54 protein-coding genes and 1 pseudogene (1 of these 55 running past the window's edge) are annotated in these 57,671 nt (G+C 58.7%); 32 read left to right on the plus strand and 23 right to left on the minus strand.

Features of this window, described 5'->3' with window-relative positions; all coding sequences use genetic code 11:
* The first annotated feature begins 180 nt into the window (after positions 1-180).
* Both JFU11_RS19650 and JFU11_RS19655 read left to right on the plus strand, forming a co-directional pair.
* Positions 181-2,118, plus strand: coding sequence for an alkaline phosphatase D family protein (locus JFU11_RS19650; protein ID WP_123719921.1), 1,938 nt, complete (start codon positions 181-183; stop codon positions 2,116-2,118).
* Positions 2,119-2,134: 16 nt separating this feature from the next.
* Positions 2,135-2,653, plus strand: a complete 519-nt coding sequence (locus JFU11_RS19655; protein WP_201061870.1) for a hypothetical protein — start codon at positions 2,135-2,137, stop codon at positions 2,651-2,653.
* 97 nt (positions 2,654-2,750) lie between these two features.
* Here the strand turns inward: JFU11_RS19655 and JFU11_RS19660 are convergent, their stop codons facing one another.
* A complete protein-coding gene (locus JFU11_RS19660; protein ID WP_201061871.1) occupies positions 2,751-3,926 on the minus strand; it encodes an aspartate aminotransferase family protein in 1,176 nt (391 codons plus the stop codon).
* Between the two features lie 102 nt (positions 3,927-4,028).
* On the opposite strand from JFU11_RS19660, the gene JFU11_RS19665 reads away from it, so the two are divergent.
* The 3 genes from JFU11_RS19665 (at position 4,029) to JFU11_RS19675 (ending at position 6,593) form a co-directional block, all read left to right on the plus strand.
* Complete coding sequence (locus JFU11_RS19665) at positions 4,029-4,934, plus strand: LysR family transcriptional regulator (RefSeq protein WP_201121350.1); 906 nt, start codon at positions 4,029-4,031, stop codon at positions 4,932-4,934.
* 244 nt (positions 4,935-5,178) lie between these two features.
* Complete coding sequence (locus JFU11_RS19670) at positions 5,179-6,192, plus strand: sensor domain-containing diguanylate cyclase (protein WP_123719925.1); 1,014 nt, start codon at positions 5,179-5,181, stop codon at positions 6,190-6,192.
* The gene (locus JFU11_RS19675) at positions 6,189-6,593 is read left to right on the plus strand and encodes a GNAT family N-acetyltransferase (protein WP_123719926.1); all 405 of its coding nucleotides are present in this window, start codon (positions 6,189-6,191) and stop codon (positions 6,591-6,593) included. The genes JFU11_RS19670 and JFU11_RS19675 overlap by 4 nt, the downstream gene beginning before the upstream one ends.
* A gap of 8 nt (positions 6,594-6,601) precedes the next feature.
* Here JFU11_RS19675 and msrA read toward each other — a convergent pair whose 3' ends face one another.
* From msrA to msrB, 3 genes are read right to left on the minus strand one after another with little or no spacing between them, the layout of a single operon-like run.
* Positions 6,602-7,309, minus strand: a complete 708-nt coding sequence (msrA, locus tag JFU11_RS19680; RefSeq protein WP_201061874.1) for a peptide-methionine (S)-S-oxide reductase MsrA — start codon at positions 7,307-7,309, stop codon at positions 6,602-6,604.
* Positions 7,310-7,336: 27 nt separating this feature from the next.
* Positions 7,337-9,124, minus strand: coding sequence for a cytochrome c biogenesis protein DipZ (locus JFU11_RS19685; RefSeq protein WP_201061875.1), 1,788 nt, complete (start codon positions 9,122-9,124; stop codon positions 7,337-7,339).
* 43 nt (positions 9,125-9,167) lie between these two features.
* Entirely contained in the window at positions 9,168-9,683 is a 516-nt protein-coding gene (gene msrB / locus JFU11_RS19690) for a peptide-methionine (R)-S-oxide reductase MsrB (RefSeq protein ID WP_201062017.1), read from the minus strand.
* A 153-nt stretch (positions 9,684-9,836) separates the two neighbouring features.
* Between msrB and JFU11_RS19695 the strand changes: the two genes are divergently transcribed.
* The 3 genes from JFU11_RS19695 (at position 9,837) to JFU11_RS19705 (ending at position 12,918) form a co-directional block, all read left to right on the plus strand.
* Entirely contained in the window at positions 9,837-10,553 is a 717-nt protein-coding gene (locus tag JFU11_RS19695) for a response regulator transcription factor (protein ID WP_201061876.1), read from the plus strand.
* Positions 10,550-12,076 carry a HAMP domain-containing sensor histidine kinase gene (locus JFU11_RS19700; protein ID WP_201061877.1) on the plus strand — a complete coding sequence of 509 codons (1,527 nt, stop codon included), beginning with the start codon at positions 10,550-10,552 and terminating at the stop codon, positions 12,074-12,076. The genes JFU11_RS19695 and JFU11_RS19700 overlap by 4 nt, the downstream gene beginning before the upstream one ends.
* A 137-nt stretch (positions 12,077-12,213) precedes the next feature.
* On the plus strand, positions 12,214-12,918 hold the full coding sequence (locus tag JFU11_RS19705; protein ID WP_123719931.1) for a hypothetical protein: 705 nt from the start codon (positions 12,214-12,216) through the stop codon (positions 12,916-12,918).
* A gap of 69 nt (positions 12,919-12,987) precedes the next feature.
* Here the strand turns inward: JFU11_RS19705 and JFU11_RS19710 are convergent, their stop codons facing one another.
* The 14 genes and pseudogenes from JFU11_RS19710 to JFU11_RS19770 form a co-directional block, all read right to left on the minus strand.
* Positions 12,988-13,302 (minus strand): helix-turn-helix domain-containing protein, encoded by a 315-nt coding sequence (locus JFU11_RS19710; protein ID WP_123719932.1) that lies wholly within the window; start codon positions 13,300-13,302, stop codon positions 12,988-12,990.
* Positions 13,299-13,643 carry a toxin gene (locus tag JFU11_RS19715; RefSeq protein WP_201087462.1) on the minus strand — a complete coding sequence of 115 codons (345 nt, stop codon included), beginning with the start codon at positions 13,641-13,643 and terminating at the stop codon, positions 13,299-13,301. The genes JFU11_RS19710 and JFU11_RS19715 overlap by 4 nt, the downstream gene beginning before the upstream one ends.
* Positions 13,644-13,815: 172 nt before the next feature.
* Complete coding sequence (cyoE, locus tag JFU11_RS19720) at positions 13,816-14,703, minus strand: heme o synthase (protein ID WP_095055612.1); 888 nt, start codon at positions 14,701-14,703, stop codon at positions 13,816-13,818.
* A gap of 11 nt (positions 14,704-14,714) precedes the next feature.
* Complete coding sequence (gene cyoD, locus JFU11_RS19725; RefSeq protein WP_008025399.1) at positions 14,715-15,050, minus strand: cytochrome o ubiquinol oxidase subunit IV; 336 nt, start codon at positions 15,048-15,050, stop codon at positions 14,715-14,717.
* On the minus strand, positions 15,051-15,677 hold the full coding sequence (locus tag JFU11_RS19730) for a cytochrome o ubiquinol oxidase subunit III (RefSeq protein ID WP_123719933.1): 627 nt from the start codon (positions 15,675-15,677) through the stop codon (positions 15,051-15,053).
* Positions 15,678-15,680: 3 nt separating this feature from the next.
* Positions 15,681-17,711 (minus strand): cytochrome o ubiquinol oxidase subunit I, encoded by a 2,031-nt coding sequence (gene cyoB / locus JFU11_RS19735; protein WP_123358547.1) that lies wholly within the window; start codon positions 17,709-17,711, stop codon positions 15,681-15,683.
* Positions 17,712-17,714: 3 nt separating this feature from the next.
* Complete coding sequence (gene cyoA / locus JFU11_RS19740; protein WP_123719934.1) at positions 17,715-18,659, minus strand: ubiquinol oxidase subunit II; 945 nt, start codon at positions 18,657-18,659, stop codon at positions 17,715-17,717.
* 828 nt (positions 18,660-19,487) lie between these two features.
* Complete coding sequence (locus JFU11_RS19745) at positions 19,488-19,997, minus strand: disulfide bond formation protein B (RefSeq protein WP_052966645.1); 510 nt, start codon at positions 19,995-19,997, stop codon at positions 19,488-19,490.
* Positions 19,998-20,022: 25 nt separating this feature from the next.
* Positions 20,023-20,172, minus strand: a pseudogene (locus JFU11_RS28340) (ester cyclase); the annotation flags it as partial.
* A gap of 151 nt (positions 20,173-20,323) precedes the next feature.
* Positions 20,324-20,776 (minus strand): molybdopterin synthase catalytic subunit MoaE, encoded by a 453-nt coding sequence (moaE, locus tag JFU11_RS19750; protein ID WP_201061879.1) that lies wholly within the window; start codon positions 20,774-20,776, stop codon positions 20,324-20,326.
* A 3-nt stretch (positions 20,777-20,779) separates the two neighbouring features.
* On the minus strand, positions 20,780-21,022 hold the full coding sequence (gene moaD / locus JFU11_RS19755) for a molybdopterin converting factor subunit 1 (RefSeq protein WP_123719936.1): 243 nt from the start codon (positions 21,020-21,022) through the stop codon (positions 20,780-20,782).
* Positions 21,019-21,492: a cyclic pyranopterin monophosphate synthase MoaC gene (gene moaC / locus JFU11_RS19760; RefSeq protein ID WP_123719937.1), complete on the minus strand. Its 474-nt coding sequence runs from the start codon at positions 21,490-21,492 to the stop codon at positions 21,019-21,021. The genes moaD and moaC overlap by 4 nt, the downstream gene beginning before the upstream one ends.
* A gap of 231 nt (positions 21,493-21,723) precedes the next feature.
* Positions 21,724-23,118 carry a PhoH family protein gene (locus JFU11_RS19765; protein WP_008010591.1) on the minus strand — a complete coding sequence of 465 codons (1,395 nt, stop codon included), beginning with the start codon at positions 23,116-23,118 and terminating at the stop codon, positions 21,724-21,726.
* A 337-nt stretch (positions 23,119-23,455) separates the two neighbouring features.
* Positions 23,456-24,580 (minus strand): polysaccharide deacetylase family protein, encoded by a 1,125-nt coding sequence (locus tag JFU11_RS19770; RefSeq protein WP_201061880.1) that lies wholly within the window; start codon positions 24,578-24,580, stop codon positions 23,456-23,458.
* Between the two features lie 232 nt (positions 24,581-24,812).
* On the opposite strand from JFU11_RS19770, the gene yaaA reads away from it, so the two are divergent.
* The 16 genes from yaaA to JFU11_RS19850 all read left to right on the plus strand — a co-directional run bounded on the left by yaaA (position 24,813) and on the right by JFU11_RS19850 (position 45,314).
* Positions 24,813-25,592 (plus strand): peroxide stress protein YaaA, encoded by a 780-nt coding sequence (gene yaaA / locus JFU11_RS19775; RefSeq protein ID WP_123501039.1) that lies wholly within the window; start codon positions 24,813-24,815, stop codon positions 25,590-25,592.
* Between the two features lie 819 nt (positions 25,593-26,411).
* Complete coding sequence (locus tag JFU11_RS19780) at positions 26,412-27,728, plus strand: nucleotide sugar dehydrogenase (RefSeq protein WP_123719939.1); 1,317 nt, start codon at positions 26,412-26,414, stop codon at positions 27,726-27,728.
* 199 nt (positions 27,729-27,927) lie between these two features.
* The gene (gene alg8, locus JFU11_RS19785; RefSeq protein WP_187326400.1) at positions 27,928-29,412 is read left to right on the plus strand and encodes a mannuronan synthase; all 1,485 of its coding nucleotides are present in this window, start codon (positions 27,928-27,930) and stop codon (positions 29,410-29,412) included.
* Positions 29,413-29,447: 35 nt separating this feature from the next.
* The gene (locus tag JFU11_RS19790; protein WP_123719941.1) at positions 29,448-30,617 is read left to right on the plus strand and encodes an alginate biosynthesis protein Alg44; all 1,170 of its coding nucleotides are present in this window, start codon (positions 29,448-29,450) and stop codon (positions 30,615-30,617) included.
* A 9-nt stretch (positions 30,618-30,626) separates the two neighbouring features.
* The gene (gene algK, locus JFU11_RS19795) at positions 30,627-32,138 is read left to right on the plus strand and encodes an alginate biosynthesis TPR repeat lipoprotein AlgK (RefSeq protein WP_187326396.1); all 1,512 of its coding nucleotides are present in this window, start codon (positions 30,627-30,629) and stop codon (positions 32,136-32,138) included.
* Complete coding sequence (locus tag JFU11_RS19800) at positions 32,135-33,622, plus strand: alginate export family protein (RefSeq protein WP_123719942.1); 1,488 nt, start codon at positions 32,135-32,137, stop codon at positions 33,620-33,622. The genes algK and JFU11_RS19800 overlap by 4 nt, the downstream gene beginning before the upstream one ends.
* A 26-nt stretch (positions 33,623-33,648) precedes the next feature.
* Complete coding sequence (algG, locus tag JFU11_RS19805) at positions 33,649-35,238, plus strand: mannuronan 5-epimerase AlgG (protein WP_201061881.1); 1,590 nt, start codon at positions 33,649-33,651, stop codon at positions 35,236-35,238.
* Positions 35,239-35,248: 10 nt separating this feature from the next.
* Positions 35,249-36,709, plus strand: coding sequence for an alginate O-acetyltransferase (locus tag JFU11_RS19810; protein WP_201061882.1), 1,461 nt, complete (start codon positions 35,249-35,251; stop codon positions 36,707-36,709).
* Between the two features lie 11 nt (positions 36,710-36,720).
* Positions 36,721-37,851, plus strand: coding sequence for a mannuronate-specific alginate lyase (locus JFU11_RS19815; RefSeq protein WP_123719945.1), 1,131 nt, complete (start codon positions 36,721-36,723; stop codon positions 37,849-37,851).
* Between the two features lie 212 nt (positions 37,852-38,063).
* Positions 38,064-39,629 (plus strand): MBOAT family protein, encoded by a 1,566-nt coding sequence (locus JFU11_RS19820; protein ID WP_201121351.1) that lies wholly within the window; start codon positions 38,064-38,066, stop codon positions 39,627-39,629.
* 11 nt (positions 39,630-39,640) lie between these two features.
* The gene (locus JFU11_RS19825; protein WP_123719947.1) at positions 39,641-40,816 is read left to right on the plus strand and encodes an alginate O-acetyltransferase; all 1,176 of its coding nucleotides are present in this window, start codon (positions 39,641-39,643) and stop codon (positions 40,814-40,816) included.
* Positions 40,817-40,830: 14 nt separating this feature from the next.
* The gene (locus tag JFU11_RS19830; protein WP_201061883.1) at positions 40,831-41,484 is read left to right on the plus strand and encodes an alginate O-acetyltransferase AlgF; all 654 of its coding nucleotides are present in this window, start codon (positions 40,831-40,833) and stop codon (positions 41,482-41,484) included.
* A 209-nt stretch (positions 41,485-41,693) separates the two neighbouring features.
* A complete protein-coding gene (locus JFU11_RS19835; RefSeq protein WP_123719949.1) occupies positions 41,694-43,145 on the plus strand; it encodes a mannose-1-phosphate guanylyltransferase/mannose-6-phosphate isomerase in 1,452 nt (483 codons plus the stop codon).
* A gap of 290 nt (positions 43,146-43,435) precedes the next feature.
* A complete protein-coding gene (locus JFU11_RS19840) occupies positions 43,436-43,900 on the plus strand; it encodes a hypothetical protein (RefSeq protein WP_008070465.1) in 465 nt (154 codons plus the stop codon).
* Positions 43,901-43,930: 30 nt separating this feature from the next.
* The gene (locus JFU11_RS19845) at positions 43,931-44,755 is read left to right on the plus strand and encodes an SDR family oxidoreductase (RefSeq protein ID WP_201061884.1); all 825 of its coding nucleotides are present in this window, start codon (positions 43,931-43,933) and stop codon (positions 44,753-44,755) included.
* A 160-nt stretch (positions 44,756-44,915) separates the two neighbouring features.
* On the plus strand, positions 44,916-45,314 hold the full coding sequence (locus JFU11_RS19850; RefSeq protein WP_123719951.1) for a DUF4440 domain-containing protein: 399 nt from the start codon (positions 44,916-44,918) through the stop codon (positions 45,312-45,314).
* Between the two features lie 128 nt (positions 45,315-45,442).
* Here the strand turns inward: JFU11_RS19850 and JFU11_RS19855 are convergent, their stop codons facing one another.
* The 4 genes from JFU11_RS19855 to JFU11_RS19870 form a co-directional block, all read right to left on the minus strand.
* The gene (locus tag JFU11_RS19855) at positions 45,443-46,291 is read right to left on the minus strand and encodes an HlyD family secretion protein (RefSeq protein ID WP_123719952.1); all 849 of its coding nucleotides are present in this window, start codon (positions 46,289-46,291) and stop codon (positions 45,443-45,445) included.
* A 10-nt stretch (positions 46,292-46,301) separates the two neighbouring features.
* Entirely contained in the window at positions 46,302-46,502 is a 201-nt protein-coding gene (locus tag JFU11_RS19860; RefSeq protein ID WP_007896379.1) for a DUF1656 domain-containing protein, read from the minus strand.
* Positions 46,492-48,696, minus strand: coding sequence for an FUSC family protein (locus JFU11_RS19865; RefSeq protein ID WP_201061886.1), 2,205 nt, complete (start codon positions 48,694-48,696; stop codon positions 46,492-46,494). The genes JFU11_RS19860 and JFU11_RS19865 overlap by 11 nt, the downstream gene beginning before the upstream one ends.
* A gap of 154 nt (positions 48,697-48,850) precedes the next feature.
* Entirely contained in the window at positions 48,851-50,362 is a 1,512-nt protein-coding gene (locus JFU11_RS19870; protein ID WP_201061887.1) for an efflux transporter outer membrane subunit, read from the minus strand.
* A 359-nt stretch (positions 50,363-50,721) separates the two neighbouring features.
* Here JFU11_RS19870 and JFU11_RS19875 point away from each other — a divergent pair, with 359 nt between their 5' ends.
* The 5 genes from JFU11_RS19875 to JFU11_RS19895 all read left to right on the plus strand — a co-directional run bounded on the left by JFU11_RS19875 (position 50,722) and on the right by JFU11_RS19895 (position 55,011).
* Positions 50,722-51,690: a LysR family transcriptional regulator gene (locus tag JFU11_RS19875; protein ID WP_201061888.1), complete on the plus strand. Its 969-nt coding sequence runs from the start codon at positions 50,722-50,724 to the stop codon at positions 51,688-51,690.
* A gap of 158 nt (positions 51,691-51,848) precedes the next feature.
* Positions 51,849-52,346, plus strand: coding sequence for a hypothetical protein (locus JFU11_RS19880; RefSeq protein WP_123719956.1), 498 nt, complete (start codon positions 51,849-51,851; stop codon positions 52,344-52,346).
* Positions 52,347-52,714: 368 nt separating this feature from the next.
* Positions 52,715-53,092: a DUF6124 family protein gene (locus tag JFU11_RS19885; protein ID WP_123719957.1), complete on the plus strand. Its 378-nt coding sequence runs from the start codon at positions 52,715-52,717 to the stop codon at positions 53,090-53,092.
* A 243-nt stretch (positions 53,093-53,335) separates the two neighbouring features.
* Entirely contained in the window at positions 53,336-54,310 is a 975-nt protein-coding gene (locus JFU11_RS19890) for a D-glycerate dehydrogenase (protein ID WP_123719958.1), read from the plus strand.
* Between the two features lie 191 nt (positions 54,311-54,501).
* Entirely contained in the window at positions 54,502-55,011 is a 510-nt protein-coding gene (locus JFU11_RS19895; protein ID WP_201061889.1) for a DUF2165 domain-containing protein, read from the plus strand.
* Between the two features lie 27 nt (positions 55,012-55,038).
* Here the strand turns inward: JFU11_RS19895 and JFU11_RS19900 are convergent, their stop codons facing one another.
* Positions 55,039-55,941: a DMT family transporter gene (locus tag JFU11_RS19900; protein ID WP_123719960.1), complete on the minus strand. Its 903-nt coding sequence runs from the start codon at positions 55,939-55,941 to the stop codon at positions 55,039-55,041.
* Between the two features lie 137 nt (positions 55,942-56,078).
* On the opposite strand from JFU11_RS19900, the gene JFU11_RS19905 reads away from it, so the two are divergent.
* The 3 genes from JFU11_RS19905 to JFU11_RS19915 form a co-directional block, all read left to right on the plus strand.
* The gene (locus JFU11_RS19905) at positions 56,079-56,954 is read left to right on the plus strand and encodes an AraC family transcriptional regulator (RefSeq protein ID WP_123719961.1); all 876 of its coding nucleotides are present in this window, start codon (positions 56,079-56,081) and stop codon (positions 56,952-56,954) included.
* A gap of 174 nt (positions 56,955-57,128) precedes the next feature.
* On the plus strand, positions 57,129-57,617 hold the full coding sequence (locus tag JFU11_RS19910) for a sigma-70 family RNA polymerase sigma factor (RefSeq protein WP_123719962.1): 489 nt from the start codon (positions 57,129-57,131) through the stop codon (positions 57,615-57,617).
* A protein-coding gene (locus JFU11_RS19915) for a FecR family protein (RefSeq protein ID WP_201061891.1) crosses the window boundary here: on the plus strand, positions 57,614-57,671 show its start. It continues 881 nt past the right edge of the window; only the first 58 of its 939 coding nucleotides appear in the window; it begins with the start codon at positions 57,614-57,616; its stop codon lies off the right edge, out of view. The genes JFU11_RS19910 and JFU11_RS19915 overlap by 4 nt, the downstream gene beginning before the upstream one ends.

A 57,671-nucleotide genomic window follows, 5' to 3' on the forward strand; every position in this document is an offset into this window, starting at 1 on the left:
ACTTCCAGAATCTGCCGTCAACCCCTGATTACGCCTTTCTATCAATAACTTGCGCAAAGCCGGAAAACAGCGCATTCCCCTTCTATATAGGAGAACTCACCAGAATATACCGCTGCCTCGGCTTGCCCTCCCACTGCGCTATCATCGCCCGCCTCTCAGCACCAAGAGTCTTGAACCCGGATGCCCGTATCTTTGCCATTGCCCGCCGATCACTCTCCTTTGCCACCGATCCTCGTCGGCCCGCTATTACGGCGCCTGGAACCCACGCGACTGCTGCTGTGGCTGGTGGGATCGCGTGCGCTGCCACTGACGCTGCGCCTGCAAGGAATCGATATCCGTCTCGACGCGGGGCAATGCACGATCATCCCGGTCGGTACTCATGCCTTCATTCATTTGATAGATGTGCCACTGGATGCCGCCCTGCCCTGCGACACGTTGATCGAGTACGACCTGCTGATCACCGAAGCGGATGGCACGCCGTCGGGCATCGCCGAGTGGGCGCCGCATCTGCTATACGGCGAAGCGCATTGCCCGAATTTCGTGCTGCGCTCGCGCATCGATCAGTTGCTGCATGGCTCCTGCCGTAAACCTCACCATCCGGCTGCCGATGGTTTGCTGTGCGTCGATCGGTTGCTGGAGTCCGAGCAGGACGCTTGCAAGCGCCCCGCACTATTAATGATGAGTGGCGATCAGGTATATGCGGATGATGTCGCGGGGCCGATGTTACGGGCAATTCATGCCTTGATCGAGCGTCTGGGGCTGTTCGACGAACACCTCGACGGTGCGGTGGTCAGCGATAGCGCCAAGCTCTATGAACACCCGGCCAGTTACTACCATCGTGCGGATTTGTTACCGGCGCTTGAAAGCAACGAAACCCTGCGCGAACGATTTTTCGGTGGAGCGCGTAAGCCGATTTTTACCAGTAGCAGCGCCGACAATCATTTGGTGACCTTCGCCGAGGTCATGGCCATGTACCTATTAGTATGGTCGCCAACGTCCTGGACACTGATCGCACCGCAACCACCGGCACTGACGCCCGAACGACGCAAGCGCTATGCCCTGGAGCAGACGTGCATCGATGCGTTCAAGATGGGGCTGGGTGGTGTGGGGCGAGCGATGGCGCATCTGCCGTGCCTGATGATCTTCGACGACCACGATATTACCGATGACTGGAATCTTTCCGCGCAATGGGAGGAAACGGCCTACGGCCATCCGTTCTCCAAGCGCATCATCGGTAACGCGCTGCTCGCTTATATGTTGTGCCAAGGTTGGGGCAACAACCCGGATGCATTTGGCAGCATGCTGGAAAAAACCCGTCTATTGAGTACCACGGGGCAAGACCATTACCTCGACAGCGACGTCCAGGATAGCTTGATCGATGAACTGCTGAGTTTTCAGAAGTGGCATTACGTGCTGCCCACCCGCCCGGCGCTGGTGGTGCTCGACACCCGCACCCGACGCTGGCGCAGCGAGATGAACCTCAAGCAACCGTCGGGTCTGCTGGACTGGGAGGCACTCAGCGAACTGCAACAGGAATTGCTCGATCATCCCTCGGCGATCATCGTTTCGCCAGCGCCGATTTTCGGCGTCAAACTGATCGAAACCGTGCAACGAGTGTTTAGCTGGTGCGGCTATCCGCTGCTGGTAGACGCCGAAAACTGGATGGCTCATCGCGGCGCGGCCCAGGTGATCCTGAACATTTTCCGACACTCCCGCACACCCGGTAACTACGTGGTGCTGTCCGGTGATGTGCATTATTCCTTCGTCTATGAAGTATTGATCCGACACCGCAAGGCCGGCCCACGAATCTGGCAGATCACCAGCAGCGGGATCAAAAACGAGTTTCCGCCAGCGCTGCTCGAATGGTTCGACCGCCTCAACCGCTGGCTCTACTCGCCCCGCTCGCCGCTGAACTGGCTGACCAAGCGCCGGCGCATGCGCATTGTTCCGCACATTCCCGAACACGCCGAAGCCGGGGAACGGCTGTGGAACTCGGCAGGGATCGGCCAAGTGTTCTTCAATGAAAAGGGCCAGCCGCAAGATATTTATCAATTCAATGCGGATGGATCGCCGAAGACGCGGATGATTGCGCCTGAAATTTCCGAAGCGGTTGAATGACTTTGCCCGAGTTGCCATGAGCAGTTATTACCTGCACAGCATGAACCTCACCCGAACCCTGATCATCGGCAACTCCGGCTCGGGCAAGAGTTGGCTGGCCAAACGACTGGCCGAGCACCTACAAGTGCCCTGGATCGATCTCGACTTGATTCACTGGATATCCGATGAACACAGCATCGCTCGTCCCCGCGCCGAGGCATTGGGAATGGCGCGTGTGGCGGCGAGCAAAAATCGTTGGGTTATCGAGGGTGTGTATGGGTGGATGGTCAGTGAACTTGTGGAACAGGCGACGGCGCTGATCTGGCTATGCCTGGAGGACGAAGACTGCGTCAGTCATATTCGCCAGCGAGAGGCAAAGCGCGCTGAGCATGACGAGTTACTGATAGCGTTACTGGAATGGGCCAGTAGCTATCGTACTCGTGAAGAGTCCAGTGGATTTGCCGCGCATCAGCGCTTGTTCGAAGGGTTTAGCGGTTCGAAACTTCAACTGATGAATCGGGATGAAGTCACGGCTTTCGTCAGTACGATGCAATAAACCGACTGATCGTTCCTGATTCCACTGACGCAGACACCGATCCTGTAAGAGCTGCCGAAGGCTGCTCCTACAGGGGAATGCGTTTATCCAGGAGAAGTCAGGCGGCGCTCACCGCCCGACCAACTCCTCTGACAATCATCTCCACTTCCCGCTCATCAATCGTCAACGGTGGCAGCAGGCGAATGGTCTTGCCCCGTGTCACGTTGATCAGCAAGCCGTGATCGCGGGCTGCAATCAAGGTCAGGTCGCGAATCGGTTGTTTGAGTTCGATGCCGATCATCAAGCCCTGGCCGCGAATCGCCAGGACGTTGGGGTCATCCGCCAACTCGATGCGCAATCTGGCGAGCAAGCGTTCACCCTGCAGTTTGGCGTTCTCCAGCAGGCCTTGTTCCTCAATGATCTCCAGCACGGTGCATCCCACTCGGCATGCCAGCGGATTGCCGCCGAACGTGCTGCCGTGGCTGCCGGGGGTAAACAGGTCGGCGGCTTTGCCCCGGGCCAGGCAGGCGCCGATGGGGATGCCATTGCCCAGGCCTTTGGCCAGGGTCATGACGTCCGGGATGATGCCTTCGTGCTGGAACGCAAACCACTGGCCGGTGCGGCCGATGCCAGTCTGGATTTCGTCGAGCATCAGCAGCCAGGAGCGCCGGTTGCAAAGTTCGCGTACTGCTTTGAGATAACCGGGCGGCGCCATTTGCACACCGCTTTCGCCCTGAATCGGCTCCATCAGGATCGCCACGATGCGCGGGCCGTGGGCGTGTTGCACCGCCTCCAGCGCCGCGAGGTCGCCGAATGGCACTTTAATGAAATTCCCTGGCAACTCATTAAAGCCCAGGCGCACCGCCGGGCCGTCACTGGCGGACAAGGTGCCAAGAGTACGACCGTGAAAGGCGTTTTCCATGACCACCACCAGCGGCTGCTCGATACCTTTATGCCAGCCGTAAAGCCGCGCGAGTTTCAGCGCGGTTTCATTGGCTTCGGCGCCAGAGTTGTTGAAGAACGCCCGGTCCATGCCAGACAACCGAACCAGTTTCTGTGCCAGCTGCTGTTGCCAGTCGATGCTGTACAGGTTGGAGGTGTGCAACAACAGCCCGGCCTGTTCGCTGATGGCCGACACAATGCGCGGATGGGAATGGCCGACGTTGGTCACCGCCACGCCCGCCACCGCGTCCAGATATTCGCGACCGGCCTGATCCCACAAGCGCGTGCCCAGGCCTTTGTTGAAACTCAGGGCCAAGGGTTGGTAGGTGCTCATCAGGCAGGCGGCGGTCATGACATCAAACTCCATTAATAGTCGGTGTTTTTGCAGTATGGTTAGCCACCTGAGCTGGATAAACACCGCAACACTTCAATCATTTTAAAGCTGGGCTTGATAATGGATTTGTTCCAGGCAATGACCGTTTACGTAAGTGTGGTGGAAGCCGGCAGCATGACCGCCGCCGCTTTGCAGTGCGAAATGTCGACGACCATGGTCGGCAATCATCTTCGAGCCCTGGAGCAACGTCTGGGCGTGCGCCTGCTTAACCGTACGACACGACGCCAGCGGCTGACGGAATTCGGCACGGCGTACTATCAACGTTGTCTCGAGGTATTGGGGTTGGTGGCCGATTCCGAACGCCTGGCCGAACAGACCCTCGACGAGCCGAGCGGCACCCTGCGCATCACCGCGCCGCTGACCTTCGGCACCGAACGGCTGGCGCCGGCCTTGAGTGAATTCGCCCTGCGTTGTCCGCAAGTCAAACTCGACGTCGTTTTGACCAACCAGCGCCTGGATCTGCTCGACAACGGTTTCGATGTGGCTATTCGCTTGGGCACTACCGAGATGTCCAACATGATCGCGCGCCCGCTCATCGACTACACGATGACCCTGTGCGCTTCGAAGGACTACCTGGCGCGCCGAGGCACTCCGGAAAAACCTACCGACCTGCAACACCATGACTGCCTGGCCTTCGCCTACCCGGCCGGAGATGACTGGCACTCGGTAGCCAAACAATGGCGCCTGAGGGGACCCGAAGGCGAAGTCATGGTGGAGGTCAGCGGACCGATGCTGATCAACAGCTCGGCGGGGCTGCATCAAGCGGCGCGAACCGGGATGGGCATCGTGATGGTGCCCGATGCCTTGGTGGAGCAGGACCTTCAGGACGGAAAACTGGTGGCTTTGATGCAGGACTACCAATTGCCGAGTCGGCCGATGAACCTGGTGTACGCCCAGGACCGCTACCGTTTGCCGAAATTGCGCAGCTTCGTCGACTTTGCGCTGCAGAGGTGGGGCAAGCATTAGGGGGCGTTCTCAATTAGTTTCCCCACCGCGCCGGGTTGTGCCTTAAAGCGGGTCAGGCTGCGTTGCAGGCCTTGGAAAGGGAACAACCATTCCCACAGCGGCCTGCGCCTTGCCTGGCCCGCTTTAAGGCGACAACGCGGCGGGGAAACTAATTGAGAACGCCCCCTAGCAGGGGCAATACCCCATGAACTAATCTCCTCGACTGGCGAGTCACGTTAATATCAGTTCGGCAGGGAGACCGATGATGGGTGAGGCATCGAATATCGAGCCGTTGAAGTTCAATCTGTCAGATTTTAACGAAGACATGCTGCACACCATTCTGGAACTGGTCAGCGATGGCATCTGGGACTGGAACGCCAACACCGGGTTCGTCTACCGCAACCCTGGGTGGTACGAGATGCTCGGCTATCCGCCTCATTCCCTGGATAACAACGTGCTGACCTGGGAAAACGTGATCCATCCCGACGATTATTCACGAGTCATGGCGCTGTTTGATGACTACCTGAATCAGCGCGCACCCGGCTATCAAGCCGAGTATCGCTGCCGCATGCGAGATGGCACTTACACCTGGATCGAAGATCGCGGCTATGTGCTGGCACGTAATGCCAACGGCTCGGTGGCACGAATGGTCGGCGCGCACCGCAGTATCGAAGACAAGAAACGCCTGTTCGAAGAAATGGAACGGCGCAATCAATCCCTCGAAGCCATCGTCGAAGAACGCACTCGCGAGTTGTCTCGGGTCAATCAGCAGTTGCAGATTCAACTCGAAGAGAATCGCAAACTGGCGGAAACCGATGTGCTGACTTCCATCGCCAATCGCTATCGACTGGAAAAAGCCCTGCCCCAGGAATGCGATCGCGCCCAACGCTTTCGCCAACCCCTGTCGCTGATCGCCATGGACATCGATGACTTCAAAAACATCAACGATCACTACGGCCATGCCCTGGGTGATGCGGCGTTGGTACAGGTAATCGAGAGCGTGAAGCACTGCGTGCGCGAAGGCGATTTGTTGGCGCGCTGGGGCGGCGACGAGTTCATCATGATCCTGCCCAATACTTCGCTGGCCGACGCCAGGGCGCTCGCTGAAAGAATCCGCCACGGCCTGTCGAGCCTGCTGCCGGTCGGGGACTATCAAGTGACCATGAGTTTTGGCGTGGTGCAACGTTTTGAAGAAGAACAACAGACAGGGCTGCTGGCCAGGGCCGATCAGGCGCTGTATCGGTCGAAGATTGCGGGCAAGAATTTGATTTCAGGGTGAATACTGCCGTGCTTATCCGTGATGTGCGGGCCTCGGATGTCGAGTCGGTGCGACTTTTTCTTGGGGCGAATGGGTGGGCTCACCGCACCGGCTCACCTGAGCATTTCGCGCAACTGATCGCTGATTCCCAACGTACAGCTCTTGCGATAAAGGACTCCCACATCGTCGGGTTTGCCCGAGGTATCACCGATGGTTTATCCAACGGTTATCTGTCGATGGTTGTCGTGTGTGGGCAGCATCGACGTGAAGGCGTCGGTCGCGCACTGGTTGAGCATGTCATGGGCGACAACACCGCCATTACCTGGGTTCTGCGAGCAGGCCGTGAAGGCGCTTCGGATTTCTTTTCAAAGCTGGGCTTTGAAACGTCGACCATTGCCATGGAACGCTCACGCTTGAAGTAGCCAATGCACTATTGACCAGCCTTCACCAACACCGGCTTCGCCTGATACCTATCCGGATACAGCTGCTTCAACTGCGCCACCTTCGGCAGGTCATTGATCACGATGTAAGGGTACGTCGGGTGCTCGGTCAGGAAGTCCTGATGTTCCTCCTCCGCCGGGTAGAAGCCGTTGTAGGTTTCCAGTTTGGTGACGATGGGTTTGTTGAACGAATGGGCGGCGTCGAGTTGTGCGATGTAGGCCTGGGCGACGCGTTGCTGTTCAGCGTTTTTCAGGAAAAGCGCCGATCTATACTGGGTGCCGCTGTCCGGGCCCTGACGGTTGAGTTCGGTGGGGTTGTGAGCTACCGAGAAATAGATCTGCAACAAACTGCCATAGCTGACTTGAGCGGGGTCGTAGGTGACTTCGACGGCCTCCGCATGACCGGTATCGCCATTGCTGACCCGCTCATACTTAGCGGTTTCAGCGGCGCCGCCAGCGTAACCGGAGACGGCATTCTTCACCCCTTTGACGTGTTGAAATACCCCTTGGACGCCCCAGAAGCAACCGCCGGCAAAAATTGCCGTTTCACTGCGCACTTGAGTGTTCTCGTCAAGAGTTGGTGGCGGAATGATGACCGCCTCTTCGGTGCCTCCGAACGAGAACGCTGCGCACTGACCGATAACACTGGCGGAGGCCAATCCCAGCAGGGTGCGACGCCAGTTGAATGAGGTTTTCATGGGATGTCTCCTGAATGAATGAGGCTATCAACCGAACGTAAACGCATACGCCGACACACCGGGATCGAGAAACTCAATGCTGAATGTCCGGTCCTTTACGCCTGCGGTCTGGCGTACCAATTGATACAACCGCTGCTCGGTGACACTGCCGCTGCCATCGGGCGCCACGTCGACACCGTGGGCATCACCAGGGGGCTTACCGTCAATCAACACTTTGAAACGCACCGGTTGACCGTCAGCACCGGGGCCCAAAACCAGATGCAAATCGCGAGCGTGGAAGCGGTAAACGATACGACTGGCCGGTGCGTTTGAAACAGCCCGCTCCGGACCGACAGTCCACTGACCCTCCAGGCTCCAGTTATTGAGGGCCAATTGTGACGGCGGGCTATAGGCCGCCACCTTGTCTGGCGCCAGATCGGTTTCAGCAACGAAATGCTCCGCCCGTCGGTAGCCGACATAGGTTTCCGGCGATTGCACTTCACTCATGTCCGCGGCGAGCTGGACACCCTCGGCACGAGCATTGATCAGCCCGTCCGCGACCTTCGCGGCGCCCGCTTCACGCAGCAGTTGCTGAATCACTCGCTCCGATTCGGCGTATTTGCCTTCACCAAAATGGTGATAACGAATGCGCCCCTGAGCATCGGCAAAATAGTGGGCTGGCCAGTATTGGTTGTTGAAAGCACGCCAGACCTTGTAGTCGTTATCGATTGCCACCGGATAAGTGATGCCCAGATCTTTCATGGCTTTGGTGACGTTGCCTGCATCACGTTCGAAGGCAAACTCGGGCGTATGGACGCCGATCACCACCAAGCCCTGATCGCGATACTTCTCGGCCCAGGCCTTCACATACGGCAGGGTGCGCAGGCAGTTGATGCAGGAGTAAGTCCAGAAATCCACCAGCACAACCTTGCCCTTCAAGGCCTGGGTGGTGAGAGGGGGTGAATTGAGCCATTGCACAGCGCCGTCCAGCGATGGAAGGTTGCCTTCAATCGGTAGTTCGCCCGGTATCCTGGCGGTCATTTTCATACTGCCGGCGGGTTGATCGCCGCCCCGTGGAATCTGCGACATCATCGCCCCACTGCCGGTCGGCAACTTACCGGAGAACCGGCTTACCAACGCCTGCTCGATTCCTCCGGTGGAGGCTGTCGAGACCCGCGCCAGAATGCCGGTATCCAGCCCCAAAGCGATTGCCGCCACACCGGCCAGCATCGCGACTCCCAAACCTCGACGCAGCCACTCGCCCGCACCTATCGAGCGCTTCATCGCGGTGAAGACTTTACCGCCTAGCAGCAATGCCGCGGCGAGAGAGGTGGCGGCGCCGGCCGCATAAGCCAGTAGCAACAAGGTGGTGGCGATGTTTGCCCCTTGCAGCGCCGCGCCAGTCAACAGCAGGCCCAGAATCGGCCCGGCGCAGGGCGCCCAGAGCAGGCCCGTGGCGACACCGATCAGCAACGAAGCGCCGGGGCGCGGCCGGGTATCGGCAGCCGCGGCTTCCGACAGCCGACCGCCGGCCGCCACCAGCGGACGCGTCAGGCGCTCGGCCAACCGGGGCAGCAACAGCGTCAGCCCGAACAGTGCAACGAACAGCAACGCGAGCCAACGACCGTACTGATTGACTTGCACCACCCAACCGCCGCCCACCGCCGCCAACGAGGCGACGAGCGCGAAGGTCAGCGCCATTCCCGCCAGCAGCGGCAAGCCACTCTTCATAAACGGCTGCCCGGTGCGAGCGAAGACAAAGGGCAATACCGGCAGAATGCACGGGCTGACGATCGTCAGCACACCACCGAGATAAGCGAGAACCAGAAGCCACATAACGTCGACCTGCGTGAAGTGAGTGAAAGGAAGTGCCCATGGATTACACCTGTGGCTTGAAAGTCAGCGCCAGGCCGTTCATGCAGTAGCGCAGACCGGTGGGCTTTGGCCCGTCTTCGAAAACATGACCCAAGTGACCGCCGCAACGACGGCAGTGGACCTCTTCGCGCAACACGCCGAAGGAGCGGTCCTGACGGGTGGCCACCGCGTTGTCCAGTGGCGCCCAGAAACTCGGCCATCCAGTGCGGCTGTCGAACTTGGTGTCGGAAGAAAACAACGGCAGATCACAACCGGCGCAGGCAAAAACGCCCTCCCGATGCTCGTTGTTCAGCGGGCTGCTGTAGGCCCGTTCGGTGCCCTCTTCGCGCAGGATCTCGTACTGCTCGGAGCTAAGCAGCGCGCGCCATTCGCTATCGCTGTGAGTCACTTCAAAAACCTCCACCGCACGGGCCTCGTCGACCAACGCAACGCCTGCGGAAAATTTTGGCAATACACCAATCACCAGGGCTGCAGCCCCCAGCCCGCCGCTCGCTACAAGAAACTGTCGCCGTGAAAACATGGGCCTTCTCCAAAATTTCAGATGCCTTGCATGGAACACAGCCTAGGCTTGAGTTGATCGCCAAATCCTCACGAGGAGTTAAACAATTCGTGATAACTCAGCCTCAGGAAAACCCGCACAATGTGTTCATTGCGTCACAAAGGATTGAGCTCCATGGAACAGACCAAACGCGTCCTGGTGGTCGAGGACGACCTGCATATCGCCGACCTTATCTGCCTGCATCTTCGCGATGAGCAGTTCGAGGTGGTGCACTGCGCCGATGGCGATGAGGGCATGCGACTGCTGCAGCAAGGAAGCTGGGACGCACTGATCCTCGACCTGATGCTGCCCGGCGTCGACGGCCTGGAAATCTGCCGCCGCGCCCGGGCCATGGCTCGCTACACACCGATCATCATCACCAGTGCGCGCTCCAGCGAAGTCCATCGGATTCTGGGGCTGGAACTCGGTGCCGACGATTACCTGGCCAAACCCTTTTCCATGCTAGAACTGGTGGCACGGGTCAAGGCATTGCTGCGACGGGTCGACGCCATGGCCCGTAACCTGAAAATGGACGCTGGTAGTCTGATCAGCGGTGGCCTGTCCATCGACCCGATCACACGTGAAGTCTCCCTCGATGGCCGGCGTCTTGACCTCACGCCGCGGGAGTTCGACCTGCTGTACTTTTTCGTCCGTCAGCCCGGCAAGGTCTTCTCGCGCATGGACCTGCTCAACGCGGTGTGGGGCTACAGCCACGAAGGCTACGAGCACACGGTCAACACCCACATCAACCGCCTACGGGCCAAGATCGAAGCCGATCCGGCGCAACCGGCGCGCATCCTCACGGTGTGGGGGCGTGGTTACAAATTCGCGACGAGCGGAGAGCAGTCATGAGGTTGCCCCTGACCCAACGCCTGTCCCTGGTGTTCGCCGTGCTGTTGCTGGTGTGCTACAGCACCTCGGCATGGATGCAGGTGCGCTCCAACCACATGCATGAACTGGAAGTGGTGCAGGGTTTGTCGCGGGATCTGGCGCAACATATCGCCCGAGACACGGTGCTGATGGACCGCAATGGCCCGATGCCCAATGCCGTGCGTGAATTGTTCAGCCAGCTGATGCTGGTCAATCCCAGTGTCGAGGTCTATCTGCTGGACACCGGAGGCCGAATTGTCGGCAGCGCCGCACCCGAAGGCCGGATTCGCCGAGAACGGGTCGATCTGGCGCCGATCCAGCGTTTGCTCAAAGACGAGGCCCTGCCGATTCTCGGCGACGATCCGCGCAGCGTCGATGGCAGCAAGGTATTCAGCGCCGCGCCATTACGGGTCAACGGTCAACCGGCCGGTTATCTCTATGTGGTGTTGCTCAGCGAAGAGCATGACCGCTTCGCCGAACGCGGCGCCACCAGCGCAGCGCTCAATACCGCTTTGTTGTCCATTGGGCTGGTGGCGTTGCTGTGCCTGATTGCCGGCCTCACCGCATTTGGCCTGATCACCCGGCCATTGCGCCGCTTGACCGAGAAAGTCAGTCAGTTCGATATCAATGGTGTTCCGTCGGCACCGCCCGCCTTGCCCGAGCCAGAGCCGGTAGAAAAAGCCGCCAGCCACGATGAAATTGCCGTACTCGACGCCGCCTTCCGGCAGATGCAAGCGCGCCTCGGCGAACAATGGCGCTCGCTGACCCGCCAGGATCAGGAGCGTCGGGAATTGGTGGCGAACATCTCCCACGACCTGCGCACACCGCTGGCCTCGCTGCACGGTTACCTGGAAACCCTGTCACTCAAGGACGCCACATTGTCCCCCGCCGACCGCCGCCGTTATCTGGGGATCGCTCTGGATCAAAGCCGCAAGGTCGGCGGCTTGGCGCAATCGCTGCTGGAACTGGTGCGGCTGGAACACGGTTTCGTGCAACCAGTGCTGGAGCGCTTCTCCCTGACCGATCTGGTGCAGGACATCTTTCAGAAATTCGAACTCAGCGCCGAAGCACGCCAGATCGAACTCAAGGCCACCTTCTCCCCCAACGTCGCCGTGGCCTGCGCAGATCTGGGGTTGATCGAGCGGGTGCTGACCAACCTGTTCGACAACGCCCTGCGCCATACCCCTCAGGGCGGAGAAGTCGAACTCAGCCTCCGCCCTCAGGGAGCTTTTATCGAAGTGACGGTCAGCGACACCGGCCCCGGCATCGATCCTGAACTGCGCGAAGGTCTGTTCCTGCGTCCGTTCAATATTGGCGGCGCACGGCGCGATGGCGGGTTGGGGCTACGGATCGTGCATCGGATCCTGCAATTGCACGGTCGCGAGATCGAATTGATCGATATGCCCGGACGCGGCGCGACCTTTCGCTTCTCCTTGCCGGTGGACGAGCAAACGGCAGAACAATGGGTGGTTCGTTCGATGAATATAAATTCGATAGGGAAATAGTCGACAGCGCCGGCAAAAATGCTGACCAGCCGCCTGTTCATCCGTGACAACGCAGCCTCGGTCCAATAGATTAGGCGGCCTGAAAAGGCTTCGTGCTTTCTCGCCTCAATCCAAGTTAAAGAAGTAGTGAAATTTCAATGTCCGATTCCAATACCGCTGAATCCGTAGTCACCTTGTCGTCCAAAGCGGAATACGAAAACTCCATCAATCTTTCACAGCATGTGCCTCAGGCCAAGACCATCAGCGAGATGGTTCTGGACGCTTTTCAATCCACCCGGGAAAGCGACCAGATCCGCGAGCTGCGCGCCGCGATTCGCCAGGCTCATGACAGCTTCGACGACGACAAAGCCTACGATTTGATGGGCGAACTCAAGCAACTGAAAGACGCCGAAGCAGCCGACATCGCCGCCCTGGAAGACCTGAGCAGCAAATTCTCGATCAGCCGCATTCTGTCCAGCTTCAAGGACGACCCGGCGTTCCAGGAAATCGTTTATGGTCTGGCGCTGAAGGTACTGAACCAGACTCACCAGGCCATCAGCAACCCGAGCAGCGGCAAGAGCAAAGCGGCGCGCGCCAAGAAAGAAGTCGAAGTGTTCACCATCAGCAAGGACGGCATCAGCGTCACCCTGCCCCTGCGCACCCCGCGCTCGCGCCTGAACGTTGACCGTGAAGCGCTGGAATTCCTGGGCTTCACTTTCGTCGGCGAAGGCGATGAAGCCGAGCTGGAAAGCGAAACCTTCCTGGACAATGCCGGGGCCGAACAAGCGGTCAACCGCAAGAACATCATCACCGCGCTCCAGCAGCAAACCGCGTTCGACGGCTACAGCATCGCCGCGCAGTAACGCTAAACGCTAATCAAAAAAGCCCCGCTCTTCTCTCAAAGGCGGGGCTTTTAGTTTTCAACAACCTATTCAAACGGCTCGGAGTCGCTCAACCATATCGGGAAACTTCTCCACCAGCCTTATCAACAAGGCTGCCTGCGCATTGGGCTTCGATTTTTCCTGTTCCCAATTTCTCAAGGTGCTGGGGCTGGTTCTGATTCGCTTGGCAAAAACGGCCTGAGACATATGCAACTTTTCTCGCAGCGCCACGATTTCTTGCGCGCCTACCTCGGGAGCGGGTTTATCCTCCACGGTATTGTTGCGCAGCGTAATCTTGCCTTCGCGCTGAGCCGCCATCTCGTCAACGCCCTGCATCAACTCTGCAAACAGGTCGCGCTTTTTCATGGGGTACCTCGTGCCTTCAACTCTCTATCTATGGCTTTCTTGAGCGCCTTCTCTTGGTCGGCGGTCAAATTCTCAAGCTCATCTTTGTCATAAATTGCAAACATCCAGAACTGGCCATCATTCATAAGCCAATAATAGATAACTCGCAAGCCACCTCGCCAGCCTTTACCTCGACGCCCATCTATCCAGCGCAGCTTCCGGAAGCCGCCCGTGCGAGGCATCACATCGCCCGCCTGGGGGTTCAGCTGCATATTAGTTTGCAACGCACGATACTCATCGTCCGTCAGATAATCGCCAACGGTGGCAGTGAACGATGTGGTTTCAAAGAATACAGTTCGCATCGCCGAACTATAGGCAACTTGCTTATAGTTCGGCAAGCGACAACTTATCATCCCGATGAGCTGTCATCACAAGCAGGCTCGCGATAGGGACGACACAGTCCGTCAAATAGAACCCAATAAAAAGCCCCGCCATTCTCTCGAAGGCGGGGCTTTTCTTTACAGCATCCGAAGCTTAAGGCGCGTAAGTCAGCAACAGCTCACTCGGCACTTTAAAATCCAGCGACATCATCACGCTCAACGCAGTAATGGTGAAGATCGAGAACACGAACAGCTTGCGTGCCCAGACCGTGTCATCCACTGCCTTGTAACCGGTCCAGGCCATGTACAACCAGTACATGCCCATGGCCGCGGCCACGGCGAGGTAGCTCATGCCGGCGTAGCCGCTGAAGGTCAGCATCAAGGTCGCTACGAGGAACGCCAGGATGTAGAGCAGGATGTGCTTCTTGGCCACTTGAATCCCGCGCTTCACTGGCAACACCGGAATCGATGCGGCCAGGTAATCGTTGAAACGGAAAATTGCGATGGCGTAGGAATGCGGCATCTGCCACAGGCTGAACATCACCAGCAGCGTCAGTGCGGCCATGTCGAAGCTGTTAGTCACAGCCACGTAGCCAATCACCGGAGGCATCGCCCCCGACAGACTGCCCACTAGCGTGCCGTGAACCGACTTGCGCTTGAGGTACAGGCTGTAGAAGCCGACGTAGATGACAAAACCGATCACCGCGAACAGTGCAGCCAACGGGTTGGCTACCTTGTACAACAGTGCAACGCCGAAAACACCAAGGATGGTCGCAAAAGCCAGGGCCAGTTTCAGGGAGATCAAGCCCTGGACCAGCACCCGGTTCTTGGTGCGCTCCATCTTCAGGTCGATGTCGCGGTCGATGCAGTTGTTGAACACGCAACCGGAGGCCACCACCAGGGACGTGCCGATCATCGCAGCCAGGAAGATGGCCAGATCGACATGCCCTTTGGAGGCCAGGAAAAATCCGCCTGCCACTGAAAGCACGTTACCGAAAATGATCCCCGGTTTGGTGATTTGGATAAAGTGCTTCAAGGACATCCGGACTTACCTCAGTGCGCCATCATGTTGGTGTGGATGCTGAACATGATCCACAGCGACAGGCCTACCAACAGGACGATTACGATCGCGGCGAAAACAAACGCAATGACGTTGTTACGCTGCGCCGCCGAACGGTCCAGGTGGAGGAAGTACACCAGGTGCACCAGCACCTGGATGACTGCGAAGGCCAGTACGATCCACAGGGTCAGGGCTTTCGGCAGCGACGGGTACATCACCAGGCCGAAAGGAATGACGGTCAGGATCACCGACAGAATGAAACCGATAGCATAGGACTTGACGCTGCCGTGGCCGGCGTCGTGGCTATCGTGGGAATGAGCGTTAGCCATTTACATAGTCCCCATCAGATAAACAACGGTGAATACGCAGATCCACACCACGTCCAGGAAGTGCCAGAACAGGCTCAGGCAGCTCAGACGGGTCTTGTTGGTCGCCGTCAGGCCGTTTTTCTGCACCTGGTACATCATGATCGCCATCCAGATCAGACCGCTGGTCACGTGCAGACCGTGGGTGCCGACCAGAGTGAAGAACCCGGACAGGAAGCCGCTGCGGCTAGGACCGAAGCCCTCGGAGATCAGTACGTGGAACTCGTTGATCTCCATGCCGATGAAGCCGGCGCCGAACATGAAGGTCAGGGCCAGCCAGCCCAGGACCTGGTTCTTCTTGCCCTTGAACAACGCCAGCATGGCGAAGCCGTAGGTGATCGAACTGAACAGCAGCAGAGCGGTTTCGCCCAGTACGTATGGCAGTTCGAAGATGTCGGCGCCCGACGGGCCGCCCGCTACGTTGTTAACCAGTACCGCGTACGCCGCGAAGATCGACGCAAACAGGATGCAGTCGGTCATCAGGTAGAGCCAGAAACCGAATACGGTCATCTCGCCCGAGTCGTGGTGATGGTCATCATGCCCATGTCCATCGACATGGGTGTGTCCAGCATTGGTCACTAAGTTCGACATGGTTTAAGCCTGTTCCAACGAGGTTTCAACACGGGTGGCGGTGGCTGGAACTTTCCCGGCCGCTACCAGACGCTTGTGCTGCTCGGCTTCGATGCGCTCGATCACGTCGACCGGCACCATATAGCCCTGATCATCACGTGCAGCATGGATCACGAAGTAACCCACGGTGCCGACCAGGCTAACGATGGCCAGCCACCAGATGTGCCAGATCATCGCGAAACCGAACACGGTCAACAGAGCACCCATGACCACACCGGTCGCGGTGTTGTTTGGCATGTGGATCGGCTCGTAACGGGCCGGAGCCTGGTACGCGGTACCGTTTTCCTTGGCTTCGGTGAACGGGTCGATGGTTTCCGCTTTTGGCAGCACGGCAAAGTTGTAGAACGGTGGTGGCGACGAGGTCGACCATTCCAGCGTGTGGGCATTCCACGGGTCGCCGTGTTCGCACATGTTCTCTGGCTTGTTGCGATCACGCACGCTGACATACAGCTGGATCAGCTGGCAGGCGATACCGAAGGCAATCATCACCGCACCAAACATGGCAACGTACAGGTACGGCACCCACTCAGGGTTGGTGGTGGCGTTCAGACGACGGGTCATGCCCATGAAGCCCAGTACGTAGAGCGGCATGAATGCGACGAAGAAGCCGGTGATCCAGAACCAGAACGCTGCCTTGCCCCAGCCTTCGTGCAGCTTGAAGCCGAACGCTTTAGGGAAGTAGAAGGCGAAACCTGCGATGTAACCGAATACCGCGCCGCCGATGATCACGTTATGGAAGTGCGCGATCACGAACAGGCTGTTGTGCAGAACGAAGTCAGCACCCGGGATGGCCAGCAGTACGCCGGTCATGCCGCCGATGGCGAAGGTCACCATGAAGCCCAGGGTCCACAGCACTTGGCTGGTGAAACGCAGACGGCCCTGGTAGATGGTGAACAGCCAGTTGAATAGCTTCACCCCCGTCGGGATCGAAATCAGCATCGTCGCCAGACCGAAGAAGGCGTTGACGCTGGCACCCGAACCCATGGTGAAGAAGTGGTGCAGCCAAACCATGAAGCCCAGGATCGAGATCGCGCCCGATGCGTAGACCATCGAGTGGTGGCCGAACAGACGCTTGCCGGTGAAGGTCGAGATGACTTCGGAGAAGATCCCGAACGCCGGCAGAATCAGGATGTAAACCTCGGGGTGACCCCAGGCCCAGAACAGGTTGACGTACATCATCGGATTGCCACCAAGTTCATTGGTGAAAATGTGGAAATCCATGTAACGGTCAAGCGTCAGCAGTGCCAGGGTAGCGGTCAGGATCGGGAACGAAGCCACGATCAGGACGTTGGCCCAGGTGCAGGTCCAGGTGAAGATCGGCATGTCCATCAGCTTCATGCCAGGGGTACGCATTTTCAGCACGGTGGCCAGGAAGTTGACCCCCGTCAGCGTCGTACCTAGCCCGGATAGCTGTAGTGCCCAGATGTAGTAATCCATCCCCACGCCCGGACTGTATTGCAGGCCCGACAGCGGCGGATAGGCAACCCAGCCGGTCTTGGCGAATTCGCCGACGCCCAGGGACAGGTTGATCAGCACTACGCCGGAAACCAGCAGCCAGAAGCTCAGGGAGTTCAGGAACGGGTAGGCAACGTCACGCGCGCCGATCTGCAGCGGCACTGCAAGGTTCATCAGGCCGGTGAAGAATGGCATCGCCATGAAGATGATCATGATCACACCGTGAGCGGTGAAGATCTGGTCATAGTGCTCAGGCGGCAGGTAGCCAGGCGAACCCTCGGTGGCCATGGCCAACTGGGTACGCATCATGATGGCGTCGGCAAAGCCGCGCAGCAGCATGACCATGGCGACGATGATGTACATCACGCCGATTTTCTTGTGGTCGACCGAGGTCAACCACTCGGTCCACAAATAAGTCCACTTCTTGAAGTAGGTGATTGCAGCGAACAGCGCCAGACCACCGAGCGCGATCATGGCGATGGTTATCATCACGATCGGTTCGTGGAACGGGACCGCTTCCCAACTTAATTTACCAAACATCGTTTACTCCTCTGCCCCGGCAGCTGAATGCGAACTCATGTCCATCCCTTCCATATGGGCCACTTCTTTGTCTTTCTTCTCGTGATGCATCGGCTTGCCTGGTTTCATGCCTTCGTACTTGTCGACGATGGTCTGGAACAGGTTCGGCGTGAACGAGGAGTAGAGCTCGACTGGGTTGTTCTGGCTTTGCTTGGCAAGGGCTTCGTATTCAGCTTTTTCAAGCTGTTTAGGTGCCTTTTTGACTTCGCTTACCCAGGCATCGAAATCTTCCTGAGAGGTGGCGATAGCTTTGAACTTCATACCGGTGAAACCCGCGCCGCTGTAGTTGGCGGAGATACCGTCCATCTCAGCGTTCTGGTTGGCGATCAGGTGCAGTTTGGTCTGCATGCCCGCCATCGCGTAGATCTGGCCGCCCAGAGCAGGGATGAAGAACGAGTTCATCACAGCGTCGGAAGTGATCTTGAAGTTGATCGGTGTGTGCGCCGGGAACACGATCTTGTTGACCGTGGCGATGCCTTGTTCCGGGTAGATGAACAGCCACTTCCAGTCCAGCGCGACCACTTCAATGGTGATTGGCTTGACGTCGGATTCCAGCGGCTTGTAAGGGTCAAGCGCGTGGGTCGACTCGTAGGTGATGTAACCCAGGGCGATGATGATCAGTACCGGAATAGTCCACACCGCGATTTCGATCTTGGTGGAGTGCGACCACTTCGGCGTATAGACGGCGTCTTTGTTGGAAGCGCGGTATTTCCAGGCGAACAGGAAGGTCATGACGATGACCGGCACGACGACCAACAGCATCAGCAGCGTTGCGGTGATGATCAGGTTTCGCTCATCCAGGCCGACCTGGCCCTTAGGGTCGAGCAAGGTCATGTTGCAGCCTCCCAGCAACAACGTGCCGAGCAGCGGCAATAAGCCTAGTAGTCTGGGGTACCTGTTTTTACTCATCTCACGACCTCTAAAGCAGCTTGCGCAATGCAGTTGGGTTTTGATCGCCAACACTTCACCCTGCCAAGGGTTGGCATTTTTCTTGGATTGAATAAGGGCCTGCCCGTCGCGCGTCAGACGCTATTCGACAATTGCTGGGCCTGCGGTGAGTTCTTATTCGAATTCGTGGTCAAGGGCCTTGTTACAGACCAATTCCATTTGGTGCGGATAGTCGGAAGGCACCGACACCTGGGAGTCGCATGAAGCCATCAGGCCTCTCGACACCCTGGTTCTGCTCATGCACCTGAGTAAGGGTGAGCAGTGCCGGGAATTCAGTGCGGGCGATTGTAGATATGTAACGATTCATAAACCATGTCTCATCCCGAAATAATTTATATCTGATCCGGCAACAATCATTAACGGCTTTTGCAAAAGTGCGCCATGGTAGCGAAATTCATTCTCAACAAAAACACCAAAAATTGTAGGTCTACCATACGAAGTTCAGACAGCTTCCAAGGCTCTGCGCTCGCCTTCGACCCTGCTCTACCCCCTATATGACAAGGACTTCGGCAATTCGCCAGGCCCTGTTAAAACTGCCTGTTTCGACTGACGAGCGCTGAAACCGACAGAGCCTGGGAAAGCCGGTTTTTGGTGCGAAGCGATGCCCTGAATCAGCGATTTGAAATGCCTTGCGCCACCCAGGCTGTGACAACGTGTCGCACACGTGTCACACCCTTCCTTGTCGAGCATCAAGGTCTTTTTACCTGACCTGCGAATATGCAAAACGCCCCAGCCTCTCAACGAGAACCGGGGCGTTTTTTGTTTTCTTCAACGGTACGGCGTACAGCCTCAGCGCAGCGCTTTGCGGTTACGCGAAGTGAGCAGCGGCACCAGCACCACGATCAGCACGAACGCCAGCAGCGCCCACTGCGCCAAGGACAAGCCGAGGATCGGCGGGTACGGCGTAGAGCAGAAGCCATCGACCTGGAAGCCCAGCGGGAAGACCTTCGCCAGCGGCAGGCCGTCGACGATCGGTTGCAGCACATCGATGCCACAACTGACCGCAGGATAAAACTGGGTATAGACGTGATGCCCGGCCACTCCGGCACCCGCGATTGCGCCGATCACCACCAACGCTTCAAACAGTGTGATGCTGCGTCGGGTGCGCATCGCAGCGCCGATAAAGGCGAACAGCGCTATCAGCAACAGCGCGTAGCGTTGCAGGATGCACAGCGGGCACGGTGCCTCGCCCAGAGCCACCTGCATGTACAGCGCACCACCGATCAGCGCCAGACAGATAATGCCCAGCAACACCAGATAGCGCCGCTCACGCCCCAACCGCATCGTTTCCTCGCTCATCGCGTTTCCCTTTTGTGTCCGTGGATCAGCTCGCTGGCGGCTGCGCTTGCAGCTGCGGCATCAGGCTGATGTTGTCTTTGATATGCCAACTGGCGGCAATGCGATCTTGTCGATCTGATATCGGTTGCCCGGAAGTCTACACGCTGACCCGACATTTGAGAGCCTTGAACGGCCCCTGATCCCGGCCTCGGGCAAGGGATCTTGTCGATGAACACTTCGACAAGGCCGCTTTGGCCAATGTCGGGGAATAAACGATAAACCGGTTAAGAACGGATTAACTTTCAATTGTTTTTCAAGCATCAAGCCCGTGAAGACGGATCGATTGCTTACTGCTTCCACCGATCCGCCGCCGCATGATCGCTGTCACGCCCTTCCACCCAACGCGGCCCATCACCGGTGTTTTCTTTCTTCCAGAACGGCGCGCGGGTTTTCAGGTAGTCCATGACAAAGGCACAGGCATCGAACGCCGCCTGACGGTGAGCACTGGCAGCACCGACGAAGACGATCGGCTCGCCCGGCTCCAGCGCGCCGATGCGGTGCAACACTTCCAGCTTCAACAGCGGCCAGCGCTGCTCTGCCTCCAGGGCAATCTTGCCCAGGGCTTTTTCGGTCATGCCCGGGTAATGCTCAAGGAACATCCCGGCGACGTCGAGGCCGTCATTGAAGTCGCGCACGTACCCGACAAAACTCACCACCGCACCGACGCCCACATTGGCCGCGTGCATGGCGTTGACTTCAGCACCCGGGTCGAACGGCGTGGGCTGCACACGAATAGCCATGGCTCAGCCCCCGGTCACGGTCGGAAAAAACGCTACTTCATCGCCATCGCTCACCGGTTCGTCGAGCTGGCAGAGATCTTCGTTGCGGGCGCACATCAGGTTCTGCTCGCTCAGCACTTCGGCGCCGTCACGTTGGGCCAGCAGCGCGCGCACATCGTCGACCGTGGAAAAATCACCTTCGACCTTCACCGAGTCCACGCCGAGCGCTTCACGGTAACGGGCGAAAAACTTCACAGTAACGTTCATGGCTGATCCGCCTGGAAATGGCCGCTCTTGCCGCCGAGTTTCTCCAGCAGCCGCACGCTCTCGATGGTCATGCCACGATCCACGGCCTTGCACATGTCATAGATGGTCAGCGCCGCGACGCTGGCGGCAGTCAGCGCTTCCATTTCGACGCCGGTCTGCCCGGACAACTTGCAGCACGCCACGATGCGCACGGTGTCGTCGCCTTCGGCACTGAGTTCGACCTTGACGCCGGTAAGCATCAACGGGTGGCACAGAGGAATCAGATCGCTGGTTTTCTTCGCCGCCTGGATGCCGGCGATCCGCGCCACGGCGAACACGTCACCCTTGGGATGGCCGCCAGCAACGATCATCTGCAGGGTTTCGGGCAGCATGCGCACCAGCGCTTGGGCCGTCGCTTCACGGAACGTCACGTTTTTTTCAGTGACGTCGACCATATGGGCGCGACCTTGGGAATCGAGATGAGTCAGCACAGGGATACTCCTGATCAGGAGCATCGATTGTAAACCTGTGGGTCAAATTTCCGCACGTTTGATTATGCGTTTACACCGAACCCTGTGGGAGCGAGGCTTGCCCGCGATGCAGACGCTGCGGTTCAACAGGGACACCTCGGTGATGCCATCGCGGGCAAGCCCGCTCCCACAGGTTATTCGTCGGGCATAAAAAACCGGGCGGCTTTGGGCCGCCCGGTTCTATTGAAGCGATTACAGATGCGATTCGGCGTATTCGGCCAGAATCGAGCGTGGCACCCCTTGCAGGGTGATGTGCACACCGTTGGGGAAGTCCTTGAAGCGCTCGGTCAAGTACGTCAGCCCGGAGCTGGTCGCGGACAGGTAAGGGGTATCGATCTGCGCCAGGTTACCCAGGCACACCACTTTGGAACCGGCGCCGGCACGGGTGATGATGGTTTTCATCTGGTGCGGCGTGAGGTTCTGGCATTCATCGATCAGGATCAGACTCTGCTGGAAGCTGCGGCCTCGAATGTAGTTGAGGGATTTGAACTGCAACGGCACTTTGCTGAGGATGTAGTCGACGCTGCCATGGGTGTTTTCGTCGTCCATGTGCAGAGCTTCGAGGTTGTCGGTGATGGCGCCGAGCCAAGGCTCCATTTTTTCCGCTTCGGTGCCAGGCAGGAAGCCGATTTCCTGGTCCAGCCCCTGCACGCTGCGGGTGGCGATGATGCGCCGGTAGCGTTTGCTGACCATGGTCTGCTCGATGGCCGCCGCCAGTGCGAGGATGGTTTTACCCGAACCCGCTGCCCCGGTCAGGTTGACCAGGTGGATATCCGGGTCGAGCAAGGCGTACAGCGCCAGGCTTTGATAGATGTCACGCGGTTTCAGGCCCCAGGCTTCCTGGTGCAACAGGGGTTCCTGATGCAGGTCGAGAATCAGCAGGCGGTCTTCCTCGATCTCCTTGATCCAGCCGACAAAGCCCTGTTCGTCGATGATGAACTCATTGATATGCACAGCCGGCAGGTTGTCGATCAGCTGCACCTGATGCCAGGTGCGACCGTGGTCCTGACGGGTTTCGACATTCTTCACGCGATCCCAGAAGGAGCCGTCCATGTTGTGATAACCGTTGGGTAGCAGCGACACATCATCGACCAGTTGGTCGGTGCTGTAGTCCTCGGCCGCGATCCCGCAAGCCCGGGCCTTGAGGCGCATGTTGATGTCTTTGGTGACCAGCACCACGGGCAGCTTTGGTTCGCGCGCGTGCAGGTCGATCAACTGGTTGATGATGATGTTGTCGTTCAGATGCTCGGGCAGAATGATGTTCGGCTCAGTGCGCTTGCTCATCAGAATTGACAGCAAACCCTTGGGCCCACTCTTGCCGCGCTGGATCGGTACGCCGAGTTCAACGTCTTCGGGGCTGGCATCGCCCAAAGTCTTGTCGATCAGGCGAATCGCCTGGCGGCATTCCGCGGCAACGCTGTGATGCCCGCTCTTGAGCTTGTCCAGCTCTTCAAGCACGGTCATCGGGATGGCGACGTGGTGTTCTTCGAAATTAAGCAGGGCGTTTGGATCGTGAATCAATACGTTGGTATCGAGTACATAAAGGATTGGCTGGTTGGAAGAAGGGCTACGTCCGTGATCATCCATACTCGGTCACCTTTGTGGGAGCCAGTCGACGCAGTACCATGACAGTGCTGCGCCTCGAAGTGGCCGCCGAATTCACCTGCGAGGAGTCAAGTGAACTGCACACAAACTGGGGTCTTGGGAGACGCCACCTGTGTTGCAGGTTTCGGCGGTCTGTCTTCGTAATACTCCAAAACACATGACAGAAAAAAGCACTTTGACGTTTTTTTGAAGTTTATTTTTCAGAGTGACGAATAGCCCTTGGCGTGCAGGCAATGTGCCGTTAAAGTCGGAAGTCCGCCTGCACCGATTTCTCTGCAAAAATCGCCCTTCCCCCAATGTTTACGGCCTTTTGCCGTTTTCAGCGAAACGCCTCCTGACAGTCTGCCCAACCAATCCCGCTTGGCGCCGTGTGCGTGATGAGCCAGGGCATCGCCGTTTTCAGCGCATCCTGCTTCACATTGAAATTGATCACCCCGTGCCGCCACAGCAGCATCAGGGTTAACACCCGTTGTGCGCTCTGGCTGCCCTTGAGCTTGCCGGCGCCATCCTGGGCATCGATGTCCCACAACGCCACCTGCAAGCCCTGAGACGTGAAGAAGCCCTCGGCATCGGACCGGCGCTGGCCATCGGGCGGGCGAAACAGCGGCACGTAATTCTCCGGCAACTTGCCTTTGACCAACTCGACGCTGCGTCGCACCGAGTCCTGCCAGTCTTGCCAATGGCTGTGGGAGCGGAACTCCCAGCCTTGCACGCCCACGCATTGCTGCGAATAAGTCCCTTGCAGGCTGGCCACCGAACGCTGGGCCAGACGGGCCTGAATGTCCTTGCCGAGGACGAAGAACGTAGCGCTCATGTTCGATTTGCGCAGGTACTCGGTAACCCAGGCCGTGTTATCTGGCGTGGCATTGGCGGCGCTGTCGAAGGTCAGCAGGAACAGGCGATCATTCATGGCATCGCCATTGCGCTCATAGTCGCCAAAACGATCGACTTCGCTGCTGGCCTGCGGAAATAGCGCGGCCTTGCGCAACTGCTCGTCCAGGTACTGGGCGTGGAACAACCGGCTCGGCTCGGCCCATTTGATGTAATAGCTGTCGTCGCTCACCTGAAACTTCGCCGCTTGCTCACGCAAGGTGGCCATATCCTCGACCAGGAAACAGAAGGAAGCATCCTGATCGCAACTCTGCTGGGCGAAGTTGTAATTGGTCAGCAGTCGCTGCCACATGCGTTGGCGCAGCTGGTTGACCGACTCCAGATTGAGGGTGCGCAGGCCCAAGCGTTGAGCCAGGCTCGCTTCATCCAGCGATTCACTGGCCAGCAGAACGCGGGCAAACATGAGGATTTCGGCCCGTGAGGCGACGTCAAACAGCGTCGGGCTACTGAGCTGCTCAGGCCAGGTGCTGCGATCAAGCGTCGCCACATCGCCCGGCGCCGCCATGGCGCCAAAGCTCAAGAGCCAGGCCGAGAAAAGAAAAACGATACGCAATGGGATGTCTCCATAACAAAACCCGCGCGGCACTATATCGCGGGAAGATCAAAAGATCGCAGCCTCGCTTCGCTCGACAGCTCCTACAGATGTACGCGCACCGTAGGAGCTGCCGAGCGAAGCGAGGCTGCGATCTTGTTCCATGACACCACCGATCACCTATGACACCCATAGCTGGAGTCAACAAGGACAACCCCCTAGAATCGCCCCCACGATTAAAGGAGACGACTTCATGCTGATGGTGATTTCCCCCGCCAAGACCCTCGACTACGAAACACCGCCGGCGACCCAGCGCTTCACTCAGCCGCAATACCTCGACCATTCCCAGGAACTGATCCTGCAACTGCGCGACCTGACGCCGGCGCAGATCAGTGAGCTGATGCACGTCTCCGACAAGATCGGCGGTCTCAACGCCGCGCGTTTCGGCAGCTGGACCCCGGCCTTCACCCCTGCCAACGCCAAGCAGGCGTTGCTGGCATTCAAGGGTGATGTGTACACCGGCCTGAATGCACAAACCTTCAGCGAAGCCGACTTCGATTACGCCCAACAGCACTTGCGCATGCTCTCCGGCCTGTATGGCCTGCTGCGCCCCTTGGACCTGATGCAGCCCTATCGGCTGGAGATGGGCACCAAGCTGGCCAATGCCCGTGGCAAGGATTTGTACGCCTTCTGGGGTACGCGGATCAGCGAATGGCTGAACGAAGCCTTGGCCGATCAAGGCGATGACGTGCTGCTGAACCTGGCTTCCAACGAGTACTTCTCGGCGGTCAAACGCAGTGCCTTGAACGCGCGCATCATCAATACCGAGTTCAAGGATCTGAAGAACGGCCAGTACAAAATCATCAGCTTCTACGCGAAAAAGGCCCGCGGGATGATGAGTCGCTTCGTCATTGAAGAACGCATCAATGACCCGGTCGCCCTCAAGCAGTTCGACGTTCAGGGTTATCGCTACAGCGCCGAACAGTCTAAACCGGACAATCTGGTGTTCCTGCGCGATCACGCACCGGAGTAATAGAGCCTGCACTAAGTCAGCGCACGACACCCATTACTTCGTCGTGCGCGCCCCCGTTAATCGTCGAACAATCCTTTCCCTTTCGCCGTTTTATTGGCGCCAATATTCAAGCACTCAATTTTCTAACTTTAGTTTCACTCGACATTGATCATTTTTTTCAGTAGTGGCACTGAAAATTTTTACTCGTAGTGGCAAAAACATATCCAGAGCGACAATCGCCCCATATATAAAGGGCCAAAGGGCAAGTGCTATCAATATGAAAGCAGTGCCATCTTTTTCAATATTTCAAGAAATTTCAGAATTCGCGATGGGCGGACAGGAACTATGTCCAAATGCGCCGCTCATACCACCGGTAACGATTCTCTCGGTGATTGTGCGAGATAACTTACACAGACAAGAGATCCATGTAGCGAAGTTGTCACACTTACTTTGGCTTACTGATCACTTATTTGGGCAACACATGAAGGACAGGAGATAACGCACCATTACTATCCCCTACAAGGCCACGGCTGCGCCCCTATAAACGTGCTCACCTGAGCACCCAACCGCTTGATTTACGGGCTTTCGAGCCTGGCATTGAGCGCGCAAGACCTTTGCACGGAAGTCTTCTGAAAAGAGGATCGGCTGCATAACAGGGCAAGTCATAACAATAAGGCCTGGTTGCGCACATCTTGAGTGCACTTATTTAGACACTCGGAACTTAGTATGCCTGCACACGGCATTGTGGCGCCTTTAAGTCGCACTTGCGAGTGCACTATGACCGCTGAACACCATTAACTCCGGCCATGTAATGGCTTGATAAATACAGAGGTAATTGCGATGCGCATCAGCATATTTGGTTTGGGTTACGTCGGCGCAGTATGTGCCGGTTGCCTGTCTGCACGGGGCCATGACGTCGTTGGCGTCGATGTTGCCAAAGACAAAATCGATATGATCAACGCCGGCAAATCGCCGATCGTTGAACCGGGTTTGGGCGAACTTCTGCAGAAGGGTATCGAGACGGGCAAATTGCGCGGCACGACCAACTTCGCCGAGGCGATTCGTGACACCGACCTGTCGATGATCTGCGTCGGTACGCCGAGCAAGAAGAACGGCGATCTGGAACTGAACTACATCGAAGCCGTGTGCCGCGAGATCGGTTTTGTCCTGCGTGACAAGACCACCCGCCACACCATCGTGGTTCGCAGCACCGTCCTGCCGGGCACCGTAGCAAACGTGGTGATCCCGATCCTCGAAGACTGCTCCGGCAAAAAAGCCGGCGTCGACTTCGGCGTAGCGGTCAACCCTGAGTTCCTGCGTGAAAGCACCGCGATCGCCGATTACGATCTGCCGCCAATGACCGTTATCGGCGAGTTCGACAAGGCTTCGGGTGACGTTCTGCAATCGCTGTACGAAGAACTCGACGCACCGATCATCCGCAAGGACATCGCCGTTGCCGAGATGATCAAGTACACCTGCAACGTGTGGCACGCCACCAAGGTGACCTTCGCCAACGAGATCGGCAACATCGCCAAGGCCGTCGGTGTTGACGGTCGTGAAGTGATGGAAGTGGTCTGCCAGGACAAGACACTGAACCTGTCCCAGTACTACATGCGCCCAGGCTTTGCGTTCGGCGGCTCTTGCCTGCCTAAAGACGTCCGCGCCCTGACCTACCGCGCCGGTTCCCTGGACGTGGAAGCACCGCTGCTCAACTCGCTGATGCGCAGTAACGAGTCCCAGGTGCAGAACGCGTTCGACATCGTCTCCAGCCACGACAAACGCAAAGTCGCCCTGCTGGGTCTGAGCTTCAAGGCCGGCACCGACGACCTGCGCGAAAGCCCACTGGTTGATCTGGCGGAAATGCTGATCGGCAAGGGCTACGACCTGAGCATCTACGACAGCAACGTCGAGTACGCTCGCGTTCACGGTGCGAACAAGGATTACATCGAGTCGAAGATCCCTCACGTCTCGTCCTTGCTCAACTCCGACTTCGACGAAGTGATCGCAAACTCCGACGTGATCATCCTCGGCAACCGTGACGAAAAATTCCGCGCCCTGGCGCTGGAAGCTCCACACGGCAAGCAAGTGGTCGACCTGGTTGGCTTCATGTCCAAAGCCACCAGCGTGAGTGGCCGGACTGAAGGCATCTGCTGGTAACGCTGCATCTGTGTAGGAGCTGGCGAAGCCTGCGATCTTTTGATTTTCAGCGATATCACTGACGCCAAAAGATCGCAGCCTGCGGCAGCTCCTACCAGGATTTCTGGCGTCATCCAGAGCGGGTGACGTCAGTTTCACAGGCCTGCCTTAACCCCATCGGGCCACCCCACAGGCTCGCCCGAGATCGAGACGGATGCAGATTATGCACAGGCTAAAGCACGGCCTACTTCAGGCCGCCGGTTGGCTGTTTTACCTAAGTTTACTGATGGGCATCGCCATGGCGCTGCCTGCGTCCACGTTCGACTCCGAGTCGAAGGACTTCATCTTCCTGATCGGTATCGTCGGTATCTGGCGCTACTCGATGGGTGCCACGCACTTTCTGCGCGGCATGCTGTTTCTGTACGTGGTCTACCCGTACCTGCGGCGCAAAGTGCGCAAGCTGGGCAAAGCGGCAGACCCGTCCCATGTATTTCTGATGGTCACCAGCTTTCGTATCGACGCGCTGACCACCGCTCAGGTCTACAGCTCGGTAATCCGCGAGGCCATCGACTGCGAATTGCCGACCACCGTGGTCTGCTCCATCGTGGAAATGTCCGATGAGCTGCTGGTCAAGAGCCTCTGGAAACGCATGAACCCACCACCACGGGTCAAGCTCGACTTCGTGCGCATTCCCGGCACCGGCAAACGCGATGGCCTTGCCTACGGTTTCCGCGCCATCTCACGCCACCTGCCGGACGACCGTGCCGTGGTTGCCGTGATCGATGGCGACACCGTATTGGCCGAAGGCGTTGTGCTCAAGACCGTGCCGTGGTTCCAGCTGTTCGGCAATGTCGGCGGCCTGACCACCAACGAGTTCTGCGAAGTGCGCGGCGGCTACATCATGAGCGAATGGCACAAACTGCGATTCGCCCAGCGCCACATCAACATGTGCTCGATGGCCCTGTCCAAGCGCGTGCTGACCATGACCGGCCGGATGTCGGTATTCCGCGCCACCGTGGTCACCAACCCGGACTTCATCGCCGATGTGGAAAGCGACTCGCTGCAACACTGGCGCCTGGGCCGCTTCAAGTTCCTCACCGGTGACGACAAGTCGAGCTGGTTCAGCCTGATGCGCCTGGGCTATGACACTTTCTACGTGCCGGACGCCGCTATCCACACCGTGGAGCACCCGCCCGAGAAGAGCTTCATCAAGGCCAGCCGCAAACTGATGTTCCGCTGGTACGGCAACAACCTGCGGCAGAACTCTCGCGCCCTGGGCCTGGGGATGAAACGCCTCGGCCTGTTCACCTCGGTGGTGCTGTTCGATCAACGCGTGTCGATGTGGACGTCCTTGCTGGGCCTGACCGTGGCAATCCTCGCCACCTTCAAGTACGGCAGCGCGTTCATCCTGGTTTACCTGCTGTGGATCGGCATCACCCGCCTGATCCTTACAGTGCTGCTGTCCTGTTCCGGTCACCGGATCGGCCCGGCGTACCCGGCGATTCTCTATTACAACCAGATCGTCGGCGCGCTGGTGAAGATCTACGTGTTCTTCCGCCTCGATCAACAGTCCTGGACTCGCCAGCCCACTTCTCTGACCCGTGATCTCGCCAGCTTTCAACGTTGGTTCAACACTTGGTCGTCTCGGACCATGACCTTCTCCGCCGGCAGCATTTTTGTCGCCGTGCTGCTGCTGATGGTCTGACCGAACTCGCCTGAATTAACTAGGAAATCGCCCATATGAATACCGCCGTCAACTCCAACGTAGTGCATGAATCCGAAGCCCAGCGCCAACACGCTCGCGTGAAAATCCCGGCCAAGCTGCGTTTCTTCGGTCCAGATCGGACTCCGGTTGAAGCCCGGGTTATCGACCTTTCCGCTGGCGGCCTGGCGTTCAACGCCGGTCAGCTGCCGCTGAAGGTCGGCGATGTGCACAAGGCCCGCCTGCAGTTCGTGATCGATAACCTCGGCCTGGCCATGGACGTGGAATTGCAAATCCGCTCCGTCGATCGCCAGACCGGTCGTATCGGTTGCCAGTTCCAGAACCTGGAACCCCGTGACATTTCCACCCTGCGCCACCTGATCACCTCGCACCTGGCCGGCGACATCGTCAGCGTAGGTGAAATGCTGGCGACCCTGCAGCGCGACAACTTCACCAAGGCGCGCAAGGTCAAGGATGGCGGCCACGGCATGACCCCGCTCGGCCGTCTGAAAGCAGTGACCTTCAGCGCCGGTATCTTCGTGGTCGGCCTGGTGGCGTTCGGTTTCATTTTCAAATCGGTGTACGGCATGTACTTCGTCAGCCACGCTCAGGCTGGCCTGGTCAGCGTGCAGGGCATGAACATCACCATGCCGCGCGACGGCACCGTGCAGAGCCTGATCAAGGCTGACGGCGTCGCCGCCAAAGGCGCACCGCTGGCGACCTTCAGCACCAGCATGCTCGACGTACTCAAGGGCCATCTGGACGAAGACCAACTACAACCGTCCAAGGTTGAAGAACTGTTCGGCAAGCAAATGACCGGCACCCTGACTTCGCCGTGCGATTGCACCGTGTCTCAGCAACTGGTGGCTAACGGTCAGTACGCCAGCAAAGGCGACGTGATCTTCCAACTGGTGCCGCGTAACACCGAAGCCAACGTTGAAGCACGCTTCTCTTATCGCCAGTTCGGCGATGTGCGTCCAGGCACCACGGTCAGCTTCCAGATCGCCGGTGAAGACCAAACCCGTACCGGCAAGATTGTCAGCAGCACCAGCCTGAAAAGCGCCGACCTGTCGTCCGACATCCGCGTGCAGATCAAACCTGACGAGCCACTGGACAGCGCCTTCGCTGGTCGCCCAGTGGAAGTGAACAGCACTCGTGGCCCGAACCTGAACTGGCTGATCAACAAAGCCATGGCCGCCGGTCTTTAAACAGAGGACATGCCCGTGACGATCATCAGTCTCCTGAAAACACCGCGAATCCTGTGGGAGCGGGCTTGCCCGCGATTGGATCAACGCGGTCTTTCTGAAGCACCGAGCCGCCTGAATCGCGGGCAAGCCCGCTCCCACAGTGGTTATGTGGTGTGCTCGCTGGCTTTGGCCATCAGCCTGGCCGGTTGCGCCGGTCTGCCCGACCAGCGTCTGGCCAATGAAGCTCTCAAGCGTGGCGACACCACGCTAGCGGCGCAGAACTATCAGCAACTGGCAGACCTGGGTTACAGCGAAGCTCAGGTTGGCCTGGCCGATCTGCAGGTCGACAGCCGTGACCCGGCGCAAATCAAAAAGGCCGAGGCGACTTACCGCGCCGCGGCCAGCGTCTCGCCGCGAGCTCAGGCTCGCCTGGGTCGTCTGCTGGTGGCCAAACCCGGCGCCACCGAAGCCGAACATCACGAAGCCGAAGCGCTGTTGAAGAAAGCCTCGGCCAATGGCGAAGGCAATACCCTGATCCCGCTGGCGATGCTGTACCTGCAATACCCGCACAGTTTCCCGAACGTCAACGCCCAGCAGCAGATCAGCCAATGGCGCACCGAAGGCAAACCGGAAGCCGGTCTGGCGCAAGTGCTGCTCTATCGCACCCAGGGCACTTACGACCAGCATCTGGATGACGTGGAAAAGATCTGCAAAGCAGCGTTGAACACCACCGACATCTGCTACGTCGAACTGGCCACGGTCTATCAGAAACGCGGCCAGCCAGAGCAACAGGCAGAACTGATCAAGCAGATGCAGGCTGGTCAAAGCCGTGGCGTCGTCACTGCGCAACGTGTGGACAGCGTGGCTCGCGTACTGGGCGATGCAAGCCTGGGCAAGACCGACGAGAAAACCGCTCAGTCGCTGCTCGAAGGCATCGCACCTGGCTACCCGGCGTCCTGGGTCAGCCTCGCGCAATTGCTCTACGACTTCCCTGAACTGGGCGACGTCGACACCATGATGAAGTACCTGGACAACGGCCGCGCCGCTGATCAGCCCCGCGCCGAACTGTTGCTGGGCAAGCTCTACTTCGAAGGAAAAATGGTGCCGGCCGACGCCAAGGTCGCCGAAGAGCACTTCAAGAAAGCTGTCGGCCGGGAAGTCGCCGCCGATTACTACCTCGGCCAGATTTACCGTCGTGGTTACCTGGGCAAGGTCTATCCGCAGAAAGCCCTGGATCACCTGCTGACTGCTGCGCGTAACGGCCAGAACAGCGCCGATTTCGCCATTGCCCAACTGTTCTCCCAAGGCAAGGGCACCCGGCCCGACCCGGTCAACGCTTATGTCTTCAGCCAATTGGCGAAGGCTCAAAACACCCCACAAGCCAATGAGCTTGCGCAAACAATCGAAACGCAACTGCCGCCTGACCGGCTGGCCGAGGCCCAACGCCTGCTGAAACAAGAGCAGGCCATTCGTAGCGCCGTGAGTTCGGACACGCTGGAACTGCACGCCCTGCAAGAAGAAGACGGCGAGGAATCCCTATGAAGCTTAATCCATTCGTGAAGGCCGGTATTGGCCTGACATTCGCCCTGCTGTGGTCGTGCCCGACCCTGGCGGCCCTGACCGAAGACAAGAACTTCGGCCTCGAAGTCAAAGTTACCGGCCAGTCCGAAGACGACCGTGACCTGGGCACTGCCAGCGGCGGCGACGTTTCCGGCGTCGGCCTCGACCTGCGTCCATGGGTATACGGCGAAAGCGGCGCGTGGAGCGCCTACGCCATGGGCCAGGCCGTGACGTCCACCGACATCATCGAAACGGACACCCTGCAACAGTCCGACAGCGACGGTACCCAGACCACCGACAACGGTGATCGCAAAACCAAGAAGAACTACCTGGCGATGCGCGAGTTCTGGGTCGGCTACAGCGGCCTCACGCCCTACCCTGGCGAGATCCTCAAGCTCGGTCGCCAACGCCTGCGCAACGACGACGGCCAATGGCGCGACACCAACATCGAAGCCCTGAACTGGACCTTCGACACCACCCTGTTGCGCGCCAACGTCGGTGTCGCCGAACGTTTCAGCGAATACCGCACCGACTTGAAAGAGCTGGCGCCCAAGGACAAGGATCGCCTGCACGTTTTCGGCGACGTTGCCACTCAATGGTCGCCGGGTAACTGGGTCGGCATTCGCGGTCATCACACCCATGATGACGGCAAGCTCGACTACCCGGAGCCGGGTGTGGCCGGCGATTCGCTGGATAAAAAACAGAACGGTGACATCAGTTGGCTCGGCCTCACCGCCGACAGCGACGCCTATAACTGGCGCAACACCAACACCGTCAACTACTGGGGCAGCATCACCGGCATGAGCGGCGACACCGACACGGTCAACCCGCTGAACGCCGATGGCACGCGTCCGACCGAAGCCAAACGTGGTGAAGACCTCAATGGCTGGGCCACCGATATCGGCCTGCGTCTGCGCCTTGATCCGCAGTGGCAAGTCGGTGCGGCGTATGCCCGTGCCAGCGCCGAGTACGAACAGACCGGCCTGGAAAGCAATCGCTCGAACTACACCGGTACACGCTCGCGGGTTCACCGTTTCGGCGAAGCCTTCCGTGGCGAAATGAACAACATGCAGACCGCTACCTTGTTCGGCTCGTGGATGCTCAACGACGAATACGACGCCAGTCTGATCTACCACAAGTTCTGGCGCGTCGACGGCAACAAGCCGGTGGGCAGCAACGGCATCAACGCCGTCGAAAACAACACCGACGACGTAACCGGCGCGATCCTCTCCAGCACCTCTCTGCCGCTGGAAGATGGCAACAAAGACCTCGGTCAGGAAATGGACCTGGTGGTCACCAAGTACTTCAAGCAAGGCCTGCTGCCAGCAGCGTTGAGCCAGTCGATCGATGAGCCTTCGGCACTGGTACGGTTCCGTGGCGGTGTGTTCAAGCCAGGCGATGCCTATGGCAAAGAAGTTGACTCGTACATGCACCGCGCGTTTGTCGACGTGGTCTGGCGCTTCTGATGCAAACCGCGAAGGGAGTGCCCGACATGAACAGTGCCAAGAAAGGCTCGATCAGCCTGCTGGCCGGCGCGCTACTGCTCGCCAGCGCAGCCGCCTTCGCCACCGTCGAACCGGCCAAGCCTGTGCAACAGGGCAAATCGACGACCATGGCCAAGGGGCTGCAACAGGCCAAGACCTACACCGTCAGCAGCGCGCCAACCGCGCCGCTGGACCTGGCCAAGCCTAAACTGCCGGACACTTCTGGCTACACCGCCGAAGCCATCGCGGCGAAAATCGTGCGCACCAAACCCGGCAAGATCAGCGTGCGCCGGATGATGCAGGAAAACGCCCTGAAGGACTTCATCGGCGGTGACAACAAGATGGCAGAGTGGGTGGTGCGTCAGCATGGCATCCCGCAAGCGATCTTCATCGACGACGGCTACATGAACCTCAAGGACCTGGCGAAGAAGCTGCCCAAGCAGTACTTCAGCGAAACTTCGCCGGGGGTGTTCCTGGCGAAGTTGCCGATCGTGGTGGGTAACAAGGGCATTCTGGAAATCGACAAGCAGACCCAGGAATTGCGCCTGTCCCAAGAGGCCGGTTCGTTCCTGGTCAACGACGGCCAGCTGTTCGTGCGTGATACCAAAATCACTGGCTGGAGCGAGAAGGCAAACGGCCCGGCGGCCTTCAAGTCGCCCAAGGAGTTCCGTCCGTTCCTGCTGTCCTGGGGTGGCACCGAGACCTATATCGCCAACAGCAAGATCGCCAGTTTCGGTTACGCCAACAGTAAGTCTTACGGCGTGAGTATTTCCCAATACACGCCGAACATGGCCAAGGTGCTCAAGCGCCCTGAACCGTCCGGCTGGATCGTCGGCTCCGAGTTCTCGGACATGTGGTACGGCTTCTACTGCTACGAAACCCGCGACTTCGTGGTCAAGGGCAACACCTACAAAGACAACATCGTCTACGGCATCGACCCCCATGACCGTTCCCACGGTCTGATCATCGCCGACAACACGGTGTACGGGACCAAGAAGAAGCACGGGATCATTATTTCCCGTGAGGTCAACGACAGCTTCATCTTCAACAACCGCAGCTACGACAACAAATTGTCGGGCCTGGTGATCGACCGTAACAGTGTGAACAACCTGATCGCCTACAACGAGATCTACAAGAACCACACCGATGGCATCACCCTCTATGAGAGTGCTGACAACCTGTTGTGGGGCAACAAGGTGATCAGCAACCGACGCCACGGCATCCGTATTCGTAACAGCGTGAACATTCGCCTGTACGAAAACGTCTCGATGGCCAACGGCCTGACCGGTGTCTACGGGCACATCAAAGATTTGAGCGACACCGACCGGGACATCAAGCTCGATCCGTTCGACGCCCAGGTGTCCCTGATTGTGGTCGGTGGTGAACTGGCCGCCAATGGCAGCGGACCACTGTCGATCGACTCGCCGCTGAGCGTGGAGTTGTATCGCGTGTCGATGCTCGCACCGACCAAATCCAGCGGCATCAGCTTCTCGGGGATTCTCGGCGAACGCCAGGATGAAATTCTCGACCTGCTGGTGCGCCAGCAGAAAGCCGTGCTGATCGACCCTGTCGAACGCCAGACCGAAATGCGGGACTGAGGATAATTTTATGCACTCACACTTGATCAAATTACTCAGCCTGTCGGCCCTGACCGCGGGCATTCTCGCGGCCAGTGGCGGTGTTCGCGCCGATGACGCCGCCAGCGTAAGCGCACCGAAATTCAAGGCCGATGATTGCTGTAATCTCTGCCCCGAAGCCCACGATCCGAAGAACTACACCACCCGCTATCAGCAGAACTTCACCACGCTGGTGCAGGCGCAGGGCGATTGGCTGTTCCGTACGCAAGAAGACTTGCGCACCGAGTTCGACACTACACCCGCCGGCTACAAACGCATGAAACAACTGCACGATGCGTTCAAGAGCAAAGGCGTGGAACTGGTCATCGTTTACCAGCCGACCCGTGGCCTGGTAAACCGCAACAAGCTGAACCCGGCAGAGAAGGCGAGCTACGACTTCGACAAGGCGCTGAAGAACTACAAAACCATGCTCGGGCGTTTCGCGCAGATGGGTTACGTGGTCCCGGACCTGTCCCCGCTGACCAACGAATCGCTGCCCGATACCCTGCCGGCTCACGATTTCTACTTCCGCGGCGACCAACACTGGACGCCGTATGGCGCCCAGCGCACAGCGCAAATTGTCGCCGAGAAGGTCAAGCAATTGCCGGCCTTCGCCGACGTTCCCAAGCGTGAATTCGAGACCCATAAGTCGGGTCGCATGGGCAAGACCGGAACGTTACACAACATGGCTGGTCAACTCTGTGGCACCAGCTACGCGATCCAGTACATGGATCAGTTCACCACCGAGCCAAAAGGCGAAGCGGGCGATGGCGATCTGTTCAGTGATTCCGGTAATCCGGAAATCACCCTGGTCGGCACCAGCCACAGTGGCAAGAACTACAACTTCGCCGGTTTCCTCGAAGAGGCCATCGGCGCCGACATTCTCAACGTGGCGTTCCCCGGTGGTGGCTTCGAAGGTTCGATGCTGCAGTACCTGGGCAGCGAAGAGTTCCAGACCAAACCGCCGAAAATCCTCATCTGGGAATTCTCGCCGCTTTATCGCCTCGATCAGGAAACCATCTACCGCCAAATGATGGCGCTGCTGGACAACGGTTGCGAAGGCAAAGATGCACAGATGAGTGCCAGTGCCACGCTGAAACCGGGCAAAAACGAATTGATGGTCAACAGCAAGAACCTGGACCTGCGCAACAGCAGTCACCAGGTCGATATCCGCTTCGCCGACACCTCGGTGAAAACCTTGCAAGCCACCCTCTGGTACATGAACGGGCGCCACGAGGACATCAAGATCGACAAACCGGAAACCTCCGATACCGACGGGCGTTTCGCCTTCGAGTTGCGCACGGACGAAGACTGGGCCTCGCAGAATCTGCTGGCCGTCGAAGTCCAGGGACCTGAAAAACCAGGTACCACGCCTCAGAAAGTCGAAGCGAAAATCTGCAAACGCAACGTGTTCTCCGGCGCCGAGCAGCGTACCGCTCAAGCCGGGCAATGAGGCTACCTCTTATGAACTGCATGCAAACCCGAACGCTGAAAAAGTTACTCGCGCCCTCCCTGCTGACGCTGGCGATGTTCGCCGGCGCCACCCAGGCCGCCGCGCCACTGCGCCCGCCCCAGGGTTACTTCGCGCCAATTGAAAAAGTCAAAACCGGCGGCAAGAGTGAAGGCTGCGACGCGATGCCGACGCCCTACACCGGCGCCCTGCAATTTCGCAGCAAATACGAAGGCTCCGACAAGGCCCGTTCGACCCTGAACGAGGCATCGGAAAAAGCCTTCCGCGACACCACCGCCGACATCACCAAGATCGAGCGCGCCACCAGCAAGCAGGTGATGCAGTTCATGCGTGACGGTCGTCCGGAACAACTGGAGTGCACGCTCAACTGGCTAACGGCCTGGGCCAAGGCCGATGCGTTGATGTCCAAGGACTTCAACCATACCGGCAAGTCCATGCGCAAATGGGCGTTGGGCAGCATGGCTTCGTCCTATGTTCGCCTGAAGTTCTCTGACTCGCATCCACTGGCTACCCACCAGGAAGAAGCGCAAGTGATTGAAGCCTGGTTCAGCAAAATGGCTGATCAGGTGGTCAGCGATTGGGACAACCTGCCGCTCGAGCAAACCAACAACCACTCGTACTGGGCAGCCTGGTCGGTGATGGCCACGTCGGTCGCCACCAACCGCCGCGACCTGTTCGATTGGGCCGTCAAGGAATACAAGGTCGGCGTCAATCAGGTCGACGCCCAAGGCTTCCTGCCCAACGAGCTCAAGCGCCAGCAACGCGCCCTCGCCTATCACAACTACGCCCTGCCGCCACTGGCGATGATCGCCAGTTTCGCTCAGGTCAACGGTGTGGATCTGCGTCAGGAAAACAATGGTGCCTTGAAACGCCTGGGTGATCGCGTGCTTGCAGGCGTGGAAGACCCGGATGAATTCGAGGAGAAGAACGGTAAAGAGCAGGACATGACCGACCTCAAGGTCGATTCGAAATTCGCCTGGCTCGAACCGTTCTGCTCGCTCTACACCTGCACGCCGGATGTGCTGGCGCAGAAACACAAAATGCAGCCGTTCAAGACCTTCCGCCTCGGCGGGGATTTGACCAAGGTCTACGACCCGGCCAGCGAGAAGGGCAAAGGTTCCTAGGAACAATACAAAACCCTGTGGGAGCGGGCTTGCCCGCGATTGCAATCTGACATTCAGCATTGATGTCGACTGACCCACCGCTATCGCGGGCAAGCCCGCTCCCACAGGGTCGGTGTCGAGTTTGAGTTTTGTGAGTTAGCCCTCCGGTTTTCGGTGGGGGGTTTGGGGGGGCCGTTGGCCCTTGACTGTTGGTTAAACATGGAGAGATCGGGATGGTATTTTCATCCAACGTGTTCCTGTTTCTGTTCTTGCCGATCTTTCTCGGCATGTACTACTTGAGCGGAATACGCTATCGCAACTTGCTGCTGCTGATCGCCAGCTACGTGTTCTACGCCTGGTGGCGTGTGGACTTCCTTGCGCTGTTCGCAGCCGTCACGCTGTGGAACTACTGGATCGGCCTGAAAGTCGGTGCGGCAGGCGTTCGGACCAAACCGGCCCAGCGCTGGTTGCTCCTGGGCGTGGGCGTCGACCTGTGCATCCTCGGCTACTTCAAGTACGCCAACTTCGGCGTGGACAGCATCAACGCGATGATGACCTCGGTCGGTCTGTCGCCGTTCATCCTGACCCATGTGCTGTTGCCGATCGGGATCTCGTTCTACATCTTCGAGTCCATCAGCTACATCATCGACGTCTACCGTGGTGATACGCCGGCGACCCGCAACCTGATCGACTTTGCCGCATTCGTGGCGATCTTCCCGCACCTGATCGCGGGCCCCGTGTTGCGTTTCCGTGACCTGGCCGATCAGTTCAACAACCGCACCCACACCCTCGACAAGTTCTCCGAAGGTGCCACGCGGTTCATGCAGGGCTTCATCAAGAAGGTCTTCATCGCCGACACCCTGGCGGTGGTGGCCGACCATTGCTTCGCCTTGCAGAACCCGACCACGGGCGACGCCTGGCTCGGCGCCCTGGCCTACACCGCGCAGCTGTACTTCGACTTCTCCGGCTACAGTGACATGGCGATTGGTCTGGGCTTGATGATGGGTTTCCGCTTCATGGAAAACTTCAAACAGCCGTACATCAGCCAGTCGATCACCGAGTTCTGGCGTCGCTGGCACATCAGCCTGTCGACCTGGTTGCGTGACTATCTGTACATCACCCTCGGCGGTAACCGTAAAGGCACGCTGATGACCTATCGCAACCTGTTCCTGACCATGCTCCTCGGTGGTCTGTGGCACGGCGCGAACATCACCTACATCGTCTGGGGTGCCTGGCACGGCATGTGGCTGGCGATCGAAAAGGCCCTCGGCCTGAACACTTCGCCGCGCAGCATCAACCCGATCCGTTGGGCGCTGACCTTCCTGCTTGTTGTCATGGGCTGGGTGATCTTCCGCTCGGAAAACCTGCACGTTGCCGGTCGCATGTATGGCGCGATGTTCAGCTTCGGCGAATGGTCGCTGTCGGAACTCAACCAGGCCAACCTCACCGGTCTGCAAGTGGCCACTCTGGTGGTGGCTTACGCAACCCTGGCGTTCTTCGGCATCCGTGACTTCTACACCAACCGGCCACCGGTCAAGACCAAGCCTGCTGCCAACGTCGAGGCCGATGGCCCTGCCGCGGCTACGCCTGGAATGATCAAAGCCGTACCGGGTGACAACCCGGCCAGCATCCACGAACCGGGTTACACCGTCGGCGTTGAAGCGACTGTGCAACCGGCCTACTGGACCGCTGACTGGTCCCGTTACGTGATGCGCACGCTGGTACTGCTGCTGTTCATCGCCTCGATTCTCAAACTCTCGGCGCAAAGCTTCTCGCCGTTCCTTTACTTCCAGTTCTGAGGGATCTGACTATGACCCGCTCATTACGCATCTTCTACATCGCCCTGTTCCTGGTGACCTTGCTGGTCCTGGGCGTGTGGTCGGTACGCAGCTTCTTCGGTTTCAGTACCAACGCCGAAGCGACCGTGCTCAACGGTCGCTGGACCAAAGCCGTCGAGACGCACTACGACGAAGAGTTCCCGATCAAGCGCCTGGGCACCAACCTTTGGGCCGCGCTGGATTTCAAACTGTTCAACGAAGGTCGTCCGGGCGTAGTGCTCGGTCGCGATCAGTGGCTCTACAGCGATGAAGAGTTCCACCCGATCGTCAACGAAGAGTTGAACCTGCAAGGCAACTACGCGCTGGTCGAAGGCGTGCGCCAGACCTTGAAAAAACAAGGTGTGCAACTGGTGATGGCGATTGTCCCGGCCAAGACGCGTCTGTACCCGGAACACCTGGGTGAAGTGAAGCCGGCGAGTATCCACGCCAATCTGTACAAGGACTTCCACGCTCGTGTGGCGGCCAACAAGATCCTCGCCCCTGACCTGCTCGGCCCGCTGCAAAAGGCCAAGCAAGACGGTCAGCAAGTGTTCCTGCGCACCGACACCCACTGGACCCCGGAAGGCGCGCAAATCGCCGCCGAGACCCTGGCCAAAACCATTGCCGACAAGGCTCCGCTCAGCGGCGAACCGCAAAACTTCGTCACCGAACCTGCCGAGAAGGTGACGCACAAGGGTGACCTGCGGTTGTTCCTGCCGCTGGACCCGCTGTTCGAAAACCTGATGCCGGCACAAGAGCCATTGCAGAAGCGCAACACAGTGGCTGCCCAGGATCAGCCTGCCGGTGACGACGCCCTGTTCGCCAACACTGAAGTGCCGGTGGCCCTGATCGGCACCAGCTACAGCGCCAACCCGAACTGGAACTTCATCGGTGCGCTGAAAGAGGCACTGCACAGCGACGTGGTCAGCTACGCCGAAGACGGCCATGGCCCGATTCTGCCGATGCTCAGCTACCTGAAAAGCGACGCCTTCAAGAACAGCCCGCCACAAGTGCTGATCTGGGAGTTCCCTGAACGATATCTGCCTGTGAACAACGAAATCGGTGACGCCGACCCGCAGTGGGTCGCAGAGCTTAAACAAGCCGGCGCACGCCAACAAAACGTAGCTGCAAACACTAAATCCGAGACGCCCGACCGGGCGCAAAACTGAAAGAGAGGTACACCATGACTTTCACTACTACTCCTCGCCGTCTCGCTAAGACCTTTGCTCTCGTCGCTGGCATGAGCGTATTGTCCTTGCAGGCCTTCGCCGGTGACGGCGCGCTCTACGGCCCGACCGCACCGAAAGGCTCCAGTTTCGTGCGGGTCTTCAACGCCGGTAACGCTGAAGTCAGCGCCACCGTTGGCACCACCAACCTGAACGAAGTCGCGCCGCTGTCCAGCACCGACTTCAGCTTCATGCCGGGCGGCGATTACAGCGCCAAGGTCGGCAGCCAGACCCTGCCGGTGAAATTGGCCGGCGACCACTATTACACCCTGGTCAACAACGCCAGCGGCGCGCCACAACTGATCGAAGAGCCGCCATTCAAGAACAAGCAGAAATCCCTGGTTCGCGTACAGAACCTCAGCGACAAGGCCCTGACCCTGAAAACCGCCGACGGCAAGACCGAAGTGGTTCCGTCCGTAGCGGCCAAGGGCCGTGGCGAGCGTGAAATCAACCCGGTGAAAGTCAGCCTGGCACTGTACGACGGCGCCACCAAAGTCGGCGACGTGAAACCGGTTGCCCTGGAACGAGGCGAAGCCGCCGTGCTGTACGTCACCGGCAAAGGCAGCAGCCTGTCGCCAGTGTGGGTTAAACGCCCGGTTTCGACGCGCTAACACATTTGCCGGATTGACCCATTTCCTTGTGGGAGCGGGCTTGCCCGCGATGCAGACAACTCGGTGCAACAAGATACACCGAGGTGATGCCATCGCAGGCAAGCCAGCTCCCACAGAGGACCGAGGCGTCAATTCGGACACGGAACAAGAACAAGAGTGAAACGACAGAACGCAGTAGCTCTAACCAAATCGATTTAAGGAGTAACAACATGATTCCGGTGATCTTGTCAGGTGGTAGCGGCTCACGTCTTTGGCCGCTTTCGCGTAAGCAATTCCCCAAGCAATTCCTCGCCCTGACCGGCGAACACACGCTGTTCCAGCAAACCCTGGAACGCCTGGTGTTCGAAGGCATGGACACTCCGATCGTGGTCTGTAACAAGGAACACCGCTTCATCGTCAACGAGCAACTGAGTGCCCGCAATCTGGACACCCAGCGCATCCTGATGGAACCCTTCGGTCGCAACACAGCGCCGGCAGTGGCCCTGACCGCGATGATGCTGGTCAATGAAGGTCGCGACGAGTTGATGCTGGTGCTGCCGGCCGACCACGTGCTGGAAGACCAGAAAGCCCTGCAACGCGCACTGGCCCTGGCCACTGTGGCGGCCGAGCGTGGCGAGATGGTGCTGTTCGGCGTGCCGGCGACCAAACCGGAAACCGGTTACGGCTACATCAAGTCCACCAACGATGCCCTGCTGCCGGAAGGCGTCAGCCGTGTCTCGCACTTCGTCGAAAAACCCGACGTCAAACGCGCCACCGAATTCGTCCAGTCCGGTGGTTACTTCTGGAACAGCGGTATGTTCCTGTTCCGTGCCAGCCGCTTCCTCGAAGAGCTGAAAAAACACGATCCGGACATCTACGACACCTGCGTACTGACGCTGGAACGTAGCGCACAGGATGTCGACACCGTTGACATCGACGCCGCCACCTTCGCTTGCTGCCCGGACAATTCCATCGACTATTCGGTGATGGAAAAAACCCAGCGCGCCTGCGTAGTGCCGCTGACCGCAGGCTGGAGCGATGTCGGTTGCTGGTCGTCGCTGTGGGAAGTCAATGAAAAAGACGCCAACGGTAACGTCACCAAAGGCGACGTGGTCATCCAGGACAGCAAAAACTGCATGATCCACGGCAACGGCAAGCTGGTGTCGGTGATCGGCCTGGAAAACATCGTGGTCGTCGAAACCAAGGACGCCATGATGATCGTCCACAAGGACAAGGTCCAAGGCGTCAAACAGATGGTCAACACCCTCAACGAGCAGGGCCGTAGCGAAACCCAGAACCACTGCGAAGTCTATCGTCCGTGGGGCTCCTACGACTCGGTCGACATGGGCGGCCGTTTCCAGGTCAAGCGCATCTCGGTCAAGCCGGGCGCGTGCCTGTCGCTGCAAATGCACCACCACCGCGCCGAACACTGGATCGTGGTCAGCGGCACTGCTGAAGTGACCTGCGACGAAAACGTGTTCCTGCTGACTGAAAACCAGTCGACCTACATCCCGATCGCCTCGGTTCACCGTCTGCGCAACCCGGGCAAGATTCCACTCGAGATCATCGAAGTGCAATCGGGCAGCTATCTGGGTGAAGACGATATCGAGCGGTTTGAAGATATCTACGGTCGCTCTACCCCGATCGAACGCGGCGTGTCGGTGAAAACCATCGCGCAGTGATTTGACCGGTAAAAAATAAAAAGCCCCCGTCCAGCCCGCTGCGTCCCTATCCGCAGTGGGTTGGGCGGGGGCTTTTTTTGGGGATTTTCTTGCCTCCACTGGCCTCATCGCGAGCAGACTCGCTCCCACAGGGGATTTGCGTCGTTCGCCTAATCAGCGTCCGAACTCGGTCAATGTGGGAGCGAGCCTGCTCGCGATGGGGCCTGACCAGCCACCGCTGAATGAATGCCCATCGCCAATCCCACCTACGCTTAGGTAGGATGCTCTTTCCCTTCCCGAGGTTTCGCGTCATGTTCATCGGCGTTCTGCTGGTCATCACCTGGCTGATCCTGCTGCTGCGCTACCCGTCCAAGGCCGTGCCGGTTTCCATGGCCGCCGCTGTCGGATTGGGCCTGGTGGCGGTATGGGTATTCTGGCTGGACACCCGCGAGGTCAAGCAACTGGCGCGCCTTGAGCTGCGTATCACCTACGCGCCCGAGCACTGCCCGGCGGATCGCCCCTTGAAGCTGACGATGAACAACGGCAACGACGTTCCACTAACCGAACTGCGCTGGCGCATCGCCGCTTATGCACCGGGCGATACGGTCAATCTGGCTGACAATCAATACGCCGCACCGCGCTATCGCGGCCCAGGCGAATTGCAGGCCGGTGGCAATTGGGAAGACTGCTTGCCAATGCCGCCCCTGCGCCCCGGTTATCGCCCGCAAACCCTGGAGTTTCGCGCCGAGCGTTTGCAGGGTAGTTTCTCCGACTGATCCTCCCTTTTTTTGCACAAGGACCGCGCCATGCCCGTTGCGTTGATTACCGGTTGCTCCAGCGGCATTGGCCGCGCCCTCGCCGACGCCTTCAAAAGTGCCGGTTACGAAGTCTGGGCCAGCGCCCGCAAGGCTGAAGACGTAGCCGCTCTAACCGCCGCCGGGTTCACTGCCGTGCAACTGGACGTGAACGATGGCCCGGCCCTCGAACAACTGAGTGAGCGGATCAATCAACAGCGCGGCGGTCTTGATGTGCTGATCAACAACGCCGGCTATGGCGCCATGGGCCCCCTGCTCGATGGCGGTGTGCCGGCCATGCAACGGCAATTCGAAACCAACGTGTTTGCGATCGTCGGCGTCACTCGCGCGATGTTCCCGGTGCTGCGTCGCGCCAGGGGCCTGGTGGTGAACATCGGCAGCGTGTCCGGGGTTCTGGTCACGCCGTTTGCCGGCGCCTACTGCGCCTCGAAAGCCGCAGTGCATGCCTTGAGCGATGCGTTGCGCATGGAATTGGCACCGTTCGGGGTGCGGGTCATGGAAGTTCAGCCGGGGGCTATCGCGTCCAGTTTCGCGAAAAATGCCGGCAACGAAGCTGAGCAACTGATCACCGAGCAGTCGCCATGGTGGCCTCTGCGTGAAGGTATTCGTGCACGGGCCAAGGCGTCTCAGGACAAACCGACGCCAGCCAGTGAATTTGCCGCCGGTTTATTGAAGGCCGTGCAGCAGAATAAACCGCCGCGTCTGGTGCGTTTGGGTAACGGCAGCCGGGCGTTGCCGTTGATGGCGGGGTTGCTGCCCAAGGGGTTGTTGGAGTCGGGGTTGATGAAGCGGTTCGGGTTGAAGGGGCAACTCTAAGACTGAGTCGACATCATCGCGGGCAAGTCGAATCGTCGCACCGCCGCTCCCACAAGGTTCTACTGGGTAGCATAGATAGCATTCACACCAAAGATCACTGTGGGAGCGGGCTTGCCCGCGAAGACTTCAGGACAGACGCTGCAAAATTTCAGGAAACAACATGACCGAATACACCGAATACTTTGACGAAGTGATCCAGGCCCACATAGCCATCGAACAATGGTTGGCCGAGGAGCGAGACGAGTCCGAGCTAGAGCAATTGCTGACGCGTTTTTCGCCGCAGTTTTCCATGATCTCGCCGTTGGGCCGGGTGCTGGATTTCGAGGCGTTGAATGAATTGTTTCTGCTGGCGGGCGGAAAGAAGCTCGGGTTCAGGATTGAGCTCAGCGAGTTGCGAGGTGTCGCGCTGTATGACGGTGGCGCAGTGGTGAGTTACCGCGAGCAGCAGACCGATGCGACAGGGCTGCATTCTGATCGGCGATCCTCGGTGGTGTTTGAGAAACAGGCCGATGGCAAGGTGCTTTGGCGGCATTTGCATGAGACGTTTTGCAAGGAGTGAGACCGAGTTGCGTCCATCGCGAGCAGGCTCGCTCCCACGGGGGATTTTCGTCGTTCACCGAATCAGCGTCCGAACCCCATCAATGTGAGAGCGAGCCTGCTCGCGATGGGCGCGACTCGGTCTAACGGTTAGTTAACAACCACCGTACACGTAATCCCCGCCGCCAACAGCACGCCCTCTGGCACTTCATCAATGTGAATCCGCACCGGCACCCGCTGCGCCAGGCGCACCCAGTTGAAGGTCGGGTTCACGTCGGCGATCAGCTCGCGGCTTTCCGGGTTGTCGCGGTCATAGATGCCCCGAGAAATGCTTTCCACATGGCCCTTGAGCACTTCGCCGCTCATCAGTTGCATATCGGCTTTATCACCCACGCGCACGCGGGGCAGTTTGGTTTCTTCGAAGAAGCCATAAACCCAGAACGAGTTCATATCGACCACGGCCATTTTCGCTTCGCCGATGCGCGCATAGTCGCCGCGATGGACGTTGAGGTTGGTGACGTAGCCGTCCACCGCCGCGCGTACTTCCGTGCGTTTGAGGTTCAGTTCGGCGGCTTCCAGTTGCGCCTGGGCGTGCTGGTAATCAGCCAGGGCCGAGTCGGCGATGTTGGTGGCGTCGTCGCGGTTTTCCCTGGAGATCACCAAGTTGTCGAGGTCGGCGCGGCGATGGGCGTTGACCTTGCGCATCTCCCACGTGGCTTTGCGTGAGGCCACCAGCGACTGCGCCTGTTTCACCGCGATGCGGTAATGCTCGGGGTCGATGCGCATCAGCAAATCGCCCTTCTTCACTAGCTGGTTGTCGCGCACCGGCACGTCCACCACTTCACCGGTAACGTCGGCGGCGACGTTGATGATGTCGGCGCGCACCCGGCCATCGCGAGTCCAGGGTGTGTTCATGTAATGCACCCACAGGGTTCGGCCGATCCACAGGGCGAGGGCCAACACCAGCAGGGTCGCGAGCAGGCTGAAAAGCTTTTTCATCGGGGTGTTCTCAACGGTAAACAGTCAGCGCCAGGGCGCCGAACAGACAGGTAAACAGACTCAGACGCAGCAGCGCCGGGTGCCAGAAGAAGCGGTACAGATCGAACCCGGACAGGAACCTATCCAGCGCCCAGGCCAGCGCCGCCGCAATGAAAAACATCAGGGTCATGGTGGGCATGTACACGCCGTGGAAGGCGATTTCACGAGGCATGTTCAAGTCCTTGGGGCTTGGCGATGGCGTTGGCATTTATGTAACCGCCAAGTAGCGATTGCGGGTCGAGCAGCGAGGTGCGGATGAAGTGCAGGTAGCTTTTCACCCGGCGCAAGGCAGAGGTATCGAAGTGCGGTGCGAAGGGTTCGTCGGTGGCCTGCACACAGCTGATCGCGTGGTCGACCGCGACCAGAGCACGCTCCAGATTGCTCTGGCTCGGTTGCAGAAACAGTCGCACCTGCGAACGCCCCATCACCCGGATTGACTGACGCCACGGCTGGGATTCGGCGTACGCCGGGTGCACTGGCAGAATCGCCTGTTCCTTGCGCAACTCGATGATCGCGTGGCCGACTTCCAGCACCACGAACATCCAGCGCAGCAAGTCCCGTTGCACCTGCGGCTGTCCCGCTGCGAGGCCGTAGGCCTGGTGCAAGAGATCGCGAGTGCGACTTTCGAAACTCGACGCCAGGCCCTTGAGTTTGCCGCTGATGGCGTACACCACTTGCCCGCGCAAATCCTGCTCCAACCGCCGCCATAACCAACGGCTGTTGGGCGGCAGAATGATCGCCCCGGCCGCCGCGCACACCAGCATGCCCATGATCATCGCGATGTAGTCGTTGATGAAGGCGTAAGGGTTGTAAACCGTGAGGTTGTCCGGCACCGAACCGGAGCTGAAGAAGATCAGCAACCCCAGGCCAACCCCGGCGTATTGCGGCCGTGAAGTCAGGAACGCACCGACCACGATCACCGGCGCGAGCATCACGCACAGCAAGGGAAAACCGTCGATCAAGGGGAAGATGAAAAACATCTCGACGAAGCCGATCAGCGCCCCGAGCAACGTCCCGCAGGCCATCTGAAACGCCATGCGTTTGGGGTTCGGTGTCGCCGCTGAAAGGCCGACAGTAGCGGCAGCGATCAGGGTCATCGTCGCCCCACTCGGCCACGCGGTGGCGACCCAATAACTGCCGAGCACCACGAGAATGAACGTTGCACGAATGCCCGATGCCGCCGAGGCCAGCCAGTTGGTTTGCGGGGTGAAGGGCTCGTCCCAGCGTTCCCGTTCGTGGCTGTGATCGGCCAGGGACGCGTGGGTCTGTGCATAACTGTGCAGGTCGTCGACGAAGCGATAAAGCAGCTCGTAGGCGGTGTGAAAGTCCAGCTGCTCGGCGTCGCTCGGCTCACTCTCCTGAAAGGTCGCCCGCAGGCTGCGGACGCGCGCCGGCAAGTTTTCCTTATAGGTTGCCAAAGCGGTGGCCAGGCGTGCAGCGTCGGGGCTGGTCAAGGCGCGACCGCTGAAGCCGTCGAGCACTTCAGCCAGATCCTGTAACCCCGGTTTGATCGCCGCGACAACGTGATCGGTGCCGCTGCTGCGCAGGCGTTCGAGCAACTGATGCAGCGCATTGAAGCGCGTGGTAATGCCCATGAATTCGCTGTTCAAACGACTGAGCCGCCCGTTGCGCCGACGCATGTGCGGGTCTTCGAACACCGTGACGCTGCGCAGCCCTTCCAGGCCCACCGCCTCGGCGATAAACCGCACGTTGTTCGCTTCAAACGCCTCGCGCCGGCTGCGACCGCGCAGGCCATCGGTGACGAACAAGGCAAACACGCCGAAGCGCTGATACAAGGCATTGCGCATCGCGGCGCTGGCGGTTTGCGGCAGGATCGCGGCGCTCACAAGCGTCGAGCAGAGAATCCCCAGGGAGATTTCCAGCACACGCCAGACTGCCGCCATGAACGCGCCGTCGGGGTGAGCCAATGCAGGCAGCCCGACCATCGCCGCCGTATAACCGGCGAGCACAAATCCGTAGGCGCGGAAGTTGCGATAGCGCGCCGCGCCGGCCGAGCAGAGGCCGACCCAGATCGCCAGCGAGCCGAGGAACAGTTCGGTGTTCTGCGCAAACAAGGCAATCAACGCGACCATCACTGCCGACCCGGCCAACGTGCCGAGGAAGCGATAGAAACTCTTGGCGAACACTTGGCCGCTTTGCGGTTGCATGACGATGAACACGGTGATCATCGCGGTGCGCGGTTGCGGCAACTCAAGGCGCATGGCCAGCCACAGGGTCAGGAACGCCGCGAACAGCACCTTGAAAATGTACACCCAGGTCACGCCGTCGCTGCGTGCCCAGTCGAAGAACCCCCGGCGCCATTCAAGGGAATACAGCCAGCGCAAAGGTGCGGGCAAGGGAGTCATGGAATTTTGCTCATTGAGATTCGGTTACGACGCAGAACCTGTGGGAGCGGGCTTGCCCGCGACGGCGGTGTATCAGGCACCATCAATGTCGGATGTGATGACGCCATCGCGGGCAAGTCGGATCGCCGCACCGCCGCTCCCACAGGTTTTGTGTTCAATTTGAGAGGCTGTTAAGAAGGGCCGGGGTTTTCGGTGCATCGGTCTGGCTGTCTTCCGGCACGTCGTTGCCCGCCCCAAGCCCACCGCCAAGCGCCGTCACCAGCTCGGCATGAGCACTCAAGCGTGCGGCCTGAACCTGCTGTTGCACCTGTTGCTGCTTGAACAGCAACGTCTGCGCATTGAGCACATTGAGGTAATCGGTGAGCCCGCGCTGATAGGCGATCATCGCGATGTCGTAGGTCTTCTGCGCCGTGGCCACCGACTCGGCGGCGAAGGCTTGTTGCTTGTCCATCGACTCGCGGCGAATCAGCTGGTCGGAGATGTTCTTCAGCGCGTTGACCAGCGTCTGGTTGTACTTGGCCACCGCGATGTCATAACCCGCCGAGGCTTCGCCCAGCTCCGAGCGCAAGCGGCCGCCATCGAAGATCGGCAACGAAATCGCCGGGCCGACGCTGTAGTTGAGCTTCTTGCCGGTCAAAAACTCCAGCGCCCCGCCGCCGGTGGCCATGTAGCCGAGGCTGCCGACCAGATCGACGTTGGGGTAGAAGCCGGCGTGGGCAACATCGATGCCCCGCGCCTGCGCCGCCACTTGCCAGCGACTGGCGACCACGTCCGGGCGCTGGCCGAGCAGTTGCGCCGGCAAAGACGACGGCAACTTCAGCGCCGCGCCCAACGACAGCGTTGGTCGTTGCAACTGCGCGCCCTCCCCCGGCCCCTTACCCGCCAGAGCGGCGAGTTGGTTGCGGCTTAGAGCAATTTCCTCGTCCAGCGCATCGATTTGCCGATGGGTTTCCGGCAATGGTGTTTCGGCTTGGCTGACCTCGAAATGGGTGCCGATGCCGCCGTCCAGACGTTTCTGTGCCAGGTCGAGAATTTGCTGTTGCTGCTTCAAGGTCGCCGCGACGATGTCCCGTTGTGCGTAATGCAACGAGAGCTCGATGTAGGCGCGCACGATGTTGTTCTGCAATTCGAGCTGGGCCTGCCGCGCCTCGGCGGCGCTCATGTGGGCCATGTCCACGGCGCGTTCGGTGGCGTTGCTTTCGCGTCCCCAAAGGTCGAGTGCATAGCTGAAGCCCAGCGCGGCGTTGTTGTCCCAGGTGGTGGTGTTGGCCAACTCGCCGGGGCCGTAGAACTGATCGGTGGGCCAGTTGTGGCGCTTGAGAGTGGATTGGCCATTGATCTGCAATGATTCGGCGGACTCGGCAATGCCGGCCATGGACCGCGCCTGACGCACTCGCGCCGCGGCCATGGCCATGCTCGGGCTATCCTGCAGTGCGAGGTCGATCCAGCGGTTCAGTTGCGGGTCGCCGTAGGCTTGCCACCATTGAGTGGTGGGCCAATGAGCGTCTTGCGCGGCGCTCTGAATGGCGTCGTCGGTGGCCAATGAATTGGCCTCCAGTGCCTTGCCTTGCGGGGCAATACCTTCTGTGCCGATGCAGCCACTGATTGCCAGGGTTAAAGCCAAAACACTGAGCGTCTTGAGCGCTCTGTTGATGCGACGCGGCACTGCTGCGATTTCCTGAGGTGGGAGAGGTACGGAGAACGTGTGGGAACGGCTTTTTGTGGCGAGGGGGCTTGCCCCCGTTCGGCTGCGCAGCAGTCGTAAGCCGGTCACCGCATTCTGATTGAAGATCGCAGTGACTGGTTTTAGGGTCGCTTCGCAACCCAACGGGGGCAAGCCCCCTCGCCACACAAGCCCATCCCTACCGAGGCGCAATTCTAGGGGTGGGCTCTGTTGGCGATAAGCTGGGAATCCTGTGAATCTTTGTTACCGTTAACGCGATAATCCCTTGGTCGCGTCTTTAGTCGCCTGTAAAGAATCAGCAACTTCGTGTCACAATTTGCCATTCGCCAAGAGAGCACCCCATGGACACTTTGCAAAACATGCGCGCCTTCAGTTACGTGGCCGAGGCCGGCAGCTTCACCGCCGCCGCCGTGCAACTCGACACCACCACGGCCAACGTCTCGCGCGCGGTCTCCAACCTGGAAGCCCACCTGCAAACCCGTCTGCTCAACCGCACCACCCGCCGCATCGCTCTGACCGAGGCCGGCAAGCGCTACTTATTGCGTTGCGAGCAGATCCTGGCCTACGTCGAAGAAGCCGAAGCCGAGGCCAGCGACGCCCATGCGCGCCCGGCCGGGCAACTCAAGGTGCACACCATGACCGGCATCGGTCAGCACTTCGTGATCGACGCTATCGCCCGCTACCGCAAAACCCACCCGGACGTGACCTTCGACCTGACCATGGCCAACCGCGTGCCGGATCTGCTCGACGAGGGCTACGACGTGTCCATCGTGCTCGCCAGCGAACTGCCGGACTCGGGCTTCGTCTCCCAACGTTTGGGCATCACCTACAGCATCGTTTGCGCATCGCCCGCCTATGTAAAAGCCAACGGTTGCGCACACAAACCCAGCGATTTGCTCAACCACGCCTGCCTGCGCCTGGTAAGCCCGGTCATCCCGCTGGAAAAATGGACCTTCGACGGCCCCGACGGCCAGGAAATGGTCACCATTAATAGTTCGCCGTTTTTGGTGAACTCCGCTGATGCAATGAAGACTGCAATCACCAGTGGCATGGGAGTTGGCGTTTTACCGGTGTATGCGGCGATTGAAGGGCTGCGTAACGGCACGCTGGTGCGGGTGATGCCGAACTACCGTTCGCAGGAACTGAATCTGTATGCGATTTATCCGTCGCGGCAGTATCTGGATGCGAAGATCAAGACGTGGGTCGAGTACTTGCGCGGGTCGTTGCCGGAGATATTGGCGGCGCATCAGGCGGAATTGGCGGCGTATGAATTGAGTGGGAGTTTGGGTGTGGTTCGGTTGGCGAATTAACCCATTGCGTAGCATTGGCTTATGGCAAAGGAATGCCAAAATCATCGCTTCGATAGCCAATCAATATAAATAACCTGTCAGATCTGACAGTAGACGAAGTATCTCTTCGAATGGAAACTCCATGAGCAATTTCATTTTTCATTCGAAGGGATACGAGTATGAATATTTATTACACGGGTTCAAATAAAAACTCCAGTTCCGCCACCGGCCAACTGATCGCCAAAATTCACAACAACTTTAAGTTCACCGACTACGATGGAACACCTACTATTTTTGTCACTGATGGAGAGGTGGTTATTTTACACACCAGGCATCAAATCAGTGAAACCGAATGGAATGACATCACCATGAGGTTCCCGGCAAACATTGAAAACAAACGATACGAATTTCAATCGGACGATGTTTTACAGCCCCCTACCTTCATCGAAAGCTGGGCCGACCCCGATGGTGGATCATGGCACCGACCTTACTACCCGAAAAAGGATGTCGGGCATATCACGTTCGATTTCAACTTTAAGGTTGGAACACTCAAGGCCACCTTCAACTTTACGATCATGGACGGTATAAAAAGTCATCAAGTGATTGGCGAAATTAATGTTGAAAATCTGGAGCATATAAAACCCGGACAGCGACATCTGGAAAAGCTATTCGAGTAATCGGCAGCCTGTTGAACACTCACATGTCGTCCAGGGAGAGCCGTCGGCTCTTCCTACAGACGGGGTGATTTTTGAGGGCGTTTCCGACAAGTTTTGACGGTTGTTGCTTCGGAAGCGAAGTGGGTAGGCTTTAGGGGTCGCTGCCAAATCAGTGACCAGGCTTGGAAACCTGATATTCCCATCACAGCACATGGCATACTGCGGCGCTTTTTTCTGCACGCAATTCCTTGTTATGGCGGCTGTGCGCGGGAGACCTTCGGGTCTGCCGGGTTGGATGGGATTTCCGGTTTTCCAGACCGCGCATGGCTGCCACCCTTCGCTTGGAAACGAAAATAGCAGCTCTATAATCCTGTCATAGAGTAATTCCCATGATCAAAGAAACACCGAATCCCCCGGAAACCGACGACGTTTCCCCCTACGAATCCCCCAATTCCAAAAAACTCAACGAAGCCGCTGAACGCGCGTTGAATCACTACCTCAATCCCGCGGCCCTCAAATCACCGACCATCCGCAAACCCAGTACGATGTATATGCTCGCACCGGCGATCAAGGACGAAGACCTGTTGGCCCACACCTGTGAGTCGTTGGCCCAGGCCAGTGTGATGGCCAGCAATTTTGCGACCTATCTGGAAGGCCCGCATCGGAATACGGCCATGGCGATTCAGCAGATCGTCATGCTGGCTGAGCTGGCGGTGAACCGGATGCTGGATAACCTCAACGTACCAAATTCCGCGCCACACAGCTGATCCCCTTGTAGGAGCGAACTGTGGCGAGGGGGCTTGCCCCCGTTTGAGTGCGTAGCACTCACACGATTTTTGGTACATCAGAGATTTTGGGGCTGCTTCGCAACCCAACGGGGGCAAGCCCCCTCGCCACAGGTCGCTCCTACAGTTTTGGATGCCGTACACCCGGCAATTCGAGCGCTCGCATAATGTCCGGGAAGAATGTTAGCGTGCTTGGCATTCTCCAAGCCCGACGAGCCGCCTCCAATGAAAAAAACCGTCCTCGCCTTCAGCCGTATCACCCCACCGATGATCGAACGTCTGCAACAAGACTTCGACGTGATCGTGCCGAACCCGAAAAACGGCGACATCAACGCCCAGTTCAATGAAGCCCTGCCCCACGCCCACGGCCTGATCGGCGTCGGTCGCAAACTCGGTCGCGCGCAGCTGGAAAATGCCGAAAAACTTGAAGTGGTCTCCAGCGTCTCGGTCGGCTACGACAACTACGACCTCGCCTACTTCAACGAACGCGGGATCATGCTCACCAACACCCCCGACGTCCTCACCGAAAGCACCGCCGACCTGGCCTTCGCCTTGCTCATGAGCAGCGCCCGCCGCGTCGCCGAGCTGGATGTATGGACCAAGGCCGGCCAATGGCAAGCCACCGTCGGCGCGCCGTTGTTCGGCAGCGATGTGCATGGCAAAACCTTAGGGATTGTCGGCATGGGTAACATCGGCGCGGCCATCGCCCGTCGCGGTCGGCTGGGCTTCAACATGCCGATTATCTACAGCGGCAACAGCCGCAAGACCGAACTGGAACAGGAGCTCGGTGCGCAGTTCCGCAGCCTCGACCAGCTGCTGGCAGAAGCCGATTTCGTCTGCCTGGTGGTGCCGCTCAGCGAAAAAACCAGACACTTGATCAGCCACCGCGAACTGGCGCTGATGAAACCGAGCGCCATTCTGGTGAACATCGCCCGCGGCCCCGTAGTGGACGAACCGGCGCTGATCGAAGCGCTGCAAAACAACCGGATTCGCGGCGCTGGCCTGGACGTCTACGAGAAAGAACCGCTGGCCGAATCGCCATTGTTCCAACTGAAAAACGCCGTGACCTTGCCGCACATCGGCTCGGCGACTCACGAAACCCGTGAGGCCATGGCCAACCGTGCCTTGGCCAACTTGCGCAGTGCCTTGTTGGGTGAGCGGCCGCAAGATCTGGTGAACCCACAAGTGTGGAAAGGCTGACTAAATAAGGGCAGGCGGTTCAAACGCCTGCCCGCGATGTTTCCCGATGCCCCAATCAAACTACAAATAATAAATCGCGCACAAACATCACACACTTTGAAATTCAGTCATACGCCAAAAAACCAGTCAGCACTATAGACTCTCCTTACTTACCCGGCCGTAACGGGAACCCACCAAGGAGCACAACTATCTTGCACCCTCTAAACACCGACCAAATTATCAGAATCAGCAAAACAGCCCTTATGTTTTTTGTGAGCCTATTTGGTTTACTCATGATGTATAGCAACTTCACCGACTATGCTACCAACTACGAATACGTCGGGCACGTCCTGAGCATGGACACCACTCGAGAGAGCCTTAAATATAGTAATCGAGCCATCACCTCCCCCATGCTCCATCACCGAATCTACTGGATCATCATCACACTTGAAGTCATTTACACCGTCTTTTGCCTCATGGGCACTTATCAACTACTGAGAAATATTAACAAGGACGCTGAGCTATTCCATGAGACAAAGAAGTTCGCACTCCTCGGATTACTGATCGCTATTTGCATTTATTACGTAGGCCTGCAAGTTGTCGGCGTTGAGTGGTTCAACATGGACCTTTCGGAAAAATGGAACTATAAGGACTGGGCGCGACATATCGTCGATTTCATATTTCCACTGCTGATCTATATTGCAGTTCGGATCGAGCGCTGAACGTGATCCGAACCGATCTTCAGCGCGTCAGGCCAACTTACCGTTACCTTGCATCACCGGGGCCTTGGGTTTACGGAACACCAGCACATTCCCCAACATCACCAGCACCAGCCCCACCAGTGCCGGCGCCGTCCATTGATAGCCTTCGACAAACGCCGACACGTTCAGCGCCACCACCGGAAAGAGTACGGTGCAATACGCCGCCCGTTCCGGCCCCATGCGTCCGACCAGCGTCAGGTAGGCGGTGAAGCCGATCACCGAACCCGGGATCACCAGGTACAGCAACGAGCCGATATAGCGGGCATTCCATTCCATGTCGAACGGGATGCCTTTGACCAGGCACCACGCCGACAACATCGCCGCGCCGTAAGCCATGCCCCAGGCGTTGGTGGTCAGGGGTTTCAGGCCAGCCTTCTGTTGCAGACTCGACAGCATATTGCCGGCCGAGAAACACAAGGTGCCGAGCAACGCCAGACCCAAACCGAGCAAGGTTTCGGGGCTGGCGGTATGACCGGCCAGCTCTGGCCAGAACAACAGGCCCAATCCGAGCAACCCCAGTGCGCCGCCCATCAGCACGTTACGGGCAATTTTCTGGCCGAAGAACACCCGCGCATTGAAGGCGTTCCACAGTGTGGCGGTGGAAAACACCACGGCGACCAGACCGCTGGGGATCCATTGGCTGGCGGTGAGGAAGCACATGAAGTTGATGCAGAACAAACACAGACCCTGAGCCAGGCAAATCAGATGCCCGCGACGGTTCATCACTTGCAGACGCCGGCTGAGCAGCAACATCACGAACAGCACCAGCGCAGCGAGGCCGAAGCGATAAACGATCGACACCGGAATCGCTACCACGCCCAGTTGCCATTTCAAGGCAATCCAGGTGGTACCCCAGATCAGCACGGTCAGCAGGTATAACGAGAGGTTCATGGCCAGGCTCCTGAATAGGCCTTCAGTGTCCGGCGCGCAATCCTTTTGCACTTGCATAAACTTGCGCTTTTGTCGGCCGGCGGGCTGGCAGGTCAACGTCTACGGAGTAGGATGCAAAGCGTTGGAGAGAACCGATCATGGCCGCACTGGAAACCCTGCAAGTCTTTCAAGCGCTTAACCGCTCGCCCAATGCTCGCCTGGAGCACAGCGCCGAGCTCGGTGACGGCATGGCTGCGGCTTTGTGGAACAACCACCATGACGCCCAGGACTACGAAGCGCCGAGCCATCACACCTTGTCCTGCTACATCGCCGGCGGCACCGGCACCTTTCGCCGCGACCAGCCCGGTACCAAGGGCGGCCCGGACAAGCTGTGCATTCTGCCGGCCGACCATCAGTCAGGCTGGGTGATCAATGGCGATATTCGCCTGGCCCACCTGTATTTTAGCCCCGAACAATTTGCCCTTGGCTGCGTCACGCTGCTGGATCGCGAACCGCGGGAATTGCAGTTACGCGAGCGCACGTTCCTTGAAGACCCGCAGCAAGCCCGGCGCTTTCGACAGTTGATCGCCCTCAACTGGGATGAACCGGGTGAACGTCTACTCACCAGCAGCCTGGCCCACGAAATGCTCAGCCATGCCCTGCTCAGCCAGGTCGGCGTGCGTGAGGGCTTGCGCCTCAAAGGTGGATTGGCGGCGCATCAACGACGGCAGTTGGTGGAATTCATCGACCATCAAATGGCCGAAGCAATCAGCCTCGGGCAGTTGGCGGCATTGTGTGCGCTGTCGGAATACCACTTTGCGCGGATGTTTCGTGTGAGCTTCGGTCTGCCGCCGCATCAGTATGTGCTGGCTCGGCGACTGAGCCGCGCGCAAGAGTTACTGCGCGGGACGTCGCAGCCGTTGGGGGATATTGCGTTGGCCTGTGGGTTTGCCAGTGCCAGCCATTTCACCAACCGGTTTCGCCAGGCGCTGGGTGGTACGCCCGGGGAATATCGGCAGGCGTTTTTGCGGTAGCGCTGCAAGCCATTGGATTTTCGGTGCCTATGCTCGCGAAGAACGATGACGCGGTCTCCAGATCATCGGATCAGAGAAACCGGCCAGGAGCCGATTGCCGGATGCAGCCTCCGCCCCTACAATGCGAACAATTCTTGTTCTCTAACGTATCGAAATACGTCCGGAGCGGATCCGTTGTCGTCAGCCACTACCGTCGAAGTCCTTTATCACGCCCATCACAACTGGCTCACCGGTTGGCTGCGGCGCAAACTCGGCTGCCCTGACAGCGCCGCGGATCTGGCTCAGGACACATTCATTCGAGTGCTGACGGCACGGCAAACGCCCCAAATCATCGAACCGCGGGCGTTCCTCACCACCATCGCCAAGCGTGTGCTGTTCAATCATTACCGCCGTCAGGATCTGGAGCGCGCCTATCTCGATGCGCTGGCGCAGATGCCGGAAATCGTCGCGCCGTCGGAGGAAGATCGGGCGATCATCCTGCAAACGCTGATGGAGCTCGACCAGTTGCTCGACGGTTTGCCGCGCCTGGTCAAACGCACCTTTCTGCTGGCTCAGGTCGATGGTTTGACTTATCCACAGATCGCCGCCGAACTGGGTATTTCCATCGCGACGGTCAAACGGCACCTGAACAAAGCGGCGATGCGCTGCTACTTCGCACTATGAACAGCCCTGCGGATTTTTCCTCTCAAGTGGCCGAGCAGGCCGTGCACTGGTGGA

This window comes from Pseudomonas sp. TH37 (assembly GCF_016650735.1).
Classification (GTDB): Bacteria; Pseudomonadota; Gammaproteobacteria; order Pseudomonadales; family Pseudomonadaceae; genus Aquipseudomonas; species Aquipseudomonas farris.

Bases quoted from the DNA above. Each gene is read 5' to 3' on its own strand.
- JFU11_RS19650 (WP_123719921.1), top strand. From the start codon at position 181: ATGCCCGTATCTTTGCCATTGCCCGCCGATCACTCTCCTTTGCCACCG.
- JFU11_RS19665 (WP_201121350.1), top strand. From the start codon at position 4,029: ATGGATTTGTTCCAGGCAATGACCGTTTACGTAAGTGTGGTGGAAGCC.
- moaD (WP_123719936.1), bottom strand. From the start codon at position 21,022: ATGAACGTTACTGTGAAGTTTTTCGCCCGTTACCGTGAAGCGCTCGGC.
- JFU11_RS19765 (WP_008010591.1), bottom strand. From the start codon at position 23,118: ATGGATGATCACGGACGTAGCCCTTCTTCCAACCAGCCAATCCTTTAT.
- JFU11_RS19670 (WP_123719925.1), top strand. From the start codon at position 5,179: ATGGGTGAGGCATCGAATATCGAGCCGTTGAAGTTCAATCTGTCAGAT.
- JFU11_RS19700 (WP_201061877.1), top strand. From the start codon at position 10,550: ATGAGGTTGCCCCTGACCCAACGCCTGTCCCTGGTGTTCGCCGTGCTG.
- cyoE (WP_095055612.1), bottom strand. From the start codon at position 14,703: ATGTCCTTGAAGCACTTTATCCAAATCACCAAACCGGGGATCATTTTC.
- algK (WP_187326396.1), top strand. From the start codon at position 30,627: ATGCCCGTGACGATCATCAGTCTCCTGAAAACACCGCGAATCCTGTGG.
- moaE (WP_201061879.1), bottom strand. From the start codon at position 20,776: ATGGCTATTCGTGTGCAGCCCACGCCGTTCGACCCGGGTGCTGAAGTC.
- JFU11_RS19810 (WP_201061882.1), top strand. From the start codon at position 35,249: ATGCACTCACACTTGATCAAATTACTCAGCCTGTCGGCCCTGACCGCG.
- yaaA (WP_123501039.1), top strand. From the start codon at position 24,813: ATGCTGATGGTGATTTCCCCCGCCAAGACCCTCGACTACGAAACACCG.
- JFU11_RS19660 (WP_201061871.1), bottom strand. From the start codon at position 3,926: ATGACCGCCGCCTGCCTGATGAGCACCTACCAACCCTTGGCCCTGAGT.
- JFU11_RS19890 (WP_123719958.1), top strand. From the start codon at position 53,336: ATGAAAAAAACCGTCCTCGCCTTCAGCCGTATCACCCCACCGATGATC.
- cyoB (WP_123358547.1), bottom strand. From the start codon at position 17,711: ATGTTTGGTAAATTAAGTTGGGAAGCGGTCCCGTTCCACGAACCGATC.
- JFU11_RS19715 (WP_201087462.1), bottom strand. From the start codon at position 13,643: ATGCGAACTGTATTCTTTGAAACCACATCGTTCACTGCCACCGTTGGC.
- JFU11_RS19830 (WP_201061883.1), top strand. From the start codon at position 40,831: ATGACTTTCACTACTACTCCTCGCCGTCTCGCTAAGACCTTTGCTCTC.
- JFU11_RS19855 (WP_123719952.1), bottom strand. From the start codon at position 46,291: ATGAAAAAGCTTTTCAGCCTGCTCGCGACCCTGCTGGTGTTGGCCCTC.
- JFU11_RS19845 (WP_201061884.1), top strand. From the start codon at position 43,931: ATGCCCGTTGCGTTGATTACCGGTTGCTCCAGCGGCATTGGCCGCGCC.
- JFU11_RS19705 (WP_123719931.1), top strand. From the start codon at position 12,214: ATGTCCGATTCCAATACCGCTGAATCCGTAGTCACCTTGTCGTCCAAA.
- JFU11_RS19730 (WP_123719933.1), bottom strand. From the start codon at position 15,677: ATGTCGAACTTAGTGACCAATGCTGGACACACCCATGTCGATGGACAT.
- JFU11_RS19820 (WP_201121351.1), top strand. From the start codon at position 38,064: ATGGTATTTTCATCCAACGTGTTCCTGTTTCTGTTCTTGCCGATCTTT.
- JFU11_RS19860 (WP_007896379.1), bottom strand. From the start codon at position 46,502: ATGCCTCGTGAAATCGCCTTCCACGGCGTGTACATGCCCACCATGACC.
- JFU11_RS19780 (WP_123719939.1), top strand. From the start codon at position 26,412: ATGCGCATCAGCATATTTGGTTTGGGTTACGTCGGCGCAGTATGTGCC.
- JFU11_RS19790 (WP_123719941.1), top strand. From the start codon at position 29,448: ATGAATACCGCCGTCAACTCCAACGTAGTGCATGAATCCGAAGCCCAG.
- JFU11_RS19905 (WP_123719961.1), top strand. From the start codon at position 56,079: ATGGCCGCACTGGAAACCCTGCAAGTCTTTCAAGCGCTTAACCGCTCG.
- JFU11_RS19695 (WP_201061876.1), top strand. From the start codon at position 9,837: ATGGAACAGACCAAACGCGTCCTGGTGGTCGAGGACGACCTGCATATC.
- algG (WP_201061881.1), top strand. From the start codon at position 33,649: ATGAACAGTGCCAAGAAAGGCTCGATCAGCCTGCTGGCCGGCGCGCTA.
- JFU11_RS19745 (WP_052966645.1), bottom strand. From the start codon at position 19,997: ATGAGCGAGGAAACGATGCGGTTGGGGCGTGAGCGGCGCTATCTGGTG.
- JFU11_RS19840 (WP_008070465.1), top strand. From the start codon at position 43,436: ATGTTCATCGGCGTTCTGCTGGTCATCACCTGGCTGATCCTGCTGCTG.
- JFU11_RS19850 (WP_123719951.1), top strand. From the start codon at position 44,916: ATGACCGAATACACCGAATACTTTGACGAAGTGATCCAGGCCCACATA.
- JFU11_RS19800 (WP_123719942.1), top strand. From the start codon at position 32,135: ATGAAGCTTAATCCATTCGTGAAGGCCGGTATTGGCCTGACATTCGCC.
- cyoA (WP_123719934.1), bottom strand. From the start codon at position 18,659: ATGAGTAAAAACAGGTACCCCAGACTACTAGGCTTATTGCCGCTGCTC.
- JFU11_RS19815 (WP_123719945.1), top strand. From the start codon at position 36,721: ATGAACTGCATGCAAACCCGAACGCTGAAAAAGTTACTCGCGCCCTCC.
- JFU11_RS19875 (WP_201061888.1), top strand. From the start codon at position 50,722: ATGGACACTTTGCAAAACATGCGCGCCTTCAGTTACGTGGCCGAGGCC.
- JFU11_RS19710 (WP_123719932.1), bottom strand. From the start codon at position 13,302: ATGAAAAAGCGCGACCTGTTTGCAGAGTTGATGCAGGGCGTTGACGAG.
- cyoD (WP_008025399.1), bottom strand. From the start codon at position 15,050: ATGGCTAACGCTCATTCCCACGATAGCCACGACGCCGGCCACGGCAGC.
- JFU11_RS19880 (WP_123719956.1), top strand. From the start codon at position 51,849: ATGAATATTTATTACACGGGTTCAAATAAAAACTCCAGTTCCGCCACC.
- msrA (WP_201061874.1), bottom strand. From the start codon at position 7,309: ATGAAAACCTCATTCAACTGGCGTCGCACCCTGCTGGGATTGGCCTCC.
- JFU11_RS19825 (WP_123719947.1), top strand. From the start codon at position 39,641: ATGACCCGCTCATTACGCATCTTCTACATCGCCCTGTTCCTGGTGACC.
- JFU11_RS19835 (WP_123719949.1), top strand. From the start codon at position 41,694: ATGATTCCGGTGATCTTGTCAGGTGGTAGCGGCTCACGTCTTTGGCCG.
- JFU11_RS19885 (WP_123719957.1), top strand. From the start codon at position 52,715: ATGATCAAAGAAACACCGAATCCCCCGGAAACCGACGACGTTTCCCCC.
- JFU11_RS19655 (WP_201061870.1), top strand. From the start codon at position 2,135: ATGAGCAGTTATTACCTGCACAGCATGAACCTCACCCGAACCCTGATC.
- msrB (WP_201062017.1), bottom strand. From the start codon at position 9,683: ATGTTTTCACGGCGACAGTTTCTTGTAGCGAGCGGCGGGCTGGGGGCT.
- JFU11_RS19900 (WP_123719960.1), bottom strand. From the start codon at position 55,941: ATGAACCTCTCGTTATACCTGCTGACCGTGCTGATCTGGGGTACCACC.
- JFU11_RS19865 (WP_201061886.1), bottom strand. From the start codon at position 48,696: ATGACTCCCTTGCCCGCACCTTTGCGCTGGCTGTATTCCCTTGAATGG.
- JFU11_RS19685 (WP_201061875.1), bottom strand. From the start codon at position 9,124: ATGTGGCTTCTGGTTCTCGCTTATCTCGGTGGTGTGCTGACGATCGTC.